This window comes from Citrobacter sp. Cf125 (assembly GCF_030333935.1).
Classification (GTDB): domain Bacteria; phylum Pseudomonadota; class Gammaproteobacteria; order Enterobacterales; family Enterobacteriaceae; genus Citrobacter; species Citrobacter freundii.
Genome location: NZ_JAOWEY010000024.1, coordinates 200,763 through 258,433 on the forward strand (window position 1 = coordinate 200,763; position 57,671 = coordinate 258,433).

A 57,671-nucleotide genomic window follows, 5' to 3' on the forward strand; every position below is an offset into this window, starting at 1 on the left:
CAGACTGATCATTGAATATTTCCCGGATACAAAAAAATTGTCGCCACTATACGGAAAGCGCAATCTTTCGTCGACTGGCGGAAAGAGGATGAACAGGAAAATTTTCCGTTCTGCTGGCGAACCGACCTATTTAAGGTGGTACGCCAGCATTACAGTAGTTCAAAAACAGCCAATTAGCAGTAAAGTTTGCAGAACATCACATTTTTTACCCTATGCTGACGGTTTCACTTCCGGCTCATCGGCGACGTCGCCCGTATGCTTACCTTCATCCGTGCCTTGCCAGCCATGGCGTTGAATTAACGATAAGTGCTGACGATCTTCCGCAATAATTTCACTCAGCATTGCGCTGGTGCGTTTATAAACGGCCGCGCGGGAAGTCGCGTCATTTTCCCCTTTCACCATCTCCTCTACCATCATGGTATTGAATCGGCGGAATACGTCGGCCCGCTCACGTGCCTCATAGCGCCCAAGCCCGAGCCCCTCCAACGCCAGACGTCCGGTCTTCAGTGCACCTTCAAAGGTTTCGCGTTCCGGCATATCCACGCCCGCCTGGCGCAGGCGGATGTAATGATCCACATCGCGCGCACGAGCAATAATTTGCAGATGCGGGAAATGCTCTTTCACCATTTCGGTTAACTGCAGGCTGGTTTGCGGATCGTCAATGGCATTAATAATGACTTCAGCTTTCGCCGCCCCGGCAGACTCCAGCAGATCCATCCGGGTCGCATCGCCATAGAAAACCTTCATCCCGAATTTACGCAGCGTTTCGATATGGTCCGGGTCATGATCAAGAACCACCATTTTGACCCCACTCGACAACAACAGACGACCGGTTATCTGGCCAAATCGCCCAAATCCAGCGATGATCACCCGCGGTTGCTCCTCATCGATTTCATCGGCTTCCCGCTCTTCCGAAGTCGCCGATTTTTCCAGACGCGTCAAAATCACCAGCAAAATCGGCGTAGCCGCCATCGACAACGCCACCGCCAGCGTCAGCGATTTCGCCCAGTCAGGATCGAGCACATTTGCCATTTGCGCCGCACCAAACACCACAAAGGCAAACTCACTGCCCTGCCCTAACAATACGGCAAACCAGCGACGCTGCTTGTTCGGCACCTGCAACGGTTTCGCTATCAACCACAGCATGACGGTTTTGATAACCAGGAAACCGACCAGCAAAATGATAATGCGCAAGGGATTATCAATCAGCGTACCAAAGTCGATAGACATCCCCACGCCAATGAAAAACAGTCCCAGCAGCAATCCTTTAAATGGCTCAATGTCGCTTTCCAGCGCGTGGCGATACTCAGAGCTTGCCAGCAGCACCCCGGCCAGAAAGGCCCCCATCGCCATCGACAGGCCAACCTCTTCCAGGAGCAGACCGAAGCCAAACACGAGGAACAGCGCAACGGCACTGAATACTTCCCGCAGGCCCGAACGCGCAACAAAACGCAAGGCCGGACGTGTGACATAACGCCCCAATACCACCACCAATACCAGTGCGCCCGCTACCTTCAGGGCTGACAATGCAAACGCCCCAAGCGTAGTCGATGCGCCGCTCGCCGCCAGTAACGGGATCATCGCCACCAATGGAATAGCAGCGATATCCTGGAACAGCAGCACGGCAAACGCGCTGCGGCCCATTTGCGAAACCATCAGGTTGCGTTCATTCATTGCCTGCATAGCGATAGCCGTTGAGGAAAGCGCCAGCGTCATGCCGATCAGTTCCGCTACCTGCCAGCGCAGGCCAAGGAACATACAGAACAAACCAATTAAGCCGCCGCAAACCACCATCTGTAGCGCACCGCCGCCGAACACCGATGCCCGCAATTTCCACAAACGTTGCGGATCCAGCTCCAGACCGATGACAAACAGCATCAGTACCACACCGATCTCCGCAAAATGCAGGATGGATTCGGCGTCCGTCACCAGCCTCAGACCCCAGGGTCCGATAATGCATCCGGCGATGAGATACCCCAGTACCGACCCTAATCCCAGCCGTACGGCGATGGGTACAATCAGCGCCGCCGATCCGAGATAAATCAGCGCCTGTATCAGCGTATGGCTATCCATGGTGTGCCTCCTGCCATTCCATCAGACGCTGTTTGTAGTGACGCGCCTGCGCTTGCAGCGTTTCATCATCACAGATAAACGTACAGTGCATCGCAAACGGCGGCAGCCATTTGAGGCCGCAATAGAGCGCTGTTGCCTGTAAAGGCTGAGAAAGCACATCAAATCCGGGATGGGAGCCAATATCGAAGTGGTTTTCACCGCCGCCGGTCGTCACCGCCCACAGCAGTTGTTTACCGTGCAGCGCGGTACCGCCATGGCCATACGCCCAGCCGTGCGAAAGGACTTTATCCATCCACAGCTTGAGTAATGGAGGTGTGCTGTACCACTGCATCGGATGCTGCCAGATGATCAAATCAGCGCGCGCCAGCGCATCCTGTTCAGCGGCAATATCGATATTGAAGTCGGGGTAGAGCTGGTAGAGCGAGCGTATCTCCACGCCCTCCAGCGTCCTTGCCTGTTCAAGCATCCGCTTATTCGCATGCGAATGCTGCGGATAGGGATGCGCATAAATGATGAGAATCATGATTAGCCTGTGTCACTGCATTATTGTAATAACAGTGAGTTTAGTCACTTAATCCACAGGCTAACAGTCAATATTATTGAGTGGCTGAATGGAGAAAACTGAACTAGTTGTCCAGTTCGCTCATATCCTTAACCTGATCGCGGTTAATCTGTTCCGTCTTACCCGTCTGAGCATTTTTGTACGACACCAGACCAGTATCATCATCAACCTGCGGTTTGCCGTCAGTGACGATTGTTTTGCCATCGGTGGTTTTAACCGCCTGGTTTGAGGAACAACCGGCCACGGTAAACAGTGCTGCTGCGGTAAAAATTGAGGTGATCAGGATATGTTTTTGCATGGTGTTCTCCCTGCTTTTCAGTTGTTTTCAGTGATATACCCAGTTAACTGTAGGCTAACTGACTGAGTTGCAGGGAAAATACAGAACACTCCTAATAGCCCGCCCTGGTCACGGGCTTACTGCGAATCGTCATTTGACTGGTTTGCGCCAGCGTCAGACCTCGCGTTTCCGGGGCGAAAGCGATGGACACAAGCAGGCCAATCAGCGAAATTCCTGCGCCCATCAGCATGACATTGCTGATACCGTATTTGGTGATGAATACCGGCAGCGCCCAGGTTGAAACAATAGTACCGATGCGGCTTAAGGACATAATCACTCCGACGGCAGACGCGCGAATGTCGGTAGGGAACAGTTCGTTTGGGTATAGCCACTGCAGGTTTCCCGGTCCCCCCGAGAAAAACGCGTACACGGCAAACGCCAGCACCACCAGCCACGCCCCCATATCAGGAATTAACCCCAGCACAGCCAACGCCAGCGTCATCATAATAAAGCTGCCAATCAATAGCGGTCGGCGACCTGCGCTATTGAGCCAGAACATGGGCGGAATGCACCCCAGCATAAAGCACAGGCTTATCACCACATTGCCCAACGCGGCGCTTTTCCCGGCACCAAGCCCCAACAGTCCAACAATCTGCGGACCAAAGGTATAAATGGCGAACATCGGGATTACCTGACAGGTCCAGATAGCGGCAACAAACAGGACAAACGGGAAATGACGGCGGTTAAACAGCTGGAGAAAACGCGTCTCCTGCGGCGCCTCTTCGTCGAACACCACCGGTTCGCCGAACAGTTTGATCATCATCGCTTTACACTCTTTCACCCGACCTTTACGCAGCAGCCAGCGCGGCGATTCAGGAAGATCGAAGCGCCCAATCAGGATCAAAATACAGGGGATCACCGCGCTGCCCAGCATCCAGCGCCATCCTCCCTCAACATCATACAGCCAGTAACCGACCAGATCGGCACAGGTGGCGCCGACATACCACATCGCGGCGATAAAACCGATGGAGAAAGCGCGCTGGCGGGTATTGGAGAACTCGGTAATCATCGAGGTAGCAATCGGATAATCGGCACCAATCACAATGCCGATCAGCACGCGCATCACCAACAGCTCAACGGGCGAGGAAACAAACATGGTTGCTGCCGATATCACGCCAATGGCGATAATATCGATGATGAACATTTTGCGCCGCCCGACCTTATCGGAAATGTAGCCAAACAGCGACGTCCCCACAAACAGACCGGCGAGCGTGCCGGCGCCCAGCAGACCAATCCACTGTGCGTCCAGTTTCAATGCTGGCGTGAGCTGTTCCAGCGCTACGCCAATCATCACCAGCACATAACCATCCAGAAATGGCCCACCGCTTCCCCACAGCATTATCCGGCGGTGAATAGAGGTAAATTTGATGTCATCAAAGTTCCTGGGCTGCTGCATAGCGACTTCCTGTTTCAACACGGGCAAAGCGTCATCTATAGGCCGGATAAGGCGTTTACGCCCCCATCCGGCACTGGCGTCACATGATTGCCGGATGGCGACGCTAGCGCGTCTTATCCGGCCTACGGGTGCACAACCTCGTACTTATTAACCGTAGCGAAACTCCACGCCAAATGTCCCACGCGGGTATTCCCACTTTTCCAGCGCTGTATCGAGCCCGAGAATGCGGCACGTTCCGCACTCCAGGCATCCGGCGTAATCAAACCGTACGCTGCCGTCGTCCTGCTTTTTATACAGCCCTGCTGGACAGGCCTTAATCAGCACTTCCAGCGCCTGTTTATCAGGATCGGTTTTGAGAATGATATGCGGGCTGTCTTCATCGACATTGAACTTATTGACGCCCAGTTTGACGTCCACATTGACGGGAGATGTCATAATACGGTCACTCCTTTCAGGCCATCTTTCATCAGGTTGATGAAACCCACTTTCTTCGCATGGCGCAGGATTTTTTTACGCATTGGCACTGGGGCGGAACCATCTACGGTGAACAGGTCGCGTGCGATACTGACCGCCATTTCGGGATAGGCGGTAAACATGCGCGGGTTATCAAGAAAAGCAGGAAGCTTCTGGTACATACGCATATCGCGCATCGGGCCATCGTCCAGATGCTGACGGTATTCACCCAGCGACTGCTTGCTAAAGTCGTCACGCTTCATCGCTGAAAGCACCGTTTTCGCCGCCGCTTCGCCTGCGGAAATGGCGAGATCCATACCGCGAATGGTAAAGCCGAGGTTCATACACATTCCGGCAGCGTCACCGGCAATCAGCACACCGTCCCCCACCAGTTCAGGCTGCATATTCATACCGGCTTCAGGTACGACGTGCGCGGCATATTCCACCAGCTTGCCACCGGCGATCAGTGGGGCAACCGCCGGATGCTGTTTGAAATCTTCCAGCATTTGCGGGACCGATTTTTTCGCGTCTTTCAGGTGATGAAGGCCGCAGACCAGCCCCAGAGAAAGGGTTGTTTCATTCGTATAGAGAAAGCCACCGCCCATCAACCCATCGGTTGGCGATCCGGCAAACAGGCAGGCTGCACCTTCGTTCCCCTGTAACTGGAAACGATCTTCAATTACCGATTTTGGCAGTTCGATCAGCTCTTTTACGCCGACGGCAACATGCGATGCCTCGACGCGCTTTGCCATACCCAGCTTTTCAGCCAGCAGAGAATTCACCCCGTCGGCGAGGATCACCACTTTGGCTTCCAGAATATCGCCGTCGGCTTCCACGCCCACGACTTTACCCTCGTGCTGCACAACGTTATCCACACGAATACCGGTGATGAGCTGGGCGCCCGCCTCCTCGGCCTGCTCCATCAGCCAGGCGTCAAATTTGCTACGTAAGACGGAATAAGAAACCTGCGACGATGCGGCCTCTTCACCATTGCAATAGTCGATGGTCATCGCCCCTTTGTCGGTCATAAAGGCGAGCTTTTCGTGGGTGATTATGCGTTCAATGGGGGCCTGCTCAGCAAAACCGGGAATGATGCGCTCCAGGCTATGCGCATACATGCGCCCACCGGTGACATTCTTCGCGCCAGCAGAATTGCCGCGCTCGATAACCAGCACCTGTGCACCTTCCCGAGCCAGCACCAGCGCCGCAACCGAACCAGCCAGACCTGCACCCACGATGATGGCATCAAAGATATCTTCGGACATACGTACTCCTGTCAGCGGCAGGATACCTTCGCATCCTGCCCGAATGGTTTAACGCGCTAAGGCAGCCGTCAGCGCAGGCAGGATCTTCAGCGCATCGCCAACAATGCCATAATCTGCATACTGGAAAATCGGCGCATTTTTGTCTTTGTTGATGGCGAAAATCGTCTGTGCGCCGTTGGCGCCGACCATATGTTGGATCTGCCCGGAGATCCCCACGGCCAGATACAGTTCAGGCTTAAGCATCAGGTTGGAGATGCCGACGTAGCGTTCATGCTCCATCCACTTCTCGTTTTCCGCCACCGGACGGGAACAGGCCAACTCAGCGCCAATCGTTTGGCACAGCGCTTCTGCCAGCGAGATATTTTCTTTGCTACCAATACCGCGTCCCACGCTGACCACCAGACGGGCTTTGTCGAGATCGACGCTGTTGCTCTGACGCGCCTGAGTTGCCGTACGGGTTACGACAATGGCCGGAGCCTGCCACTGGACGGTGTGCACCTCACCGCTGCGAACGGTATCCGGTTGCTGCGCGTCAAACGTTCCGCTACTGAGAGTGATCACGGCAAACGGTGAAGCGATTGTTTCTGCTCCCATCGCCAGGCCGCCGTAGACCATATGTTTGACCGCCGTTTTTCCATCCTGCACCGCGACTGCGCTGGCGTCATTTGAGACTGCAGCCGACAAGCGAAAGCCCAGCTTTGCCGCTAACAGCTTGCCCCGACGTGTATTCGGCAGCAGCACCGCGCCGCCCTCGCTGTGCTGACGAATGATTTCGGCCATCGCATCGGCGTAGTCTTCAACCATACGGTCTTCTGGTTTGCCGCTGAGCAGCCAGACATGATCCGCGCCTAAATGACATGCCGTTGCACTGTCCGCATCGCTGAGCACAAACGTGTTAACTTTTTCGCCTAAAGCCTGCGCACCTTTCATCAGTTCCGGCAGACGAGAAGGGGTATCGCTGAATACCCAGATACTGGAAAATTTGTTCATAACATCCCCTGATAATTAAATGATTTTGCGAAGATTCTCGACAAACGCGGCAATCTGTTCTTCACCGTCACCTTCAATGACAACGCGCTGACGCTCGCGCTGTTTCGGCGCAGCAACCTGCTGTGCGGAATACGCCTGTACGCTGTTCAGCCCGATATCCGCAGGCGACCAAACCTGAACCGGTTTTTTCGCCGCGCCAAGAATGGCTTTCATGGAAGGGATTTGAGGGGTGTTGATGTCAGTAGAGACCGCGATAACCGCCGGAAGCGGGATACTCAGGGTTTCAACTTCATCTTCCAGTTCACGCTCTACCGTCAGAGTGCTGTCGGTAAGAGAGAGGATTTTGCTCACGCCGTTTATCGCCGGCACGTCCAGCATTTCGCCCACCAGCAGACCAACCTGCTGAGCATAAAGATCGGAAGAACCGTCGCCGCAAATAAGCAGATCAAAACCGGATTTTTGCACGGCGGCAGCCAGCGCAGTGGCAGTTTGTTGCGGCAGCGCCTGTTCAAATTGATCGTCAATGACAACAATCAGTTCATCAGGGCCACGGGAAAGCACATCTTTGCGCCCTTTTGCATTGGTCAGCGCTTTGCCTCCGACGCTCATGGCCACAACCTGAGCCTCTCCCAACTGCTGTTTTAACTGGCAAGCCGCTTCGATCGCATTCAGATCATATTGGCTGATTTTGCCATCTGCTTTGCTGAAATCGAGTGTTCCATCAGCATTATTAATCGCAATATCCTGCTCATCAGGTACGCATTTGTAGCAAGTAATTATCTTCATTGCATCTCCAGAAATCATGAAGGAAACGTATTTATATCGGCGGTGTTAAATACAGATATCACGCTCTTTAATTCGGAAATAAAACCTTAATCACCAATATTGAAAATGTCACACATTGAAATTCGTAACTTTCAATAGTGTTACATGCCTCACCAATATTGAAAGAATCACGTCAAATATGAAAATTTTCAATATTGTCTGCTGGTTCAACAATATTGAACGCCAGTCACTTAAAAAAGTTAAAAAATCAATATCAAGGTTATGATTAATAAGGAAATTATCTAGATTTCCAGACAAAATAACCAGCATAAAAAAGTGTGACGTACATAACAGAATAGCCGGAAATGAATACCCATTATGAGTTACTCACTGAGGCGCCCAGAGGTTAAAAAGTCATCAACAAATCATTAATAATAAATAAACAAACGATCACATACGGGCACGCTAAATAAATTTCGTTTTCACACTGGAATTCACTTATGAAAAATGAAAAGAGAAAGTCGGGAATTGAACCGAAGGTTTTTTTTCCGCCATTAATAATTGTTGGGATACTTTGTTGGCTAACAGTAAGAGATCTTGATGCCGCTAACGTCGTTATTAATGCGGTATTCAGTTATGTCACCAACGTCTGGGGTTGGGCATTCGAATGGTATATGGTCGTCATGCTCTTCGGCTGGTTCTGGTTAGTCTTTGGCCCGTATGCCAAAAAGAAATTAGGCGACGAAAAACCCGAGTTTAGTACCGCCAGCTGGATTTTTATGATGTTCGCCTCCTGTACATCCGCCGCGGTGCTGTTCTGGGGTTCCATCGAGATCTACTACTATATCTCTACCCCGCCGTTCGCTTTGGAGCCCAATTCCACGGGTGCGAAAGAGATCGGTCTGGCGTACAGCCTGTTCCACTGGGGGCCGTTGCCGTGGGCAACCTACAGCTTCCTTTCCGTGGCCTTCGCCTATTTCTTCTTTGTGCGCAAGATGGACGTCATCCGTCCCAGCTCCACGCTGGTACCGTTAGTGGGCGAAAAGCATGCGAAAGGGCTGTTCGGCACCATCGTTGATAACTTCTACCTGGTGGCACTGATCTTCGCGATGGGTACCAGCCTCGGTCTGGCGACGCCGCTGGTAACTGAGTGTATGCAATGGCTGTTCGGTATTCCGCATACGCTGCAATTAGATGCCATCATCATTACCTGCTGGATCATTCTGAACGCCATTTGCGTAGCCTGTGGCCTGCAAAAAGGAGTCAGAATCGCCAGCGACGTGCGTAGCTACCTGAGCTTCCTGATGCTGGGCTGGGTGTTTATCGTCAGCGGCGCCAGCTTCATCATGAACTACTTCACCGACTCGGTCGGCATGCTGCTGATGTATCTGCCGCGCATGTTGTTCTATACCGATGCCATCGGCAAAGGCGGATTCCCGCAGGGCTGGACTGTTTTCTACTGGGCATGGTGGGTCATTTACGCCATCCAGATGAGTATCTTCCTGGCGCGTATTTCTCGTGGTCGTACCGTACGTGAACTGTGCTTTGGGATGGTGCTGGGCCTGACCGCTTCCACCTGGATCCTGTGGACAGTCCTTGGCAGCAATACCCTGCTGCTGATGGATAAAAACATTCTCAACATCCCGCAGCTGATTGAACAACACGGCGTGGCGCGCGCCATTATCGAAACCTGGGCCGCCTTGCCATTCAGCACCGCCACCATGTGGGGCTTCTTTATCCTCTGCTTTATTGCCACCGTCACGCTAATTAACGCCTGCTCCTACACCCTGGCGATGTCCACCTGTCGCGAAGTTCGTGATGGTGAAGAACCGCCGCTGTTGGTGCGTATCGGTTGGTCCGTTCTGGTCGGCGTCATCGGCATCGTTCTACTGGCGCTGGGCGGGCTGAAGCCGATACAGACCGCGATTATCGCCGGAGGATGCCCGTTGTTCTTCGTCAACATCATGGTGACGCTGTCCTTTATTAAAGACGCCAAAGTGCACTGGAAAGACAAGTAATTCTTATTAACCCAATTGATCAAGAGGCTGAAAGATGGATTTCAACTTAAATGACGAGCAGGAACTGTTTGTCGCCGGTATTCGTGAACTGATGGCCAGTGAGAACTGGGAAGCTTATTTTGCCGAGTGCGATCGCGACAGCGTCTACCCTGAGCGTTTTGTAAAAGCACTGGCAGATATGGGCATCGATAGCCTGTTGATCCCGGAAGAACACGGCGGGCTGGAAGCCGGTTTTGTCACCGTTGCCGCCGTCTGGATGGAACTCGGACGTCTTGGCGCACCGACTTACGTGTTGTACCAATTACCTGGCGGTTTTAACACTTTTCTGCGTGAAGGTACCCAAGAGCAAATTGATAAAATCATGGCGTTCCAGGGGACCGGTAAGCAGATGTGGAACTCGGCGATCACAGAACCGGGAGCGGGATCGGATGTTGGCAGTCTGAAAACCACTTATACACGCAAAAATGGTAAGGTTTATCTTAATGGCAGTAAGTGCTTTATCACCAGTAGCGCCTATACCCCGTACATCGTAGTGATGGCGAGAGATGGTGCATCGCCGGATAAACCTGTTTATACCGAGTGGTTTGTTGACATGAGCAAGGCGGGTATCAAGGTCAACAAACTGGAGAAACTCGGTCTGCGCATGGATAGCTGCTGTGAAATCACCTTTGATGACGTTGAACTGGACGAGAAAGACATGTTCGGTCGGGAAGGTAATGGCTTCAATCGTGTGAAAGAAGAGTTTGACCATGAACGCTTCCTCGTCGCACTGACCAACTACGGTACGGCAATGTGCGCTTTTGAAGACGCAGCGCGTTATGCCAACCAACGCGTACAGTTTGGCGAAACGATCGGCCGTTTCCAGCTGATTCAGGAGAAGTTCGCGCACATGGCGATCAAACTGAACTCCATGAAAAACATGCTGCTGGAAGCCGCATGGAAAGCGGATAACGGCACTATTACCTCGGGCGACGCGGCCATGTGCAAATACTTCTGCGCCAACGCGGCATTTGAAGTGGTAGACACCGCCATGCAGGTGCTGGGTGGCGTGGGTATCGCGGGTAACCATCGCATCACGCGCTTCTGGCGTGACCTGCGCGTTGACCGTGTTTCTGGTGGTTCTGACGAAATGCAGATCCTGACGTTGGGTCGTGCGGTATTGAAGCAATACCGTTGATTCGTTCGTTTCGTAGGCCGGATAAGGCGTTTACGCCACCATCCGGCAATATGCCCGGTGGCGCTGCGCTTACCGGGCCTACAAAAAAATGCCAGGAGAAAATGATGAATCATTTACCAATGCCATCCTTCGGCCCGCTTTCCGGGGTACGCGTTGTCTTTTCAGGGATCGAAATTGCCGGTCCGTTCGCCGGACAGATGTTCGCCGAATGGGGTGCTGAGGTTATCTGGATTGAAAACGTCGCATGGGCCGATACCATCCGCGTGCAACCTAACTATCCGCAGCTCTCACGCCGTAATCTGCATGCCCTGTCGCTGAATATTTTCAAAGATGAAGGCCGGGAAGCGTTTCTGAAGCTGATGGAAACCACCGATATTTTCATTGAAGCCAGTAAAGGCCCGGCCTTTGCCCGCCGCGGTATTACCGATGAAGTGCTGTGGGAACATAACCCAAAACTGGTTATCGCCCACCTTTCCGGCTTCGGCCAGTTTGGTACCGAGGAGTACACCAATCTTCCGGCGTATAACACCATCGCACAGGCGTTCAGTGGCTATCTGATCCAAAACGGTGACGTGGATCAGCCAATGCCAGCCTTTCCGTACACCGCCGATTACTTCTCCGGGATGACCGCGACGACAGCGGCGCTGGCGGCTCTGCACAAAGTCCGCGAAACGGGTAAAGGTGAAAGCATCGATATCGCCATGTACGAGGTGATGCTGCGCATGGGTCAGTATTTCATGATGGATTACTTCAACGGCGGCGAAATTTGCCCACGCATGACCAAAGGCAAAGACCCGTATTACGCTGGCTGCGGCCTGTATAAATGCGCCGATGGCTATATCGTCATGGAGCTGGTCGGCATCACGCAAATCAACGAGTGCTTCAAAGATATTGGCCTCGCCCACATTCTTGGCACACCGGAAGTTCCGGAAGGCACCCAGCTTATCCATCGCGTGGAATGCCCTTATGGCCCGCTCGTGGAAGAGAAACTGGACGCGTGGCTGGCAACACACACCATCGCCGAAGTCCAGGCGCGTTTTGCTGAGCTGAATATCGCCTGCGCGAAGGTGCTGACCATTCCGGAACTGGAAGGCAACCCTCAGTACGTTGCTCGTGAATCCATTACTCAGTGGCAAACAATGGATGGCCGCACCTGCAAAGGGCCAAACATCATGCCGAAATTTAAAAACAACCCGGGGAAAATCTGGCGTGGCATGCCGTCACATGGCATGGATACTGCCGCCATTCTGAAAAACATTGGTTATAGCGAAGCAGACATAAATGAGCTGGTCGGCAAAGGCCTGGCCAGAGTTGAGGAATAAACGCGACGCGCTGACCGCTCATTGGTTAGCGCTCACGCCTGATTTCAGTGGATAAAGCAATATGGATATCGTTGGCGGACAAAACTTACGTCAGATGTGGGACGACCTGGCCGGGGTGTACGGAGATAAAACGGCGTTAATTTTCGAATCCTGCGAAGGAGTCGTTCGGCAGTTTAGCTATGCCTCGCTCAATGAAGAGATTAACCGCACGGCAAACCTGTTCCATTCCTTAGGGATCCGCAAGGGCGATAAGGTCGCATTGCATCTGGATAACTGTCCGGAATTCATTTTTTGCTGGTTTGGGCTGGCAAAAATTGGCGCCATTATGGTACCGATTAATGCCCGCTTACTGGGCGAAGAAAGTGCCTGGATCCTACAAAACAGCCAGGTAAGCCTGCTGGTCACCAGCGCCCAGTTTTATCCTATGTACCGCCAGATACGGCTGGAAAATACCACACCGCTTAATCATATCTGTCTGATTGGCGAACAGCTTCCGGTTGACGACGGCGTGAGCCACTTTACCCAACTGCAATCCCGCCAGTCGACTACGCTGTGTTATACGCCCGCGTTATCCACTGACGATACGGCGGAAATTCTGTTTACCTCAGGCACCACTTCACGGCCTAAAGGGGTGGTGATTACCCACTACAACCTGCGTTTTGCAGGCTACTACACTTCCTGGCAAATCGCTCTGCGCGATGATGACGTCTACATGACGGTGATGCCCGCTTTTCATATCGACTGTCAGTGTACCGCCGCAATGCCCGCATTCTCCGCTGGCAGCACCTTTGTGCTGCTAGAGAAGTACAGTGCCAGGGCGTTCTGGAATCAGGTGCATAGATATAAGGCGACGGTTACCGAATGCATTCCGATGATGATCAGAACGCTGATGGTACAACCTGCCGCGCCAACCGACAGACAGCATCACCTGCGCGAGGTAATGTTCTATCTCAATTTATCCGCACAGGAAAAAGACGCCTTTACCGAACGCTTTGGCGTCAGGCTGCTGACCTCCTACGGTATGACTGAAACCATCGTCGGTATTATCGGCGACCGTCCCGGTGACAAACGACGCTGGCCCTCCATTGGCCGCGTGGGATTTAGCTATGAAGCCGAAATCCGTGACGATCACAACCGTCCCCTGCCCGCCGGAGAAATTGGCGAAATCTGTATTAAAGGCGTGCCGGGCAAAACAATCTTCAAAGAGTACTATGCCCAGCCGGAGGCTACCGCCAAAGCGCTGGAACCTGAAGGCTGGTTACATACCGGAGATTCGGGCTATCAGGATGCGGATGGCTATTTTTATTTCGTCGACAGACGCTGCAACATGATTAAACGCGGCGGAGAAAATGTCTCCTGCGTCGAGCTGGAAAATATTATTTCTGCGCATCCGAAAATTCAGGACATTGTGGTTGTCGGTATTAAAGATTCAATCCGTGATGAAGCCATTAAAGCGTTTATCGTCCTTAATGAAGGTGAAACATTAAGCGAAGCCGAGTTCTTCAGCTTCTGCGAAAACAATATGGCGAAATTCAAGGTTCCCTCGTTTATGGAGATAAGAACCGACCTGCCGCGCAATTGTTCAGGAAAAATAATCAAAAAAAATCTGAAATAACCCTCCCGGTAGGAATTCCTCCTGCCGGGAAATCTATTTATCTGGAGATGAACTATGAGTGAATCATTACATCTGACCCGTAACGGCCCGATTCTGGAAATTACCCTCGACCGGCCTAAAGCCAATGCCATTGATGCCAAAACCAGCTTTGCCATGGGTGAAGCGTTTCTTAATTTTCGTGATGACCCGGAATTACGCGTAGCGATAATCACCGGCGGCGGTGAGAAATTCTTTTCTGCGGGCTGGGACTTAAAAGCAGCGGCTGAAGGTGAAGCGCCGGATGCCGATTTTGGCCCAGGCGGCTTTGCCGGTTTAACCGAAATTTTCGACCTTAATAAACCGGTCATCGCTGCTGTAAACGGCTATGCGTTTGGCGGTGGTTTTGAATTAGCGCTGGCGGCGGATTTTATCGTCTGCGCGGAAAATGCCAGCTTCGCGCTACCGGAAGCCAAGCTCGGGATCGTACCTGACAGCGGAGGCGTTCTGCGTCTGCCGAAGCTACTGCCACCGGCTATCGTCAACGAAATGATGATGACCGGCAGACGAATGAGTGCCGAAGAAGCGCTGCGTTGGGGTATCGTCAACCGCGTTGTCAGCCAGAGCGAACTGATGGATAGTGCGCGCGAACTGGCGCAGCAGCTAGTGAATAGCGCCCCGCTGGCGATCGCCGCGCTGAAAGAGATTTACCGTTCGACCAGCGAAATGCCGGTAGAAGAAGGCTACCGCTACATCCGCAGCGGCGTGCTGAAGCACTATCCGTCAGTGCTGCACTCCGAAGATGCGCTCGAAGGACCGCAGGCGTTTGCGGAAAAACGCGATCCGGTGTGGAAAGGACGCTGATAACAGATGAGCTATTACGCCTTTGAAGGCCTGATTCCGGTAGTGCATCCAGAGGCGTATGTTCATCCCAGCGCTGTGTTGATTGGTGATGTGATCGTGGGGGCTGGCGTCTACGTCGGCCCGCATGCCTCACTGCGCGGTGACTATGGTCGCCTGATTCTGGAGGCAGGTTCTAACTTGCAGGATGGCTGCATCATGCACGGTTATTGCGACACTGACACCATCGTGCATGAGAATGGGCATATCGGCCATGGCGCAATCCTGCACGGTTGCGTGGTGGGCAGGGACGCGCTGATCGGCATGAACAGCGTCATTATGGACGGCGCAGTGATTGGTGAAGAGAGCATTGTCGCCGCCATGAGCTTTGTCAAAGCCGGATTTCAGGGGGAGGCAAGGCAGATGCTGGTGGGCTCACCTGCTCGCGTATTGCGTGAAGTCACGGACCAGGAGCTGCACTGGAAACGGTTAAACACCAAAGAGTATCAGGATCTTGCGGTCCGCTGCCGGACAGGTTTACGCGAAACGCAGCCATTAACGCAAGTCGAAGAACACCGGCCGCGCCTGAAAGGCACGACGGACGTAAAACCCAAATCAGCACAGTAATTGATGCCGGATTCGCTCACGCTTATCCGGCCTACGCGTCAACCACCGTTTATACCGCCATCAGGCAACTGACAATTAGCGACGCATACTCTTGGAGAGCATCATCTGCCATTTCTGCTCACGGTTGAGCTCTGTTGGGGGAACGGCAGACAGCCGCGGCGTTTTCGCCACACTCACCTTTTTTTCCTGCAAATTGTGGCTCAATCGGTTGTAGAGGTGAGAATCAATACTGATGACTTTTACCAGACGCTGGCACTGGCAGCCCCGGCCTGCAATCTGATTAGGGATCATCTTAACTTCACAAACAATTTCTCCCACTTCCGACAGAATATAAGAGAGCGTATTAATTGCTTTGCAGTGTTCAATATCAAAATGGCGGGAAATTTCCTTTGCGGTGATCCAACGATCTTCAGCCATCATCCAGTCAGCAATTAACAAATAAAGCGGTCTTTCAACATATTTTTCACACATAAGCACACCATTTCACAAATTAAAAATCTGGCTACGGCCTGTCCAAATTAATAAAAACTAAGCCATATTAAAATTGTGGATATAAAAGATAGTATGCGACTTGAATGTTGATTAGTGTGAGCAATATCGTGCTTATTACATTGAAAATGTGGTTATGAAACTGCATTTGGCCAGGAATGACCTTACGAGAGATAAAAAAAGGGTTTCTTTACAGAAACCCTTTCAAGATTATATTGCAGGTCCGGTTAACGCAATTATCACCGGACTCTTTGTTTATGACTTTTTGATCTGCGCGTGCATTTCCTGCACCGAGGTCACCTTCTCAGTGGCATCGGCATTCAGCGCCATCGCCGTCGCGAAACCGCCGTTCAGGGTAGTGTCATAATGCACTTTGTACTGCAGGGCGCTACGGCGAATCAGCTTAGAGTCTTCAATCGCCTGACGACCTTCGGTGGTGTTTATGATGTAAGTGTACTCGCCATTCTTGATACGGTCCTGAATGTGCGGACGCCCTTCATGCACCTTATTCACCAGACGTGGATTGATACCCGCTTCGCCCAGCACAATCGCCGTGCCGTGCGTTGCATCCAGCTCAAAACCAAACTTCAGCAGTTTCGCCGCCAGGTCAACCACGCGCTCTTTATCGCCTTCGCGAACAGAGAGCAGCGCACGCCCCTGTTTTTTCATGGTGGAGCTGCTGCCCAGCTGTGCCTTGGCGAACGCTTCCGCGAAGGTACGACCCACGCCCATCACTTCCCCGGTAGAGCGCATTTCTGGCCCTAACAGCGGGTCAACGCCCGGGAATTTGTTGAACGGCAGCACCACTTCTTTTACTGAGTAGTACGGCGGGATAACTTCTTTGGTTACGCCCTGCTGTGCCAGTGTTTTCCCGGCCATCACGCGCGCCGCAACTTTCGCCAGCGGTACGCCAGTTGCCTTGGAGACGAACGGAACGGTACGCGCCGCACGCGGGTTCACTTCAATCAGGTAAACTTCGTTATTCTTCACCGCAAACTGAACGTTCATCAGACCGCGAACCTGCAGTTCGAAGGCCAGTTTCTGCACCTGCTGACGCATCACATCCTGAATATCCTGGCTCAGGGTGTACGCTGGCAGAGAACATGCGGAGTCACCGGAGTGTACGCCCGCTTGTTCGATGTGCTCCATGATGCCGCCAATCAGCACCATTTCGCCGTCGCAGATAGCGTCCACGTCCACTTCAACCGCATCGTCAAGGAAACGGTCCAGCAGTACCGGCGCATCGTTAGAAACGCTGACCGCAGTCTGGAAGTAGCGACGCAGGTCGGCTTCGTCGTAGACAATTTCCATCGCGCGGCCGCCGAGAACATACGACGGACGCACCACCAGCGGGTAGCCAATCTCTTTCGCCTTCTCAACAGCCTGTTCGATAGCCGTTACGGTAGCGTTCGCCGGTTGCTTCAGCTTCAGACGGTCAACCGCCTGCTGGAAACGCTCACGGTCTTCCGCGCGGTCGATGGCATCCGGGCTGGTGCCGATTACCGGTACACCTGCCGCTTCCAGCGCACGCGCCAGCTTCAGCGGGGTCTGGCCGCCGTACTGTACGATGACGCCTTTCGGCTTCTCAATGCGCACGATTTCCAGTACGTCTTCCAGCGTGACCGGCTCGAAGTACAGGCGGTCGGAAGTGTCGTAATCAGTAGAGACGGTTTCCGGGTTACAGTTGACCATGATGGTCTCGTAACCGTCTTCGCGCAGCGCCAGAGAGGCGTGTACGCAGCAGTAGTCGAACTCAATGCCCTGACCGATACGGTTTGGACCACCACCCAGCACCATGATTTTATCGCGGTCGACGGACGGATTCGCTTCACACTCATCTTCATAAGTGGAGTACATATAAGCGGTGTCGGTCGCGAATTCTGCCGCACAGGTATCCACGCGCTTGTAGACCGGGTGAAGGTTATATTGGTCACGCAGTTTGCGGATTTCCGCTTCGCGAACGCCGGCCAGTTTTGCCAGACGCGCATCAGCGAAGCCTTTGCGCTTCAGTACGCGCAGGAAGTCAGCGTCGAGGCCGTTGATGCCAAGGTCAATGACTTTTTCTTCCAGGCGCACCAGCTCTTCAATCTGCACCAGGAACCAGCGGTCGATGTTGGTCAGGTTGAACACACCATCGACGGACAGGCCAGCACGGAAGGCATCGGCGATGTACCAGATACGCTCAGCGCCAGCGTCTTTCAGTTCGCGACGGATTTTGGTCAGCGCTTCCGGGTCGTCCAGGCTGACTTTCGGGTCGAAGCCGGTCGCGCCCACTTCCAGACCGCGCAGCGCTTTCTGCAGCGATTCCTGCTGGGTGCGGCCAATCGCCATCACTTCACCAACAGATTTCATCTGCGTGGTCAGACGGTCATTAGCACCAACGAATTTCTCGAAGTTGAAGCGTGGAATTTTCGTCACAACGTAGTCGATGGACGGCTCAAACGAGGCCGGAGTACGGCCGCCGGTGATGTCGTTCATCAGTTCGTCGAGGGTGTAACCTACGGCCAGCTTGGCGGCGACTTTCGCAATCGGGAAGCCGGTAGCTTTGGACGCCAGCGCCGAGGAGCGGGATACGCGCGGGTTCATCTCGATGACAATCAGGCGACCGTTTTTCGGGTTTACCGCAAACTGGACGTTAGAACCGCCGGTTTCCACGCCGATTTCACGCAGTACCGCCATCGAGGCGTTACGCATGATTTGATATTCTTTGTCGGTCAGCGTCTGGGCAGGTGCTACGGTGATGGAGTCACCGGTATGGATGCCCATCGCGTCGAAGTTTTCGATGGAGCAGACGATGATGCAGTTGTCGTTTTTATCACGCACCACTTCCATCTCGTACTCTTTCCAGCCAATCAGCGATTCATCAATCAGCAGCTCGTTGGTTGGGGAAAGGTCCAGACCGCGTTCGCAAATCTCTTCGAACTCTTCACGGTTATAAGCGATACCGCCGCCGGTGCCGCCCATGGTGAAGCTCGGTCGGATGATGCACGGGAAGCCCACGTCAGCAGCAACCGCCAGCGCTTCTTCCATGGTATGGGCGATACCAGAGCGCGCGGTGTCGAGACCAATTTTCTTCATCGCGATATCAAAGCGACGACGGTCTTCTGCTTTATCAATCGCATCAGCCGTGGCACCAATCATGGTCACGCCGAACTCAGCCAGCACGCCCTGACGCTCCAGTTCCAGCGCACAGTTCAGCGCCGTCTGACCGCCCATGGTTGGCAGCACCGCATCCGGGCGCTCTTTCTCAATGATTTTGCGTACCACTTCCCAGTGAATCGGCTCGATGTAGGTGGCATCGGCCATTTCCGGGTCGGTCATGATGGTTGCCGGGTTGGAGTTCACCAGAATAACGCGGTAACCCTCTTCACGCAGGGCTTTACACGCCTGTGCGCCGGAATAGTCAAACTCACACGCCTGACCGATAACAATCGGACCCGCGCCCAGAATCAGGATACTTTTTATGTCTGTACGTTTTGGCATGGCTCTTTTACTCCTGATTATTTCGCGGACTGACGGTATTGCTCAATTAACTCGATAAAGTGGTCGAACAGCGGTGCAGCGTCGTGCGGCCCCGGACTCGCTTCAGGGTGCCCCTGGAAGCTGAATGCCGGTTTGTCGGTACGATGAATCCCCTGCAAAGTGCCGTCGAACAGTGACTTGTGGGTCACGCGCAGGTTGGCAGGCATGGAGGCTTCATCTACAGCAAAACCGTGGTTCTGCGCGGTGATCATCACGGTGTTGTTATCAATATCTTTTACCGGATGGTTGCCGCCGTGGTGGCCAAACTTCATCTTAATGGTCTTCGCACCGCTCGCCAGCGCCAACAGCTGATGGCCGAGGCAGATGCCAAATACCGGAATATCGGTTTCGAGGAATTTCTGAATCGCGGTAATCGCGTAGTCGCACGGCGCCGGGTCGCCAGGGCCGTTGGACAGGAAGATACCGTCCGGATTCATCTTCAGAACGTCTTCTGCTGAGGTTTTCGCCGGTACAACCGTCAGGCGGCAGCCGCGGTCCGCTAACATACGCAGAATGTTACGTTTAGCGCCGAAATCGTAAGCCACAACGTGGAACGGCAGTTCATCGGCAGATTTTGCTTCCGGCAGGTCACCCGCCAGCGTCCAGCTACCCTGCGTCCAGCTATAAGGCTCCGCGGTGGTCACTTCTTTCGCCAGATCCATACCGTTCAGGCCAGGGAAAGCTTTTGCCTTTTCCAGTGCCAGCGCCGCATCCGGGTTATCGCCCGCGATGATGCAGCCGTTCTGTGCGCCCTTTTCACGCAGCAAACGCGTCAGCTTACGAGTATCGATATCAGCAATCGCCACAATGTTATGGCGCTTCAGGTAAGAAGAGAGGTCTTCGGTATCGCGGAAGTTGCTGGCAATCAGCGGCAGGTCGCGGATGACCAGGCCTTGCGCATGTACCTGTGAAGATTCTGCATCGGCTTCATTGGTGCCGACATTACCGATATGAGGATAAGTAAGAGTGACGATTTGGCGGGAATAGGAAGGATCAGTGAGGATTTCTTGATAACCGGTCATTGAAGTATTGAAAACGACTTCCCCAACCGCCGAACCTGTTGCCCCTATGGCCCGACCGTGAAACTGGGTTCCGTCTTCCAGAACCAATAGCGCTGACTTAATCAAAACACCCTCCAGAGAATATTCACTCACTTTATTTGCATATTAATTCATTAACACTTCATGAATCAATGCAAATTTGCTTACCTATGGATTTCTGGCAAACGGCGGCATTCTAGAGATAGCCCACGTAAAAGTCTACCCAAAAGGGTAATTTTTATTATTATTTTGCGCCACTGGGATAAATCACACGATTTAACAGGCAAAAAGATCAGCTAACTTGTGGTGGAAAACGCTTGCGGTAGGCAAAGAGTGTAAAAACAGAATGCGGGAGAGAAAAAAGTGGACCATTTGGTCAAAATTTACATTGAGGTAACATAAAAACCCAACAAAACATATACAAACACTCATTTAAAAGAAAAAATATATTCAAAAGATAAAAATTAAAGGGCAATAAAATATTGCCCCATGCAATCAAATAATTATGATTACAATAACCACATCACGAAGGGTAGTAAAAGCTATAAATTACGTAAATCAAGCACATCTTTCATATCAAAAAGACCATTTGACTTTGATTTTAGCCAAATTGCCGATCTCACCGCGCCGTTCGCAAAAGTCATGCGGCTGGACGCTTTATGCGTGATCTCAATACGCTCGCCAATATCAGCAAACATCGCGGTATGCTCACCAACGATATCCCCCGCCCGCACCGTGGCAAAGCCGATCGTGCCCGGTACGCGCTCGCCGGTGTAACCTTCACGCGAATAGACTGCGCAGTCTTTCAGATCTTTATCCAGCGCCCCGGCAATCGCCTCGCCCATCGCCAGCGCAGTGCCTGACGGCGCATCAACTTTATGGCGGTGGTGGGCTTCAATAATCTCAATATCGGTGTAATCGCCCATCACTTTCGCCGCTTTCTCCAGCAGCTTAAGCATAACGTTCACGCCGACGCTAAAGTTCGCGGCGAAAACGATAGCAATCTCCTGCGCGGCATCACGAATAGCCTGTTTACCCGCGTCATCAAAGCCGGTGGTGCCAATCACCATTCCTTTACCGTACTGGCGGCAAAACGCCAGATGCGTCAGCGTGCCTTCCGGGCGGGTAAAATCGATGAAAACATCAAAATCATCTTTCACCGCTTCAAGGCTACTTTGTACGGTAACGCCCGTTTTCCCGGCTCCCGCTAACTCTCCGGCATCGCTTCCTAATAAGGAGGAACCTTCGCGCTCTAGCGCCGCGCCCAGCTGTACGCCTTCCATGCCGAGAGTGGCCTGAATCAACTGACGCCCCATGCGTCCTCCGGCTCCCGCGATGGCAACGCGGATTTGTGCATCATGCATAGCTATTCTCTTTTGTTAATTTTACGTAAATCGTTTTCAGATTAACCAGCACAACGCTGCGCCGCCAGCCGAAAACGTCGATAATTAGAATTTAATGATAAACAGGCAGAGATATCAGTAAAAGGCATGACGATCAGCTAAAACCACATGATTCTCTGACCACCAGCGCAGGCGGCAGAATAATACGTTTCGGTGGTTCGTCATTTCCCTGAATGCGACTGTAAAGCAGCTCCCCAGCCTTGCGACCAATCTCTTTTGCCGCCACCGACACAGTGGTGAGCGCAGGTTGTACCAGCGCCGCTTCGGTGATGTCGTCGAACCCCACCAGCGCAAAATCGCGCCCTGGTTCACGCCCCATTTTACGTAATGCCTGCATGACCCCAAGCGCCACGATATCCTGATAACAAACGGCAGCGGTAATTTGCGGGAAGCGCAGAAGAAGAGACTCCGCCGCTTTTGCGCCATCAATTTGGCTGGCCTGCGTCGCCACTATCCATTCCGGATTAGGCGATATTCTATGCTCCAGCAACGTGCTGGTGAATCCACCTATACGCTGCGCCCGGCTCCCGGAACTTGGGCTCCCCCCAATAAACGCAATATTCTTGTGCCCCATTTTGACTAAATGGGTGGTGGCCATTTGCGTACCGAGAAAGTTATCGGTGCCCACAAAATCAAAATCAGGATCGCTAAGGGGACGGACCACCATGATGGCGGGAATATTGCGCCGTTTCAGCGCTTCGAAGAAGGATGTCGGCGTTTCACGCGCCGCGCAGAGCACCATGCCGCAGGCATTATTGCGCATCAACGAGTCGACAAATTTTTGCTGCCGTTCTCCTGACTCTTCGCTGTTTGCCAGAAACAGCAGCAGGTCATGCCGCTCCATCTCATGGCTCAGCCCTGCCGTCATCTCACCGTAAAAAGGGTTAGTGATATCGTGTAACAACAATCCGACCTGATTACTGCTCCGGTTACGCAGGTTGGCGGCGGTTTGATTATAAACGTAGCCAGTATCGTCCAGCGCTTTGAGCACGCGGTCACGCGTGGCCTGAGAAATGCGCCCCCGGTTACGCAATACCATTGAAACGGTTGCCGTGGAGACTCCCGCGCGTTCCGCTACCTGCGCCAACGTGACTGTTGTCATGACTTCTCCTGAATTTATTGCAAAGGTTAATCGAATAACCGAAATCTTGTCTTTTTACGTGTGATTCACATCACGCTAACGTGCTTTTCACCGCGCTGGATCCTGAATATGGCGGGTTAATCGCGTTAACCACACTATGAAAATAAGGTTAATCGATTAATCTTAAATAAGCCAACACGGAGACAGAAAATGCGTACAACCTATAATAAATTCCCTGAGGTTAGCATTCAGGGCTATGACAACCACGCCTGGCAGGGTTGGTCGTCGATCCATTCAGTGATTAACACCAAAGTATCTGGCGCAGCCAAAACCGTATTGATCGTGGATTGCTATCCGGGCGTGCGGCTTGACGAGCTGGAGCAACAGCTCGTTACGGCATTAGATGCCGCACTGGTGCTGAATATTGAATCCGCCCGCCGCGATGAGCAGGCCCTGCATGATTTACTGGCGCGTAACCTGACCGACGATCGCGTATTCGGCGTGCTTTCCTGTCATCACCTGGATGAATTTTTTGATAGCGACAAACTCAGCCAGCTCCGCCAACAGATTGATGCCATTAGTGAAGGGTTGGTCGTGGTATACGGCTCTGGCGCTGCATTGGCACACCCGGGTGACGTGCTGGTTTATGCTGACCTTCCGCGCTGGGAAATTCAGCAGCGCATGCGCCATGACGGGCTGGGTAACTGGGGGGCAAAAAACCAGGATGAAGATATTCTTCGTCGTTACAAACGTGCTTTTTTCATTGAATGGCGGGTCTTCGACAAACACAAAACGCCGTTACTCAAACGTGCCGATTATTTGCTCGATACCACGGTAGAAAATAGTCCCGCGATGGTCAGCGGCGACGCGCTACGCGCCGGTCTGCAACAAACCACCCAACAACCGTTTCGCGTTGTCCCTTTCTTTGACCCTGGCGTCTGGGGCGGGCAATGGATGAAACAACGCTTCGATCTCGATCCCTCAGCCCCCAATTACGCGTGGTGTTTTGATTGCGTGCCCGAGGAAAACAGCCTGTTACTGCGTTTTGGCAACGTGCGGATCGAGATCCCCTCTCAGGATCTGGTGCTGACCTGTCCCCGCCCACTGCTGGGCGAAAAAGTCCATGCGCGCTTTGGCGCGGAATTCCCGATCCGTTTTGACTTTCTTGACACTATTGGTGGCCAGAATTTGAGCTTTCAGGTTCATCCGCTTACCGAATACATTCAGCAGCAGTTTGGCATGCACTATACCCAGGATGAGAGCTATTACATCCTCGAAGCCGAGCCGGACGCCGTGGTGTATCTCGGCACCAAAACCGGGATCGCGCCGCAAGATATGCTCGACGATCTCCGGGCAGCGGGGCGTGGTGAAAAAACGTTTGATGATGAACGATTCGTGAACCAGATCCCTGCGCATAAACACGATCACTTCCTGATCCCCGCAGGAACCGTCCACTGTTCAGGAGCAGGCACCATGGTGCTGGAGATCAGCGCAACGCCGTATATTTTCACCTTCAAACTGTGGGACTGGGGTCGCTTAGGATTAGACGGCTTACCGCGTCCGGTGCATCTGGATCACGGTCAACAGGTTATTGACTGGCAGCGTGACACGCAATGGGTACACGACAATCTGGTCAACCGTATTGACCCCATCGCAGAAGGAGAAGGTTGGCGAGAAGAAAGAACCGGGATGCACGAACGCGAATTTATCGAAACGCGTCGCCACTGGTTTACGGCACCGGTCACTCACCATACCCATGGCGGCGTAAACGTCCTTAACCTTGTCGAAGGAGTTCAGGCCGTTGTCGAAAGCCCGAGCGGCGCGTTTGCCCCGTTTGTCGTCAACTATGCAGAGACCTTTATCATCCCAGCCGCCGTTGGAGAGTATCGCATTTCGCCGTTTGGCAAAGGCATCGGTCAACAGCTTGCCACGATTAAAGCCTGGGTCAGAGGATAAGCGCATGATTAACGTTATTGTTGCCACCCATGGTCCCCTGGCGGAAGCGCTTCTCGCCAGCGGTCGTATGGTTTACGGAGAATTACCGCATGTTTATCCCGTCACGCTGAGTGAACAGGCAGGTATCGAAGGGTTTAAACAGTCGTTCTCTCAGGTCCTCGCCAGTGCCGGGAAAGACGCTGACGGCGTTCTGGTGCTGTGTGACATGCAAAGCGGTACACCCTGGAATGTCGCCTGCCATCATGCGTTTTCTGCACAAACGGTTCCTCCTGTTGCCGTGGTAGCGGGAGTCAATTTCCCAATGTTGTTACAAAGCGAAGAGATCTGCCATTTAACGGACGTTCACGCCGCAGCCGCCGAGCTGTTGGCGTTGACGGTACCCACGCTGATTAAAGCCGTCCCAGTTTTATCCGTTCAGTCCGACGATTTTTAAAGGAAACCACAATGAGTATTTCTTTTGTACGTATCGATGACCGCGTAATCCATGGGCAGCTCGTGACACGTTGGGCCAAAGAGCTGCCCTGTGACGGAATTGTCGCTATAGACGACGCCGTCGCGGCCGACCCTCTGCTCTCTTCGGTGATGAAAGGCGCTGTACAGGACACCAAAGTCTGGTTGTTTGATACGGCCACCGCAATTGAAAAACTGCCGAAAGTCATTGCCAGCGAGAAACGTTATTTCGTCATTGGCAAATCCCCCGTGACGCTCAAACGCATTGAAGAAGCCGGTATCAGCCTGAAAAATGCCAACGGCAAGATTAATGTGGGTCCAATGAGTGCTCGTGCTGATACCACCACCATCGGCCCGAATCAGTCGGTCAACGGGGATGAAATTGCCGCCTTTGACTGGCTGACACAGCATGGCCACCTGGTTGAGTTTCGCCTGGTGCCTGATGCCAGTTGCTACAGCTGGCAGGACGCACGTCAGAAGCTGAAATAAGGAGCGCACGATGATTATCGAAGCTACGTTGATTGGCATACTTTGCTATCTCGGCGCCCTTAGCAGCCCCTGGTTGCTGGGACTGACCGGCGGCTGGTACCTGATCACCCGCCCGCTGATTTCCGGAATGCTGGTCGGGATTATCCTCGGCGACATTAAAACCGGGATCATGATTGGCGTCGCGGTTCAGGCGGTGTATATCGCGATGGTTACACCCGGCGGTTCGATGCCCGCCGACCTCAACTTTGTGGCTTACCCGGCAATTGCTTTAGGGATCCTTTCCGGAAAAGGCCCCGAGGTCGCGGTCGCGCTGGCGGCAACTATCGGTATAGCCGGAACCATTTTGTTTAACGCGATGATGGTACTGAACTCCTTCTGGAATCACCGGGCAGATGTGGCGCTGGAACGGGGCGACGAACGCGGCATTTACCTGAACAGCGCCATCTGGCCACAGGTGACAAATTTTGTCCTGCGTTTTGTACCGACCTTTATTGCGGTTTACTTCGGGGCACAATACATCAGCGGCTTTATGGACAGTTTGCCGAAAATTGTTTTGTCGACGATGAACGTACTGGGCGGCATTTTACCTGCAGTCGGGATCGCGATTTTGCTCAAGCAGATCATCAAAAACTACACCATGCTGATCTACTTCCTCGTCGGTTTTGTCTGCATCGTCTTTTTAAAACTCAACATGGTCGCGCTGGTGATCGTCGGTTCGCTGCTGGCGTTGATCCATTACAACTACAAACCGGAACCGACGCAGGCCGCGACTGCAAAGTCGGTAGCCGATGATGATGAGGATGAATTCTGATGGAAGAACGTACACTTACGCGTAAAGATCTTCGCCGCTGCTGGCGCGCATGGATGATGCACAACTTGTCATCGATGAGCTTTGAGCGTCTGGAGTCTTTTGGCTTTTGCCTGAGTATGCTCCCGGTGGCGAAAAAGCTCTATCCCGACGCAACTCAACGTACTGAGATGCTGCGCCGCCACGCCTCGTTTTATAATACGGAACCCCAGATAGGCGCGATCGTAAATGGCATGGTGCTGGGGCTGGAAGAGAAAAAAGCGAACGGTGAGCCGATCGATGGCGAGACCATCAATACCTTGAAGGTTGGTCTGATGGGCCCTATTGCCGGGATCGGCGATTCAATGATCCCCGGCATGTTGATCCCTATCCTGCTCAGCATCGGCATGGCCCTGGCGGCCGGCGGTAATATTCTGGGGCCGCTGTTTTATACCGTTGCCTGGCTGGCTATCATCATTCCCGGCTCGTGGTTCCTGTTCCTGAAAGGCTACAAGATGGGTTCCGGCTCGGTGGAAATGCTGGTGAGTAGCAAGTCTGCCCGTCTGCGTGAAGCATTATCGCTGCTGGGCGTGTTTGTCATGGGGGGCGTGGCGGCAAGTTACGTTAAGCTTGGTACCGGGCTGGAATTTATTACCAAAGATGGGGTGAATATCCATGTTCAACAAATGCTGGACGGTATCTTCCCGCAGTTACTGCCGCTGATAGTGGTACTTGGCACCTGGTATCTGATGGCCAAGCGTGGTGTGTCGCCAGTGAAAGCGATGGTATTGCTGCTGGTCCTGGCGGCGCTTGGCGTCGCCACGGGCCTGTTTGCGGGGTAATACACAGAAAACGATACAACCGGGGCTATGCCCCGGCTCTTTATGGGTGAAAGTTTTGCCACAGCTCGGGATATTTGTCCGGGCGTGAGATAAATTGAAAGCGCGCCGGGTCCTCGATGAACTGCTGGTAAACAGGTGCAGAACTAATTGAGAACTCCGTATATTGTCGGGGCGTTACGGCCTGCAATCGTCCGGGAATGTAACGCGGATTATGCTGCCAGATAACGTTGTTTCCCTGCAGTAACGGGTACCACGCTAACCCTTTATGCGCACGCACGGCGTCGTACTCAAAACCATATTCACGATCGCACCACGCACCAAAGGTTAACGGGACATCCGGATCTGCGGATATGGTCGCATGCCCCCAGCCGGGTGGTACCAACACTTTCTCACCGGGTCCGGCAATTACAGCAAAACAGCGACCAGGGTCATCCTCAACATACTCCTGCATATAGATTATCGCTTTTCCCTGCCAGATTTCGTAAAGCTCCGGCGGGGACCAGCCGCTGTGCTGACTGATACGATGAATATGTCCCTGACTACGCACCGGCTCTTCCCCCAGTCGTCCCGCCGCATAAGTCACCACGCCAAATAACAGCATCCGCTTTTTCAACTCTTCGCGATCCTGCATTCGCGCCACATCCATCGCAATGGCATACACCTCTTGCGGCCCTTCACAGTGCGGATCGCGCAGCGAGACGCGGATGTCATCGAGTTGACGAATTTCCGGCATCGGCCCGGTAACCTCATCCCCATAGCTAAAGCCAAGCGGGCGATGATGAACCGTCATATCGAGGCCGTAAGAATGCGCTAAGTCAGCCATTCTGTACCTCCTTCGCCTGAACCCGATTATTTTCCTCAAAGACTCTTATTCTGAAGCCCCTGGCGAGCGCCGCATAATCATGACCCGCAATCCCCGGCCATACGGCGAGCGCCGACAGTACCTCTTCCCCGGTGTTGATTAACCGGTGCGCGGTAAAGCCGGGGATAATGTGGATGGATCCGGCGAATACCTTTTCCAGCCTCGTGTCGCCCTGTTCGGTTTGCAACAGCAGCAAACCAGCGCCACGCAGACCGAAATAGACTTCCCCCTGTTCGCGGCGCTCATGGAAATGCCCGCGGGTCATAAAATACTCGCAGCCGACCCGGCCAGGATAAAGATGGGTAACGCCGGTGTAGAGTTCACCTTCAGCGGAAGACGTATCCAGCATCTCAACGTCATACACGACCTGCTCACCAGCCAATTGCTGACGGGCGTTTTCATCGGCAAAAACGTCAGTAAGATCCTGAATACGGGTAGATTTGCGCAATAACGGGCCATCGGCCAAAGCGCCGCTTGCCCACGCCACCTGCGGTGGCTGGATAAAAGAAAGGTTCATATGTGTCTCCGGCCCGAGGAGAACAACAGGATCAGATTAGCAGATTAATCGATTAACCTGCTAATTCTGTCTGCATATTGCGGGCCGGATCACAGCCTCAAGGGGCCAGTGCAAGCACCTCTGCCACCCACTGCTGGAAACCTTCAACGTTCAGACCCAGCGCAACCTGCGCATTTGCTGGATGCCCCAGACGTCCTTCGATATCCACCACCGTCGTACCTGAGGTATATTCGCCCTGGGTTTCAACCGCCACGAAACACGACTGCAGGGTAAACAGTTCCGGGCGCACCAGCCAGGCAATGGCACACAGATCGTGCATTCGCAGCCCCGTATTCATACTGCCGCTACGGTAATGGCTAAACAGCGCGTGCAGCATTTTTCCCGTCTGGTTAAGCTGGGGGAGCGTCGCCAGATAGTCCGGGGCGAGCATGGCCTGGTTAGTAACATCCAGCCCACACATCACAATATCCAGCCCGCTCTGGAAGACTTTTGCGGCAGCCTCGGGATCGATAGCAATATTAAACTCGGCGTTGGGTGTGAAGTTCCCGCGCCCGGCAGAGCCGCCCATAATCACCAGACGGTGAATGTTGAATACGCATTCAGGATAATGGGTCAGCAGCAGCGCAATGTTGGTCAGCGGGCCAATTGCCACCAGCGTCACGGGCTGCGGGGCATGCATCAGCGCATCGCGAATCGCCTGGAAGGCGGGTTTTGCCATCGCCTGGCGGTCGTGTTCGACAAATTCATACCCTTCCATACCGGACTCGCCGTGCACGGAAGCGGCATCACGCAGCGGCCGCACCAGCGGCATCGATGCTCCCTGCGCCAGTGGAACATCCGCATTCCAGAAGTGCAGCAGTTGCAACGCATTACGGGTGGTTTTTTCCACCGACACATTGCCTGCTACCGTGGTCATCAGTTGCAGATCCAGCTCAGGGGCAAACAGCGCGGCGGCAATGGCGGCGGCATCATCAATGCCGGGATCGGTATCAAGAATGATCGGTAAGCGCATGGTTTCTCCATAAAAAAATGCCAGACGTTAAGTCTGGCATCTTCTCATAATCGTAACCGGAAAGACTTACTCTACTTCACGAACATCCACACGCAGCTCTTTCGGCACTTCGAAAACGATGTTCTCTTCGCGGCCTTCCAGCGGAATAGCTTCCTCACCGCCAAGCTCCTGCAGGCGAGCAATCACGTTTTGCACCAGGATATCCGGCGCCGAGGCTCCGGCCGTCACGCCTACGCACTTCGCCTCTTTCACCCACGCTTCCTGGATGTCGGTCGCATCGTCAATCAAATACGCCGCTTTCCCCATTCGCTGTGCCAGTTCAGCCAGACGGTTGGAGTTAGAGGAGTTCTTCGAGCCAACCACCAGCACAACATCAGCCTGTTCCGCCAGCGCGCGAACCGCTTCCTGACGGTTGGTGGTGGCATAACAGATATCGTCTTTGCGCGGTCCGACAATTTTCGGGAAGCGTTGACGCAAAGCATCAATAACGTCAGAAGTATCGTCAACGGAGAGCGTGGTCTGCGTCATGAAGGATAATTTGCCTTCATTTTTCACATTCAGTTTCAGCACATCATCTGGTGATTCAACCAGATACATTCCGCCTTGCGGGTTGCTGTACTGGCCCATCGTGCCTTCGACTTCCGGGTGTCCGGCGTGACCAATCAGAATGGATTCTTCGCCACGACGACTGGCGCGGGCAACTTCCATATGCACTTTCGTGACTAGCGGACAGGTTGCATCAAAAACCGTGAGGTCGCGGCCTTTGGCTTCGTTACGCACCGCCTGAGACACGCCATGAGCGGAGAAAATCAGGATCGCGCCATCCGGCACTTCGCTGATTTGCTCGATAAAAATAGCGCCGCGCTCGCGCAGGCTATCCACCACATAACGGTTATGTACCACTTCATGACGGACATAAATCGGTGCGCCGTAAATAGCCAACGCGTTTTCGACAATGCTGATAGCGCGGTCTACGCCAGCGCAAAAACCGCGCGGGTTGGCCAACAGGATCTGCATTTTACGCCTCCAGTGCCGGTTCGACTTCCAGCACTTCAATATCAAAATGAACGGTATGCCCAGCCAGCGGATGGTTGAAATCAACCGTGATCGAGTCACCGTTGATTTCACGGATCACGCCAGGCATCTCACTGCCGTCCATTGCGGTAAAGAGCATGATAGCGCCAATTTCTGGCTCGCCCGCGTCCATAAATTCCCGACGCGAGAAATACTGAATTAAGTCCGGACTTGATACGCCAAAGGCGGCATCCGGCTCCAGAGCAAAGGTGGTTTTATCGCCTTCTTTTAGCCCCAGCAGGTTTTGCTCCAGTCCTTCAGACAGAGAACCGTCGCCCAGGCGAAACAGCGCAGGCTTGCCGTTATTGCGGGTTGACTCTGCGGTGGAGCCATCGTCGAGCTTAAGGGTGAAGTGCACCAGCACCGCACTGTTACTCTGTACTGATTTAGACATGCAGGTTGCTCTTTAAAATTGCTGCCGCCTGTCTGCCCGGTGGCGCTACGCTTACCGGGCCTACAAGGATCGCAGTAAATTGTAGGCCGGATTAGCATAGCGCCATCCGGCATTTTTTTATGCGGCTTTTTTCTCTTTCGACGGCAGGAAGCCTTCGAGAACAATCAATGCCGCCCCGATACAGATAGCTGTATCGGCCAGATTGAAGGTCGCGAAATGCCAGTCGCCGACGTAAAAGTCAATCATATCAACCACGAAGCCGTGCCACAGGCGGTCAAACAAGTTGCCCAGCGCACCGCCAATGATTAACGCATACGCGATGTTGTTCAGCTTCTGCGTCGCCTTCGAGCGATACATCATCACCATCAGGATGACGCAAATACCGATGGCGATACCGGCAAAGAACCAACGTTGCCAGCCGCCGCTGTCAGCTAAGAAGCTAAACGCCGCACCATAGTTACGCGCGTAGTGCAGATTAAGCGACGGAAACAGCGACACCGTATCCCCCAGAGCAAAGTTCTGGAGGATCAGGTATTTGCTGCCTAAATCGATAATCAGCACGACTACCACCAGCCACAGCCAGCGTAGTCCTGTTGAACAAAGAGGCTTACTCATCAGGCAAACTTACGTTGTTCGCCATCACCGGCGATGTTGCTGACACAGCGTCCGCAGATATCTGCATGTTCCGCCACCTGGCCGACGTCGGTAGTGTAATGCCAGCAGCGCGGGCATTTCTCACCTTCGGCTTTGCTCAGTACGATTTTCAGACCTTTGAGCAGTTCGCTCTGCTGAGCATCAGCAGGAGCAGCCGCATAATCCGCAACCGTCGCACCAGAGGTCAGCAGTACAAAACGCAACTCTTCACCGAGCGCGGTCAGTTTCGCCGCCAGCTCAGGTTCAGCGTACAGGGTCACTGCCGCTTCCAGAGAACCGCCGACTTTCTTATCCGCACGCGCCTGCTCGATAACCTTGTTCACTTCGCCGCGCACTTTCAGCAGCTCGTCCCAGTAGGCATCGTTCATCGCTTCGGTTTCACCTAAGCCAAACAGACCTTCGTACCATTCACCGGTAAAGACGTACTTCTCACGATCGCCCGGCAGGTAGCCCCAGATTTCATCGGCGGTGAAGGACATGATCGGCGCCATCCAACGAACCAGCGCTTCTGCAATATGGAACAGCGCAGTCTGGCAGCTACGACGCGCCACGCTGTCCGCTTTCGCGGTGTACTGACGGTCTTTGATGATGTCGAGGTAGAACGAACCCATTTCTACGGAGCAGAAGCGCATCAGGCGCTGTACCACTTCGTGGAAGTCATAGGCTTCATAGGCTTTCAGGATTTCGTCCTGCGCCGCTTGCGCACAACCTACCGCCCAACGATCCAGCACCACCATCTCTTCCGGTTTCACCATGTCTTTAACCGGATCGAACCCGTTCAGGTTCGCCAGCAGGAAGCGCGCGGTGTTACGGATACGACGATAGCTGTCGGCAGCACGTTTCAGGATTTCGTCAGAAACGGCCATTTCGCCAGTATAGTCGGTAGAAGCAACCCACAGACGCAGAATATCCGCGCCCAGTTTGTTCATCACGTCCTGCGGAGAAACGGTGTTACCGATAGATTTGGACATCTTACGGCCCTGACCATCAACGGTGAAACCGTGGGTCAGTACCTGGCGATAAGGTGCTTTGCCTTTCATGGCGGTGGAGATCATCAAAGAAGACATGAACCAGCCACGGTGCTGGTCAGAACCTTCCAGATACATATCTGCCGCATGGCCCGCAAACTCAGGACGCACATCCACGACGGATGAGTGGGTTGAACCGGAGTCGAACCACACGTCCAGCGTATCCGGGACTTTGACATACTGGTCAGCTTCGTCGCCGAGGATATCTTTCGGATCGAGATCCCACCACGCCTGGATGCCGTCAACTTCAACGCGTTTAGCCACTTCTTCCATCAGTTCGATAGCGCGCGGATGCAGCTCTTCGGTGTCTTTGTGAACAAACAGAGACATCGGCACACCCCACGTACGCTGACGGGAGATACACCAGTCAGGACGGTTGGCAACCATCGATTCAATACGCGCCTGGCCCCAGTCCGGGATCCACTGTACGCCTTTGATCTCTTTCAGCGACTGCGCGCGCAGGCCTTTCTGATCCATGCTGACGAACCACTGCGGGGTCGCACGGAAGATGATCGGTGACTTGTGACGCCAGCAGCATGGGTAGCTGTGCTGCATCTTCTCAACGTGCAGCAGCGCGCCTTTTTCGCTCAGCAGAGCGACAACAATATCGTTGGCTTTAAAAACGTTCACACCGTCCAGGGTCGGGTAGGTTCCCGCCAGGTAAGCGCCATCCGGACCCACCGGATTCGCCACTTCCAGACCGTATTTTTGACCGATGACATAGTCGTCCGGGCCGTGGCCAGGCGCGGTATGTACCGCGCCGGTACCCGCATCCAGCGTAACGTGATCGCCCAGGATCGCCGGCACGTCAAAACCCATAAACGGGTGGGTAAAGCGCAGCAGTTCCAGCTCAGCGCCTTTCACGGTGCCGAGAATGGTGTATTCAGCCGCGCCAATACGCTGCATGACGCTTTCAACCAGATCTTTCGCCAGAATCACAGCCTGGCCGTCAATCTGCACCAGCGCATAGTCAAAATCAGGTGCCAGAGAGATTGCGCGGTTCGCCGGTAACGTCCACGGGGTAGTGGTCCAGATAACCAGAGAGATCGGGCCGTTGACGTCAGAAACGCCAAACTTCGCTTTCACCGCATCCTGATCGGCAGCGTGGAACGCCACGTCGATGGACGGGGAGGTTTTGTCATAATACTCAACTTCCGCTTCCGCCAGCGCGGAACGGCAGTCAACGCACCAGTGCACCGGCTTCGCACCTTTGTGCAGGTGACCGTTGCCGATGATTTTACCCAGCGCACGAATGATGTTGGCTTCAGTTTTGAAGTCCATTGTCAGGTACGGATGCGACCAGTCGCCCAGTACGCCAAGACGGATAAAGTCTTTACGCTGACCATCAACCTGGGTCGCTGCGTATTCACGGCACTTGGCGCGGAACTCAGCAGCGGTGAACTTCTCGCCCGGCTTGCCATATTCCTGCTCTACTTTCAGCTCGATCGGCAGACCGTGGCAGTCCCAGCCCGGAACGTACGGCGAGTCATAGCCCGTGAGTCCTTTGGACTTCACGATAATGTCTTTCAGAATCTTGTTAACCGAGTGACCAATATGAATGCTGCCATTCGCATAAGGAGGGCCATCATGCAGAATGAAGGTTTTTTTGCCTTTTTTGGCCGCACGAATGATGCCGTACAGGTCATCATCAGTCCAACGCGCCAGCATTCCCGGTTCGCGCTTGGCGAGATCGCCGCGCATCGGGAACCCTGTTTCCGGCAAATTCAGGGTTGATTTATAGTCACTCATCAGATTCTCGGTTCCGTATTTAAAACTCGTATAGGCATTAAGCCGGTTTTGTTAGCCCAAAAAATTCACGGGCAGTCAACTCATCACGCGCAATCTGCGCTTTTAGTTCATCCAGCGAGGCAAATCGCTGTTCGCTGCGTATTTTTTTACGCAGTACTACATCTATATGGCGACCATACAGGTCCATTACAACGTCCAATAGATGCACTTCCAACTGCTGGCGTACGCCTGCTACCGTCGGGCGGGTGCCGATGTTGGCGACGCCGGGCAACGGTTTGTCACCCAGTCCCATCACTTCAACCGCATAAACACCTTTCACCGGAGAAACCTGACGACGAAGCGGTAAGTTTGCCGTCGGAAAACCGATGGTACGCCCTAACTCATCACCGTGAACGACGCGTCCTGAGATAGTAAAAGGATGCCCAAGCAGGCTTTCGGCCTGTTGCAGGTTATCTTCGGCCAGCGCCTGACGTACTGCGGTGCTGCTGATACGCACACCGCCTTCACAGAAGGTTTGGGTGCTGGTGATATCAAAACCATACTCAGCGCCCGCTTCCTGTAATAACAAGAAATCGCCCGCACGGCTAGCGCCAAAGCGGAAATCATCGCCAACGGCAAGAAATTGTACACCAAGGCGCTTCACCAGAAGGTCGCTGATGAAGGTCTGCGCCGTCAATGCGGCGAAACGCCTGTCAAAACGCACACACAGCACGTAGTCCACACCGCATTCGGCCAGATAACGCAGTTTTTCCCGCAGACGGGTAAGGCGCGCAGGTGACTTGTCCGTCGCAAACAGTTCCAGCGGCTGTGGCTCGAAAATCATTACCACCACCGGTAAATTGCGTTTGCGCCCTTCTTCCCGTAAGCCTTGCAGCAACGCACGGTGGCCACGGTGCACACCGTCGAAATTACCAATAGTCAGCACACACCCATGCGGGGCCTGGCTGAGATTATGTATGCCTCGTATCAGCTTCATGTCTGGCTCAAAACAGTGAAAATCGTGAAAGTATACCCTGTACCGCGGTCAAGGTTAACCGGCGATTGTTTCTACGAAACAGAAAGAGGATGGTTTTCATTGTTATGAAACAAATTGACGCCCTTCACGGGCACACCAATGCAATTTTTCTCGTCGAAAAGCTGTATTCACGCCACGCAAGCTGGTAGAATCCTGCGCCATCACTACGCAACGAGTGCTGGAATTTAAACGGCGCTTATTTGCACAAATCCATTGACAAAAGAAGGCTAAAAGGGCATATTCCTCGGCCTTTGAATTGTCCATATAGAACACATTTGGGAGTTGGACCTTGGCTAATATCAAATCAGCTAAGAAGCGCGCCGTTCAGTCTGAAAAGGCCCGCAAGCACAACGCTAGCCGTCGCTCTATGATGCGTACTTTCATCAAGAAAGTATACGCAGCTATCGAAGCTGGCGACAAAGCTACTGCACTGAAAGCATTTAACGAAATGCAACCAATCGTGGACCGTCAGGCTGCTAAAGGTCTGATCCACAAAAACAAAGCTGCACGTCATAAAGCAAACCTGACTGCACAGATCAACAAACTGGCTTAATCGCCTGCTTGTCGACGCTTTGTGAAAAAACCCGCGCAAGCGGGTTTTTTTATGCCTGCTATCTGGCGTTTTTCTCTTCAGCCACTGATGTTGTTCTCGCTCGCCCACGCTCTTCCTGACCAGCCTGTTTTTTCAGCTATCCCTCCTTTAGTTAGTCGCGTCGCGTAATACTTGAAAGTTATTTTCTTTCACTGTTTTCCTTTTTTTATTTCATTATTAAAAAAACTGTGACCACCTTAGCAAATAGAAACATCTCTCATTCAAAAACGAATAAACGCAATCCTGATGTAAGATTTGATAATTGATTGCTGCGGTAGGGTCAACTACTTTCCATGTACACCTTACTCACTCATTTTAATCTGAGGTTAAATTCAGTAACGACATAAAAAATAATATTTAAAACTTGCTTGGAAAGTAAAAGTTGTTTTTCTGGGCGTATCGCACCAATATCGGAGTTATTATTATGAGTTCTGTTATTGAGGATACCCAGTCTTGCGGGTCAGCATCATTATCTTTACTTCAGCGTATTAGCTACGGCTCTTTGGATGTGGCAGGTAATCTACTGTACTGTTTCGGCTCAACCTACATCTTATATTTCTACACTGACGTTGCGGGTATTAGTCTCGCCGTAGCAGGTGTCATCCTGCTGTTGGCGCGTATCGTAGATGGTATAGATGCCCCAATCTGGGGGATCATTATCGATAAAACACGTTCACGTTACGGTAAATGTCGTCCCTGGTTCTTATGGCTACCGCTGCCTTTTGGTGTATTCAGCGCGCTGTCATTTTGGTCTCCAGATATCAGCATGACAGGAAAAGCCATATATGCAGCAATATCCTACATGATTGCCAGCATTTTATTTACCGGACTCAATACACCGCTCAGCGCAATATTACCTCTAATGACTCTGTCCCCTAAGGAACGGCTGGTATTAAATTCCTGGAGAATGACCGGGGGACAAATTGGGGTTTTATTAATGAATGCCACAGCATTACCCCTGGTTGCATTTTTAGGTAACGGAAATGATCATGCCGGATTTATTTACACGGCGATTCTGTTTGCTGCGATATCCTGTTCGCTAACGCTTTTCGCCTTTAAAAATATCCGCGAAATGGATGCGGATAAAATACAGCAAGAACCCAAACTGCCGATGAAAAAAAGTTTCACGGCAATGAAAGGTAACTGGCCATGGATCCTGATGGTGCTGGCCAATCTGATCTTCTGGATTGCCCTGCAACAGCGGTCCACAACCATTGTTTATTATCTGACCTACAACCTCGATCGCAAAGACCTGGTTCCGCTGATTAACAGTCTGGCGACGATTCAGATCCTGTTCATCATCGCCATCCCTTTCTTTAGCAAATTCCTGGCTAAAACCTGGATATGGGTAGGAGGCTTGCTGGTCGCCACGTTCGGCGGCGTCTTGATGTGGCTGGCGGCGGACAATATACCTTTCCTCATCGCGGCCTGGGTGCTCGGCAATATCGGTAGCGGAATCGCCTGCTCAATGCCGTTTGCCATGTTGGGCTTTGCCGTCGACTTCGGTGCCTGGAAAACGGGCATCAAGGCCACGGGCATTCTTATCGCCTTCGGCAGTACTTTCTGCATCAAGATGGGCAGTGGTCTGGGTACCGCTTTCGCCGCCTGGATCATGAATAGTTTTGGCTATGTCCCGAACCATGCCCAAAGCGCTGCGGGCCTGGAAGGCATTACCTGGGCCTTTATCTGGGCGCCCGCCCTACTCTTCGCACTCGCGGCGATCCCGCTACTTTTCTTCCGTAAGTACGAAGCAATGGAAGAGACGATTCGCCACGATCTGGAAACCATCACCCAATAACTTTCTTAATCTTTACCCTCAAAATATGGGAGGCACCACCATGCCATTTGTGCAACATGACCCGCGTCGTCTGGTCTGGCAGCAAAACGATCGCTATTTGTGGATTGAACCCTGGGGCGAGAACAGCCTGCGCGTACGCAGTGGTCGTCATCTGCCGGTAATGAGAAATGAAGACTGGGCATTGACTGAGCCAGTCGCAGAAAGCCACTGCCACATCGATTATGAGCACCACCAGGCGACAATGACCAACGGCAAAATTATCGCTATCGTCAATCAAAAAGGACAAGTTACCTTTTACCGTCATCCACACAAACCCTTGTTGCAGGAGTTCTGGCGCCTGCGGGGCGAAATTGGCGAGGATGAATCTTCTCACGGCCAGTACGTCAGCGCACTCAACCTTGAGGGACGCGAATTCCGCCCTATTCAGGGTGGGAAATATTCACTTAAAGCCCGCTTCGAAGCCACCGAAGGGGAAAAAATTTACGGCATGGGCCAATATCAGCAGGCCAATCTGGATCTCAAAGGATGCGTGCTCGAACTGGCCCAGCGCAACTCTCAGGCCTCGGTGCCCTTTATGCTCTCAAGCCTGGGCTACGGATTTTTATGGAACAATCCGGCGGTCGGCCGCGTGACATTCGCCCACAACGTGACCGAGTGGGAAGCTCAAATCAGCGAGCAGCTGGACTACTGGATCACCGCTGGCGATACCCCGGCAGAAATTAGCCGGGCGTATGCGCTCGCCACGGGCACGCCGCCGATGATGCCGGATTACGCCATGGGCTTCTGGCAGTGCAAGTTACGTTATCGCACTCAGGAGGAGTTGCTCGCCGTCGCCCGCGAGTACAAACGGCGCAATCTCCCCATCTCGGTAATCGTGATCGATTTCTTCCACTGGCCAAATCAGGGGGACTGGATGTTCGACTCGCGGGACTGGCCCGATCCCGATGCCATGATCGCCGAGCTAAAATCGCTGGGTATTGAGCTAATGGTCTCCGTCTGGCCAACTGTGGATAGCCGAACCGAGAGCTATCGGGAGATGCGCGAAAACGGCTGGCTGGTGCAAACAGAGCGCGGATTGCCGATTAATATGGATTTCCTCGGCAATACCACTTTCTTTGATGCCACCCATCCCGACGCTCGCGACTACGTCTGGGGTAAAGCAAAACGCAACTATTACGATAAAGGCGTGAAGCTCTTCTGGCTAGACGAAGCCGAGCCGGAGTTCAGCGTTTACGACTACGATAATTATCGCTACCACGCCGGACCGGTGCTGGAAGTGGGCAATATCTACCCGCGAATGTACGCCAAAACCTTTTTTGACGGCATGAAAGCCGATGGCGAAGACCAGGTTATCAACCTGCTACGCTGCGCCTGGGCCGGAAGTCAGAAATACGGCGCGCTGGTCTGGTCAGGTGATATCCACTCATCGTTTCGTTCTCTGCGCAATCAGTTTGCCGCCGGGATGAACATGGGTATTGCAGGTATCCCGTGGTGGACAACAGATATTGGCGGCTTTCATGGCGGCAATATTCACGACCCACACTTTCATGAGTTGCTGATTCGCTGGTTCCAGTGGGGCGTGTTTAGCCCAGTGATGCGCCTGCACGGCAACCGCGATCCGCAGATTTTACCAGAACATCCTTACCGTGACGGTATTGCCCAGTGTCCGACCGGGGCGGCAAACGAAGTGTGGAGCTATGGTGAAGAGGTGTGCGAAGTGTTGACCGGCTGTCTGACGTTGCGAGAAAAGTTAAAGCCGTACATCAAAGCGGTGATGGCGGAAACACACCAACGCAATGCCCCGGTTATGCGCACCCTGTTTTTTGAATTCCCAGAACAGACAAGGAGTTGGGAGATTACCGATCAGTACTGTTTTGGTCCCGATCTGCTGATTGCTCCGGTGATGCATGAAGGCATGCGCGAGCGTGACGTTTGGCTACCGGAAGGGGAAACATGGACGGATCTTGCAACCGGCGAGAGCTATCAGGGAGGACAAACGCTGCGCTATGACGCTCCCCTGAACAGAATTCCGGTATTTATCCGCGAAGGCGGGCAGTATCGTAATATGTTGAAACTGTAGTCAAAGTCCGGCTGCGGTTAGTACACCGCAGCCGGCAACATGAAGGCGTTTAGACCTGTGGCGACTTGAACAGTGCTGAGTAGTCCGCATTGCAAATACGCTGCACCGCCGGATGCTGGATCATCCTTTCCGCAAATATGGCGTGATACTCCTCCATCACATTCTCTACGCGTCCAATTTCAACAATAGAATCATCGGCATAGAAATTGTGTGAATACAGAGTAGGCGCAACGAAAATGGCATTATGCGTTGCGCCAAACGCTTTCATCAGCGCAGCATCATCAAACTCGCCGAGGATTTCGACATTCAATCCTTGTGAGTTAATCCAGTTCAGCAGCTTACGTCCAAGCATCGAACGACGACCTGGGATCAGTAATCGACGCTCCTCAAGGCAGGCCGGGAAGGGTTTTTCAGGCAGCGGTTTGGTGCACCAAAAACTCACGCTGCATTCGCCTATCCGCACTGAGAACAGCCCTTCCTGCTGCGTAGAGTCGATCGGGCAGTCGGAGATAATCATATCCAGCTTATGCTGACTGAGTTGATCCAACAGCATCTCATGTGTTGACTCAAAACAACGCAGATGGATTTGTTCATCTTCAACCACAGCGGCATCAAGCACGCTACTGACCAGCTGCTTCGATAGCGCATCCGCCACGCCGACATCAAACAGTAAATTAGACTCTTTGCGGTAGTTCACGATATCCAGCATTTCCTGGCTTAAGGTGAACATCTTATCCGCATAACGAAAAACCAATTCGCCTAACTCACTAGGCTCCAGTCCACGCCCCTTGCGCTTGAACAGCTTTCCCTGCAAACGTTCCTCAAGCGCTTTAATCTGTCCGGTAATGGTTTGCGGCGTCAGATAAAGCGCTTCTGCAGCGCCAACCACCGAACCTTCTTTATAGACATGCCAAAAGTAGTACAGGTGGTTGTAGTTTATATGAGACATACTCTCTCCCTGAAAATTGTCACGAAAGGGCTATCCCGTCAGGCTGACGCGTTCAACCGGGTGCGTAACCAGCAGTAACCAATTACCGCCGACAGTAAGGAGCCAATCAGGATCCCCAGTTTCGCCCAGTTAATCAGCTCAGGATCGACGTTCCCAAACGCCAGGCTGGCGATAAAAATCGACATCGTAAAGCCAATGCCGCACAGAATGCCGACCGCCATAATCTGCTGGAAATTCGTTCCCTCTGGCAATTGCGCCACCTTGAGGCGTAACGCCAGCCAGCAAAACAGACTGATACCCAACGGTTTACCGATCAACAAACCAGCAATGATCCCCAGCGGTAACACCGAGGTCAGTCCATCAATAGTAACGCCCTGCAGTGAAACGCCCGCGTTGGCGAAGGCAAACAGTGGCAGGATCAGGTATGCCACCCATGGATGCAGAACATGCTCCAGTCGCTTCGCCGGTGAACGCCCGTGTTTTTCCTTTAACGGAATGAAGAAACCGACGATCACGCCAGCCAGCGTCGCATGCACGCCGGACTTCAGTACCGCAGTCCATAGCACCACGCCCACCAGAATATAAATCCCGGTACGTCTCACGCCACACAGATTCAATGCCGCCAGAACGAGGATCGCGCACGCGGCAACCCCCAGCGACAACAGCGAGAGATCGCTGGTATAGAACAGCGCGATAATTACGATAGCACCGAGGTCATCGATAATCGCCAGCGCCATCAGGAATATTTTCAACGCCAGCGGTACACGGCTGCCCAACAGCGCCAGCACGCCTAATGCAAAAGCGATATCCGTTGCCGCCGGGATCGCCCACCCTTCACGGGTGATGGGATCGGCATAGTTGAATGCCAGGTACAGCAGCGCCGGGACAATCATGCCCCCGATAGCGGCAATGATCGGAAACGCTGCCTGACGCAGGCTGGCCAGCGAGCCTTGCATCAACTCGCGCTTCACCTCCAGACCAATCAACAGGAAGAACACCGCCATCAAAGCGTCGTTGATCCACAGCAGCATATTTTTGTTGATCTCAAGCGCGCCAACCCGCAGTTGAACGGGCGTTTCCAAAAAGGCGTGGTACCATCCACTGGTTACCCCGATGTTTGCCATCAGCATAGCGACCACGGCAGCGATGATCAGAATGATGCCCCCCGAGGCGTCACTACTAAAAAAACGATGCAGATGTTTCACTTTTATTCTCTCTATTGGGTGAATACTTCGTAAATACTATCTTACACCCTCAAAAAGCTCGTTAAAATTAGATTATTTGTGATTGATAGATCGGTTTTTACGACCTATTCAGATAAAGTCGATAAAGATTTTCCGAGCGGAAAACAGAAATAAAAAAGCCTGAGGCTTTTCAGTCCCAGGCTTTTTATTCGAGATAAAACGGCGAATTAGCGAGTCAGATCGTCAAAGAACTTCTTCACACCGTCGAAGAAACTTTTGGAGCGCGGACTGTTTTGTTCACCCGTCGGGCCGCCAAAGCTGTCCTGCAAATCTTTCAGCAGTTGCTTCTGCTTGTCGTTCAGGCCAACCGGGGTTTCCACTACCACGCGGCACAGCAGGTCTCCCTGAGCGCCACCGCGTACAGACTTGACGCCCTTTCCACGCATGCGGAAAAGTTTGCCAGTTTGCGTTTCGCCCGGAATTTTTAGCTTCACGCGACCGTCCAGCGTCGGGACTTCAATCTCGCCGCCCAGAGCAGCCATCGCAAAGTTAATCGGCACTTCGCAGTAGAGGTTATTGCCTTCACGTTCGAAAATTGGGTGTTGTTTTACCTGCACCTGAACGTACAAATCACCTGCTGGCGCGCCATGCTCACCGGCTTCGCCTTCACCAGACAAACGGATACGGTCGCCGGTATCAACCCCAGCCGGGATTTTAACAGACAGCGTTTTGCTCTTCTCAACGCGACCATGCCCGTGGCATTTGTTGCACGGATCTTTGATCAGCGTACCGCGGCCCTGACAGTGTGGACAGGTCTGCTGTACGGCAAAAAAGCCCTGACGCATCTGTACCTGACCAGAACCGTGACAGGTTGGACAGGTCTGCGGCTGAGTGCCCGCCTTCGCGCCGCTACCGTGGCAGACGTCACACTCTTCCAGAGTCGGAATACGGATCTCTTTGGTGACGCCACGCACGGCTTCTTCCAGAGTGAGATCCATGTTGTAACGTAAATCAGCACCACGTGAGGCGCGCTGACGACCACGACCGCCGCCAAAGATATCGCCAAACACGTCACCAAAGATATCGCTGAAGTCAGCCCCGCCGCCAAAACCGCCGCCGCCGCCCATGCCGCCTTGCTCAAACGCAGCATGACCGTACTGATCGTAGGCCGCACGTTTTTGCGCATCGGTCAGGATCTCGTACGCTTCTTTGATCTCTTTAAACTTGGCTTCGGCCTCTTTATCACCCTGGTTGCGGTCCGGGTGATATTTCATGGCCAGGCGCTTGTAGGCCTTTTTGATTTCACGCTCTTCCGCTGATTTGGAAACGCCTAAAATCTCGTAATAGTCTTGCTTAGCCATCTCTTTTTATCTGCCCCTAACATGCGTGCACGGGCGGAGAGGAAACCTCTTCGCCCGTGCCAGTAATTACCCGTTCAAAGGGCGATTATTTTTTGTCTTTCACTTCTTCAAACTCGGCGTCGACAACGTCGTCATCTTTCGCGTTATTTGCAGAAGCATCAGCGCCTGCTGCACCAGCCTGTTGCTGTGCGTGCTGCTGCTGAGCGATTTCCATCAGTTTCTGGGAAACCTGTGCCAGCGCCTGCATTTTCGCTTCGATATCCGCTTTGTCTTCACCTTTCAGAGAAGTTTCCAGCGCGGTCAGTGCAGACTCGATGGCAGTTTTGTCGTCAGCCGGCAGTTTGTCGCCTGCTTCTTCAACCTGCTTGCGAGTGCTGTGCAGCAGATGGTCACCCTGGTTACGGGTCTGAACCAGCTCTTCAAACTTACGGTCAGATTCTGCGTTCGCTTCTGCTTCGCGAACCATTTTCTGAATTTCTTCTTCGTTCAGACCAGAAGAAGCCTTGATGGTGATCTTCTGCTCTTTACCGCTGTTTTTGTCTTTCGCGGAAACGTGCAGGATACCGTCGGCATCGATGTCAAAAGTAACTTCGATCTGCGGCATACCGCGCGGAGCCGGGCTGATACCATCCAGGTTAAACTGACCCAGATCTTTGTTATCAGCAGCGCGTTTACGTTCACCCTGCAGCACGTGGATGGTTACCGCAGACTGGTTGTCTTCAGCGGTAGAGAACACCTGGCTGTGCTTGGTCGGGATAGTGGTGTTTTTCGCGATCAGCGGAGTCATTACGCCACCCATGGTTTCGATACCCAGAGACAGCGGGGTAACGTCCAGCAGCAGCACGTCTTTAACATCACCGGTCAATACACCACCCTGAACAGCAGCACCGATTGCTACGGCTTCGTCCGGGTTAACGTCTTTACGCGGTTCTTTACCGAAGAACTCAGCGACTTTCTTCTGCACCATCGGCATACGCGTCTGACCACCAACGAGGATAACGTCGTTGATATCAGATACGGACAGGCCAGCATCCTGCAGAGCAACTTTCAGCGGCTCGATAGAACGGTTAACCAGGTCTTCAACCAGGCTTTCCAGTTTCGCACGGGTCACTTTGATGTTCATGTGTTTCGGACCGGTCGCGTCTGCAGTGATGTACGGCAGGTTCACGTCGGTCTGCTGAGCCGAAGACAGCTCGATCTTCGCTTTCTCAGCGGCTTCTTTCAGACGCTGCATCGCCAGCGGGTCATTACGCAGGTCGATACCCTGATCTTTCTTAAACTCGTCAACCAGGTAGTTGATCATACGGCTGTCGAAGTCTTCACCACCCAGGTGGGTATCACCGTTGGTTGCCAGAACTTCGAAGGTTTTTTCGCCGTCAACTTCGTCGATTTCGATAATAGAGATATCGAAAGTACCACCACCGAGGTCATATACCGCGATAGTACGGTTGCCGACTTCTTTATCCAGACCGTAAGCCAGCGCAGCTGCGGTTGGTTCGTTGATGATACGTTTTACTTCCAGACCTGCGATACGACCGGCGTCTTTAGTTGCCTGACGCTGAGCATCGTTAAAGTATGCAGGTACGGTGATAACTGCTTCAGTTACCGGCTCACCCAGGTAATCTTCAGCCGTTTTCTTCATTTTTTTCAGCACTTCAGCAGAAATCTGCGGCGGTGCCAGTTTCTGACCTTTTACGTCAATCCATGCATCACCGTTGTCAGCACCGATGATTTTGTACGGCATGATGGCTTCATCACGCTGTACTTCTTCGTCCTGGAAGCGGCGGCCAATCAGGCGTTTAATCGCAAACAGGGTGTTTTGCGGGTTTGTCACTGCCTGACGTTTAGCCGGCTGACCAACCAGAGTTTCACCATCCTGGGTATAAGCAATGATAGAAGGCGTGGTGCGATCGCCCTCGGCGTTCTCCAGCACACGTGCAGTAGTGCCATCCATAATCGCTACACAAGAGTTGGTAGTACCCAGGTCGATACCAATAATTTTACCCATCTAAACGTCTCCACTAAAAATTCGGTCATCATGTGGTTGTGAATCTGTAATAAGGGCGAAACGTGCGGTTTCAACTACCCTGAATCGTTTTTTTTCAGACTCACCACTGCGGTTGCTTACAAGATGGGGTCGTAACCCACGTCATCAAGGGGGGCATGAAAATTTTTTTTAGCCTTGTGGCAATAAAATCGCAGAAAAAAGGCTAAAAGATTAAAAAATGAATAGTCTCAAATCAAAATTAATTCATAAAACAGATAAATTCAGCACAACCATTCACATAAAAATTGTAATAAAAAGAAAAGATTACAAGCATGAATCATGATTCTGACAGCGGTAAGATGGTCTGAAACGACACACTTTTACAGCCGTCAAAGAGAAATTCCATGAAATCCGTATTAACCCTTTCCGCCAGCCTGCTTATGGGCCTGCTGCTAAGCAGCGCCGCACACGCTAACGATCATAAAGTCCTCGGCGTGATCGCCATGCCTCGTAATGAAACCAACGATCTAACGCTGAAACTTCCCGTTTGCCGCGTGGTGAAACGCATTCAACTTACGGCCGATCATGGTGATTTACAGCTCAGTGGTGCATCGGTTTATTTCAAAGCTGCCCGCATGTCCAGCCAGAGTCTGAACGTGCCTTCCTCCATCAAAGAAGGGCAAACGACCAATTGGATCAACATCAATAGCGACAACGACAATAAGCGCTGCGTGAAAAAAATTACCTTCTCCGGCCATACGGTGAACTCTTCTGATATGGCGACGCTGAAAATCATCGGCGACGACTAATTCCCCATACTTTTATTCAAAAGCCATAGAAACATGAATGTCACCTATTTGAATGACGACGATCTCGATTTTCTTCAGCATTGCAGTGAGGAGCAGCTCGCCAATATTACCCGCCTGCTTACACATAATGAAAAGGGGAAAGCCCGTCTGTCGAGCGTTCTCAACCACAACGATTTATTTAAATCGATGGAAGGACATCCGGAACAGCACCGCCGCAACTGGCAACTGATTGCTGGCGAACTGCAGCATTATGGGGGCGACAGCATTGCCAATAAACTCCGTGGACATGGAAAACTGTATCGGGCGATTTTGCTGGACGTTTCGAAGCGTCTGAAGATTAAAGCTGATAAAGAGATGTCCACGTTCGAAATTGAACAGTCTCTGCTGGAGCACTTTTTACGCAATGCCTGGCAAAAAATGGATGCCGGACAAAAGCAGGAATTTCTGCAGGCTGTCGATGCAAAAGTTTCTGAACTGGAAGAACTGCTACCGTTATTATTGAAGGATCGTCACCTGGCAAAAGGCGTCTCTCACCTGCTCTCCGGCCAGTTAACCAAAATTCTGCGAACCCACGCCGCCGTCAGCGTAATCGGGCACGGATTACTGCGCGGAGCCGGACTTGGCGGCCCGGTAGGTGCGGCTTTAAACGGGGTTAAAGCGGTGAGCGGCAGCGCTTATCGGGTGACGATCCCGGCTGTACTCCACATTGCCTGCCTGCGCAGAATGTTCAACCACGCACAAGCGTGATGCCCATCACAGGGAAAATAATTCGTTTTCCCTTCGTTAGATCATAGACAGTGCCCTCTCCCCTGATTATTATGCCGCGCCCCGAAGACAGTGATCGTTATTTGGGGAAACTATTTCACCATTCAATCAATGATGATTTTGAGGAATTATGGGCAACACTAAGTTGGCTAATCCGGCACCGCTGGGCCTGATGGGCTTTGGCATGACCACCATTCTGCTTAACCTGCATAACGCGGGTTTCTTCGCTTTAGACGTTATTATTCTGGCGATGGGCATTTTCTACGGCGGTATCGCGCAAATTTTTGCCGGTCTTCTGGAATATAAAAAAGGCAACACCTTCGGTTTAACCGCCTTTACCTCCTACGGTTCGTTCTGGCTGACGCTGGTTGCGATTCTGCTGATGCCGAAAATGGGCCTCGCGGATGCAACCAATGGTCAGTTCCTGGGCGCTTACCTGGGTCTGTGGGGCGTGTTCACTCTGTTCATGTTCTTCGGTACGCTGAAAGCCGCGCGCATGCTGCAGTTCGTGTTCCTGAGCCTGACAGTGCTGTTCGCCCTGCTGGCCGTTGGCAACATTGCAGGTAACGAAGCAATCATTCACGTAGCGGGTTGGGTTGGCTTAGTGTGTGGTGCAAGCGCCATTTACCTGGCGATGGGTGAAGTGCTGAACGAACAGTTTGGCCGTACCATCCTGCCGATTGGTGAAGCGCACTAATCTGACAATATCCCCCCTGAAGGGGGGATATTCCTTACAAACGCTGTAACTCTCCCTGTACGCTCGTATCGCGATGATAAATATCCTGTCGCAGCCAAATCCCCAGACCTAACCCCACCAGCGATAACGCCAGCACATACCAGGCCGGAGCCATTGGCGACACGCTCATTAACATCGTCACGGCGATTGGCGTCAGACCACCAAAAATGGCATATGAGACGTTATAGGAAAAGGAAATGCCGGTAAAACGGACTTCCGCCGGAAACGCCCGCACCATGACATAAGGCACTGCGCCGACCACGCCAACGCATAATCCCACCAGCCCGTATAACAGGAACAAGTGCTGAGGATGGCTGCCGGTCAGGTGATAGAAAAACCAGCTCGAACAGGCCAGCAGCAGGCTGCCGACAATAAAGGTTTTGCTGGCGCCGACCCGGTCGACAATAAATCCGGCCAGCAGACAGCCGACGCACAGCATAATGGTAGCGACACTGTTGGCCTGTAACGTTAGCGCGGGTGCAAAGCCATACTGCTTCTGCAGCCAGACTGGTGACATCAGGATCACCACCACAATCCCGGCCGATAACAGCCAGGTCAGCAGCATTGAAATAACCACCGCTTTTTTATGCTTACTCACCACCGACTTCACCGGTAGCTCTTGCGCAAGTGCTTTACGCTGCTGCATTTCGAGGAAGATGGGCGTTTCCTGCAACCAGCGACGCAGGTACATCGCCACCAGCCCAAAAACGCCCCCCAGCAGGAACGGGATACGCCAGCCGTAGTCATGCACCGCCTGTTGCGTCAGGTTGGTATTCACCAGCGTCGCAACCACCGACCCCAACAGAATCCCCACCGTCAGCCCGGCGGTCAGCGTGCCACAGGCAATGCCGATGCGGCGCTCCGGTACATGCTCCGCCACGAACACCCACGCGCCCGGCACTTCTCCGCCGATGGCAGCGCCTTGCAAAATGCGCATCAGCAGTAACAACAACGGTGCGAGGATCCCCATTGAGGCGTAGGTAGGCAAAAGACCAATCGCCAGCGTCGGTATCGCCATCAGCAAAATGCTCAGGGTGAACATTTTCTTACGCCCGACCAGATCGCCAAAGTGCGCCATGATGATGCCACCCAGCGGACGCGCCAGATATCCGGCGGCAAAAATGCCGAAGGTTTGCACCTGACGTAGCCACTCAGGAATGTCTGCCGGAAAGAAGAGTTCACCAACAACAGCGGCAAAGAAGACGAAGATAATGAAATCATAAAACTCAAGCGCGCCGCCGAGGGCAGCAAGCGTAAGAGTTTTATAATCCTGGCGATTCAGCGGTCGAGTGTGTTGTGACATAGCAAACCATCAGTCAGTGGAGTTATTGAATCTGTCTGTCGATATATGTAAAGCAAAAATTACTATATCGTAAACAATTCAATACTCCACTGTGATTGGCACTTATGTCACGATCGGGCTACTTTCAGCTGTTTGTATCGCGAATTGCGCTTTTAGGACGAAAAGATGCTACAACAGCCGGTGCGGTTTCCACATACGGCCCATCCAGCAACTGTATACAATACGGTACACTTGCAAAAATACCCGGTACGATAACCTTACCGTCGGCATCTTTCACGCCTTCCAGCGTTTCTTTGATCGATTTCGGCTGCCCAGGCAGATTCAGGATCAACGCCTGTTTGCGAATAACACCAACCTGGCGGGAGAGAATAGCCGTTGGCACAAAGTGCAGACTTATCTGGCGCATCTGTTCGCCAAAGCCTGGCATCTGGCGGTCAGCGACGGCAAGCGTAGCATCGGGGGTCACGTCGCGACGTGCCGGACCCGTTCCGCCGGTAGTCAGCACCAGATGACAGCTCATTTCATCAACCAGCTCGCATAAGGTCTGTTCGATGATCGCCTGTTCATCCGGGATCAGTCGCGTTTGCAGCTCAAAAGGGGTGGTAAGGGCAGATGCCAGCCACTCTTCAAGGGCCGGGATACCTTTATCCTGGTAAACGCCGCTGGAAGCACGGTCAGAAATGGAAACCAGGCCAATGCGTAAAGTATTCATGATTATTCCGTTTAAACAGTCTCGTTAAACAGAATGATACACTGCGAAAGGAAGGACAGACAGGTTTCAGAAGAGGTAGCGTGACCCATATCAGGGCCACGCTTAAATGATTACAGCAGATCGCCGATCATTTTTTCCAGTTTACCCTGGTCTACAGCAAACTTACGGATACCGTCCGCCAGTTTATCTACAGCCATCGGATCCTGGTTGTGCTGCCACAGGAACTCAGCTTCGGTGATGCGTGCAGGACGCGCTTTCACTTCGCCGGAGAAGGACAGTTTACGTTCGATAGCGCCTTCGCTTTCCGCCAGCTCTTTCAGCAGTGCCGGAGCAATCGTCAGACGATCGCAGCCTGCCAGCTCAATGATTTCGCCGATGTTACGGAAGCTCGCACCCATCACCACGGTTTCGTAACCGTGCTGTTTGTAGTACTCGTAGATTTCCGTTACGGAAACCACACCCGGATCTTCTGCCGGTGCATACTCTTTCTTGTCGGTGTTGGCTTTGTACCAGTCAAGAATACGACCAACGAACGGAGAAATCAGGTATACGCCAGCTTCTGCACATGCACGTGCCTGCGCGAAGGAGAACAGCAGAGTCAGGTTACAGTTGATGCCTTCTTTTTCCAGCTGCTCAGCGGCACGGATGCCCTGCCAGGTTGAAGCCAGTTTAATCAGAATGCGATCGTTGCTGATGCCAGCATCGTTGTACATCTTGATCAGACGTTTTGCTTTCGCGATGGACGCGTCGGTGTCGTAAGACAGACGAGCGTCAACTTCAGTAGAGATACGACCCGGGACCAGTTTCAGGATCTCCAGACCGATATTTACTGCCAGTTTGTCGGTCGCGTCGACGATCTGCTGTGCGCGGTCGTTGCTCTGCTGCTTAGCCCAGGCTACAGCGTCATCAATCAGCTTGCGGTATTCTGGGATCTGCGCTGCGTTAAGAATGAGAGAAGGGTTAGTTGTGGCATCCTGAGGCTGATACAGCTTCATTGCCGCGATGTCTCCGGTGTCGGCCACTACTGTGGTGAACTGACGAAGGGAGGTCAATTTGTCCGTCATGATAGCGATTCTCTTTAAACAGCTTGTTAGGGGGATGTAACCGATCTTCCCTGATGATAGCACGACGCACTCTCAGCGCAACCGCCTGGATTGTCCGACCCGCTGCTCAGCCCTGATTACGCATCTCAAAGCCTGTGATGCGCAATTGCGGGATATAACGATTGTTATGATAAACTCCCGCAATCACTCTCATGACAAGGTATACACTGGTCGATTATTGGTAGCGCTTACACGGAAATCTTCGCGCTTACCGGCATCAACAAGAGGGATGTTAATGCCTGATTTTTTCTCATTTATTAATGAAATACTCTGGGGATCGGTGATGATCTACCTCCTGCTTGGCGCAGGATGTTGGTTCACCTGGCGTACAGGGTTCGTGCAGTTCCGCTACATTCGCCAGTTTGGCACAAGTCTTAAAAACAGCATTAGCCCGCAGCCGGGCGGTTTAACTTCCTTTCAGGCTCTGTGCACCAGCCTTGCCGCGCGTATCGGTAGCGGGAACCTGGCCGGCGTAGCGTTGGCGATCGCCGCTGGCGGCCCTGGAGCCATTTTCTGGATGTGGGTCTCAGCGGTCATTGGTATGGCAACGTCATTCGCCGAGTGCTCACTTGCCCAACTGTATAAAGAACGCGATAGCAAAGGACAGTTCCGCGGTGGTCCTGCGTGGTATATGGCACGTGGTCTGGGCATGCGCTGGATGGGCGTCCTTTTTGCCATCTTTTTACTGATTGCCTATGGACTGATTTTTAACAGCGTTCAGGCGAACTCGGTCTCTCGTGCGTTGACCTTTGCTTTTGACATCCCTCCCCTCTTCTCCGGTATCGCACTGGCAATAGTGTCATTACTGGTCATCGTCGGCGGTATTAAAGGCGTCGCACGCCTGATGCAATGGTTCGTTCCGATGATGGCACTGCTGTGGGTTGGAAGTAGCATCATCATCTGTCTGTGGCATATCGGGCAGCTTCCCGACATTATCGTCACCATTATAAAAAGCGCCTTTGGCTGGCAGGAAGCAGCGGCGGGTGCGGCCGGATATACGCTAAGCCAGGCTATTGCCAACGGTTTTCAGCGCGGCATGTTTTCTAACGAAGCCGGAATGGGATCTACGCCGAATGCAGCCGCATCGGCCGCCTCCTGGCCACCGCATCCTGCGGCACAAGGCATTGTGCAAATGATTGGGGTATTAGGCGACACTCTCGTGGTCTGTACGGCTAGCGCGATGATTATTCTGTTGGCAGGCAATGGCACCAGCTATGTGCCAATGGAAGGCATCCAGTTACTTCAAAAAGCAATGGTAACGCTGACGGGAGAATGGGGAGCCGGATTCGTGGCTTTTATTGTGATTCTGTTTGCCTTTAGCTCGATCGTCGCCAACTACATCTATGCGGAGAACAATCTCGTCTTTCTGAAACTGGACAATATGCGCGTCATCTGGCTATTGCGAATCGCTACCATTAGCACCATTATCGGCGGAACGTTTGTCAGCTTCCCGCTGGTCTGGCAGTTGGCCGATATCATTATGGCTTGTATGGCCATTACTAACCTGACAGCGATTCTGCTGCTTTCTCCGGTTGTCCATACCATCGCCAGCGACTATCTGCGCCAGCGTAAACTCGGGGTGCGCCCGGAATTCGATCCGCACCGTTATCCTGATATCAGACAACAGCTTGCCCCCGAAAGCTGGGATGAAACGCCGCGCAGATAGCGCGGCAATCACAACCATCGATCAAATCTGTCGTTTTTTTTGCTAAAGTCGCAGTAAATTTCCTGCAAGGACTGGATATGCTGATTCTGATTTCACCTGCAAAAACGCTCGACTACCAAAGTCCGCTGGCAACAACACGCCATACGCTACCCGAACTGCTGGATCACTCTCAGCAGCTTATCCATGTGGCGCGCCAGCTCTCTGCGCCGCAGATTGGCAAGCTGATGGGAATTAGCGACAAACTGGCGGATTTGAATGCCACGCGTTTCCATGACTGGCAGCCTGACTTCACGCCGGACAATGCGCGCCAGGCCATTCTGGCATTTAAGGGCGACGTGTATACCGGGCTGCAGGCTGAAACCTTCAGCGAGGCGGATTTCGACTTCGCTCAGCAGCATTTAAGGATGTTGTCCGGACTGTACGGCGTTCTACGTCCGCTGGATTTGATGCAGCCTTATCGTCTGGAGATGGGCATTCGTTTGGCCAATGCGAAGGGTAAAGATCTCTACCAGTTCTGGGGAGATATCATCACCGATAAACTTAATGAAGCACTTGAAGCACAAGGCGACAGCGTGGTGATTAATCTCGCTTCGGATGAGTATTTTAAATCCGTGAAGCCGAAAAAGCTCAATGCCGAGCTGATTAAACCAGTCTTCCTAGACGAGAAAAACGGCAAGTTCAAAGTCATCAGCTTTTATGCCAAGAAAGCGCGCGGCCTGATGAGCCGCTACATCATTGAGAACCGCTTAACGCAGCCGGAACAGCTGATCGCATTTAACAGCGAAGGCTATTTCTTTGATGAAGAAGCGTCAGGAAACGGCGAACTGGTGTTTAAACGCCACGAGCAATAATTTACATGCCGGATGACGGCTAACGCCTTATCCGGCCTACAGGTTTTGTAGGCCCGCTAAGCAAAGCGCCAGCGGGCACCACCGTTAACTGCGGGTCATCATCAGCTTACGCAGTTGCGCAAAATCAGCAGGCAGGTGATGAGAAAGCAGCGGCAAGTCCGCGCGTTCCGCCAGCTCTTTTGGCAACGCCAGCGTCAGATCAAGAATCTCTTCAACGCTTTCTTTAAACTTCGCCGGATGCGCAGTACCAAGGAACAGGCCGTACTCGCCAGGGTTCAGTTGGTCACGCAGCGCACGGTAAGCCACCGCCGCATGCGGTTCTGAGGTGTAGCCTATCTCATGTAACTCACGCATGGTGTCCTGAGTCGTGGCATCATCAACGGCGGCATAACCCAGCTCATTCAGACGCCAGATTTTACGGCGGAACAGTTCTTCCACGCGCGGCCAGTTGTTCGGCTGGCTGACATCCATCGCATTCGATAACGTCGCCTGAGTCGCTTTCGGCGCCCACTCACCTTCAGCAAGGAAACGCGGAACCGTATCGTTAACGTTAGTCGCCGCGATAAAACGCTTCACCGGCAAGCCCAGTGATTTCGCCAGCAGCCCGGCGGTCAGATCGCCAAAGTTACCGCTGGGAACAGAAATCACCAGCTGATTCCGCGCCTCTTGCGGTAGCTGAGCCACAGCCTCAAAGTAGTAACAGATTTGCGCCAGCAGACGGCTGATGTTAATTGAATTAGCCGAGTTCAGTCCCAGAGCCACCTTCAGCTCTTCGTCATCAAACGCCTGTTTCACCAGCGCCTGGCAGGCATCAAAATCGCCATCAATCGCTACAGTTTCAATGTTACCGCCCAGCGTACAGAACAGTTTTTCCTGTAATGGGCTGATCTTGCCGTTCGGGTAGAGGATCACCACGCGCACATTTTTCAGGCCATAAAAGGCATGTGCAACCGCCGCGCCGGTATCACCTGAGGTCGCCGTCAGAATGGTTACCGGCTTGTCGCCGCTGATGTGCGTCAGCATTTGCGCCATAAAGCGCCCGCCAAAGTCTTTAAATGCAAGCGTAGGGCCGTGGAACAGTTCCAGACAGCCGACATCTGCGGCAACCTGAGCAACCGGTGCCGGAAAAGCAAATGCAGCACGCACGCGTTTTTCCAGAATTTCCTGAGGGATCTCATCACCAATAAATGCGGACAGGATCTTCGCGCTGCGGCTAACGAAGTCCTGGTTCAGCATCTCATCCACTTCTGTCAGATTGAATTCCGGTAGATCGTGCGGAAAAAACAATCCCTGATTCTTGCCAAGCCCTTGCGTGACGGCCTGCGCAAAGCTGACCTGCTCGTTATGATCTTTCAGATTATACAGTTTCATTGATTATCCCAGTACCCGTGCGCCCGCCGTGTCCAGCCGGCAAATATGAACAAAGCCTTCCTGATTTTGCAGGTAATTTTTACTCAGCCAATCTGCTACGCGCTGCGCCGTATCCGGCTTATCGCACAAGGCGAACAGCGTCGGCCCTGACCCGGAGATCCCGCTGGCCAGCGCGCCAATTTCTGTTACCGCCTGACGCGCCTGACTAAAGCCTGGTAGCAAGCGGGTACGATACGGCTCAGCAATGACGTCCTTCATCAGCTTCGCGGCAAGCCCAGGCTGACGGGAATAGCAGGCATGGATAAATCCAGCCAGATGTCGCCCGTGGGCGATACAGTCCTGACGGCGATACTGCGCAGGTAGAATCGCCCGCGCTTCTGCCGTCGACACTTTAATCCCCGGATACGCCAGTACCCATAGCCACTCATCAAAGCCTGGCACCTGCTGGCTGATAATGCCGTTTTCTTCGATCATTAACTGCATGCCGCCCAAAAAGCACGGGGCAACATTATCGTAATGAATACTGCCGGAGATACGCCCTTCCAGCTCGCCCATTATCGCCAACAGGCGCGTATCGTTGAGCGGCTTACCGCAGTGTTCGTTCATAGCGACTAACGCCGCCACGACGGAACAGGCGCTGGAGCCTAACCCGGAGCCAATCGGCATATTTTTTTCCAGCGTCATCGCCACCGGAACCGTTTTACCCAGCTCCTGGCAGAATCGCTCCCAACACTGATAGACAATATTTTCGCGCGGCTCTGACGGCAGCTTGTTGGCAAAGCGCCCAAGGTTGTTCAGGCTGAACTGATCAGCCGCCTCAACGGACACCACATCGCCCAACAGCGAACCGTCCACCGGAGTTACCGCCGCACCGAGCACATCAAACCCGACGCTCATATTGGCACTGGAAGCCGGGGCATAAACTCTCACCATGTCAGACTCCTAACTTCCATGAAAGGGTGCGTAGCAGGTCGGCAAAGACGCCCGCTGCCGTCACGTCGTTACCCGCGCCATATCCGCGCAGAACCAATGGTAACGGCTGATAGTAGTGGCTATAGAATGCCAGCGCGTTCTCACCGTTTTTCACTTTAAACAGCGGATCGTTGCCGTCTACTGCATCAATTTTCACGCGACAAACGCCGTCCTCTTCGATATTGCCAACATAACGCAATACTTTTCCCTCATCACGGGCTTTCGCCACGCGCGCGGCAAAGACGTCATCCAGCTGTGGCAATTTCGCCATAAACGCGGATACATCACCGGAATCATCAAACTCTTTTGGCAGAACTGGCTCAATGACCACGTCTGAAAGCTCCAGCTCACGACCTGTCTCACGGGCGAGGATCAGCAGCTTACGTGCCACATCCATGCCGGAAAGATCGTCACGCGGATCGGGCTCGGTATAGCCCATCTCACGCGCCATGGTGGTGGCTTGCGAGAAGCTCATGCCTTCATCCAGCTTGCCGAAAATAAACGACAGCGAGCCGGAAAGAATACCGGAGAAACGCTGCAATTCATCACCTGCGCTGAGCAGGTTTTGCAGGTTTTCAATTACCGGCAAGCCTGCGCCCACGTTGGTGTCGTAGAGGAATTTACGCCTGGACTTCGCGGCGGCAAAACGCAGCTGATGGTAGTAATCCATCGACGAGGTGTTGGCCTTTTTGTTCGGCGTAACCACATGGAAGCCTTCGCGCAGGAAATCAGCATACTGATCCGCCACCGCCTGGCTTGACGTACAGTCGACAATCACCGGATTAAGCAGATGATATTCTTTCACCAGGCGAATTAAGCGCCCAAGGTTGAATGGCTCTTTCGCGCTTTCCAGCTCCGCCTGCCAGTTCTCCAGATTCAGTCCATGGACGTTGGTCAACAGGGCCTTCGAGTTCGCCACGCCGCACACGCGCAGATCGATATGCTTCTTTTTGAGCCAGGTTTGCTGACGTTTAAGCTGCTCCAGTAGCGCACCGCCCACGCCGCCTACGCCAATCACAAACACTTCAATCACCTGGTCGGTGTTGAACAGCATTTGATGGGTCACGCGAACGCCGGTGGTCGCGTCGTCGTTGTTCACCACCACTGAAATAGAACGCTCAGACGAACCCTGGGCGATCGCCACGATATTGATGTTCGCGCGAGCCAATGCGGCAAAGAATTTCGCCGAAATGCCACGCAGAGTACGCATACCATCGCCAACAACAGAGATGATAGCCAGACGCTCAGTCACCGCCAGCGGCTCCAGCAGGCCTTCTTTCAGTTCGAGGTAGAATTCATCCTGCATGGCGCGTTGCGCACGCGCGCAGTCGCCCTGCGGGACGCAGAAGCTGATGCTGTATTCGGAAGAGGATTGGGTGATCAGCACTACCGAAATGCCCGCACGCGACATTGCGGCAAAAACGCGTGCCGCCATACCCACCATGCCTTTCATTCCTGGGCCAGAAACGCTAAACATCGCCATGTTATTGAGATTAGAAATACCTTTTACCGGCAAATCGTCGTCATCACTGCTGGCGCCAATCAACGTGCCAGGCGCTTGTGGATTGCCGGTATTTTTAATCAGGCAAGGGATCTGGAACTGGGCAATAGGGGTAATGGTGCGCGGGTGCAGCACTTTGGCGCCGAAGTAA

The 57,671-nt window shown here is 52.9% G+C and carries 51 protein-coding genes and 1 pseudogene (2 of these 52 cut by a window edge); 19 read left to right on the forward strand and 33 right to left on the reverse strand.

Features of this window, described 5'->3' with window-relative positions; genetic code table 11:
• The 9 genes from folA to OGV89_RS15270 all read right to left on the reverse strand — a co-directional run.
• Positions 1–12 carry the 5' portion of a type 3 dihydrofolate reductase gene (gene folA, locus OGV89_RS15230; protein WP_003018873.1) on the reverse strand. It extends 468 nt beyond the left edge of the window, so only the first 12 of its 480 coding nucleotides appear in the window; the start codon lies at positions 10–12; the stop codon falls past the left edge of the window.
• A gap of 198 nt (positions 13–210) precedes the next feature.
• Entirely contained in the window at positions 211–2,073 is a 1,863-nt protein-coding gene (gene kefC / locus OGV89_RS15235; RefSeq protein WP_003018875.1) for a glutathione-regulated potassium-efflux system protein KefC, read from the reverse strand.
• On the reverse strand, positions 2,066–2,596 hold the full coding sequence (kefF, locus tag OGV89_RS15240; RefSeq protein ID WP_003018878.1) for a glutathione-regulated potassium-efflux system oxidoreductase KefF: 531 nt from the start codon (positions 2,594–2,596) through the stop codon (positions 2,066–2,068). The genes kefC and kefF overlap by 8 nt, the downstream gene beginning before the upstream one ends.
• A 103-nt stretch (positions 2,597–2,699) precedes the next feature.
• The gene (locus tag OGV89_RS15245) at positions 2,700–2,933 is read right to left on the reverse strand and encodes a YgdI/YgdR family lipoprotein (RefSeq protein WP_003018880.1); all 234 of its coding nucleotides are present in this window, start codon (positions 2,931–2,933) and stop codon (positions 2,700–2,702) included.
• Between the two features lie 91 nt (positions 2,934–3,024).
• Entirely contained in the window at positions 3,025–4,368 is a 1,344-nt protein-coding gene (locus OGV89_RS15250) for an MFS transporter (RefSeq protein WP_286558878.1), read from the reverse strand.
• A 147-nt stretch (positions 4,369–4,515) separates the two neighbouring features.
• A complete protein-coding gene (gene fixX, locus OGV89_RS15255; RefSeq protein ID WP_000203736.1) occupies positions 4,516–4,803 on the reverse strand; it encodes a ferredoxin-like protein FixX in 288 nt (95 codons plus the stop codon).
• Positions 4,800–6,086 carry an FAD-dependent oxidoreductase gene (locus OGV89_RS15260; RefSeq protein WP_286558880.1) on the reverse strand — a complete coding sequence of 429 codons (1,287 nt, stop codon included), beginning with the start codon at positions 6,084–6,086 and terminating at the stop codon, positions 4,800–4,802. Before OGV89_RS15260 ends, fixX begins: the two co-directional genes overlap by 4 nt.
• A 48-nt stretch (positions 6,087–6,134) precedes the next feature.
• A complete protein-coding gene (locus tag OGV89_RS15265) occupies positions 6,135–7,076 on the reverse strand; it encodes an electron transfer flavoprotein subunit alpha/FixB family protein (protein ID WP_286558883.1) in 942 nt (313 codons plus the stop codon).
• Between the two features lie 15 nt (positions 7,077–7,091).
• A complete protein-coding gene (locus OGV89_RS15270; protein ID WP_058842291.1) occupies positions 7,092–7,862 on the reverse strand; it encodes an electron transfer flavoprotein FixA in 771 nt (256 codons plus the stop codon).
• A gap of 479 nt (positions 7,863–8,341) precedes the next feature.
• Here OGV89_RS15270 and caiT point away from each other — a divergent pair, with 479 nt between their 5' ends.
• From caiT to caiE, 6 genes are all read left to right on the forward strand, one after another.
• Positions 8,342–9,859 (forward strand): L-carnitine/gamma-butyrobetaine antiporter, encoded by a 1,518-nt coding sequence (gene caiT / locus OGV89_RS15275; protein ID WP_003018896.1) that lies wholly within the window; start codon positions 8,342–8,344, stop codon positions 9,857–9,859.
• A 34-nt stretch (positions 9,860–9,893) separates the two neighbouring features.
• Positions 9,894–11,036: a crotonobetainyl-CoA dehydrogenase gene (gene caiA / locus OGV89_RS15280; protein ID WP_003018898.1), complete on the forward strand. Its 1,143-nt coding sequence runs from the start codon at positions 9,894–9,896 to the stop codon at positions 11,034–11,036.
• 104 nt (positions 11,037–11,140) lie between these two features.
• Positions 11,141–12,358: an L-carnitine CoA-transferase gene (gene caiB, locus OGV89_RS15285; protein ID WP_003837364.1), complete on the forward strand. Its 1,218-nt coding sequence runs from the start codon at positions 11,141–11,143 to the stop codon at positions 12,356–12,358.
• A 61-nt stretch (positions 12,359–12,419) separates the two neighbouring features.
• Positions 12,420–13,973: a crotonobetaine/carnitine-CoA ligase gene (caiC, locus tag OGV89_RS15290; protein ID WP_003845685.1), complete on the forward strand. Its 1,554-nt coding sequence runs from the start codon at positions 12,420–12,422 to the stop codon at positions 13,971–13,973.
• Positions 13,974–14,027: 54 nt separating this feature from the next.
• Positions 14,028–14,813, forward strand: coding sequence for a crotonobetainyl-CoA hydratase (caiD, locus tag OGV89_RS15295; protein ID WP_003845683.1), 786 nt, complete (start codon positions 14,028–14,030; stop codon positions 14,811–14,813).
• A gap of 6 nt (positions 14,814–14,819) precedes the next feature.
• Positions 14,820–15,416, forward strand: a complete 597-nt coding sequence (caiE, locus tag OGV89_RS15300) for a carnitine operon protein CaiE (protein ID WP_003845681.1) — start codon at positions 14,820–14,822, stop codon at positions 15,414–15,416.
• Between the two features lie 75 nt (positions 15,417–15,491).
• Here the strand turns inward: caiE and caiF are convergent, their stop codons facing one another.
• From caiF to OGV89_RS15325, 5 genes are all read right to left on the reverse strand, one after another.
• Positions 15,492–15,887, reverse strand: coding sequence for a carnitine metabolism transcriptional regulator CaiF (gene caiF / locus OGV89_RS15305; RefSeq protein ID WP_003018912.1), 396 nt, complete (start codon positions 15,885–15,887; stop codon positions 15,492–15,494).
• 273 nt (positions 15,888–16,160) lie between these two features.
• The gene (gene carB, locus OGV89_RS15310; RefSeq protein ID WP_003845679.1) at positions 16,161–19,388 is read right to left on the reverse strand and encodes a carbamoyl-phosphate synthase large subunit; all 3,228 of its coding nucleotides are present in this window, start codon (positions 19,386–19,388) and stop codon (positions 16,161–16,163) included.
• A gap of 17 nt (positions 19,389–19,405) precedes the next feature.
• On the reverse strand, positions 19,406–20,554 hold the full coding sequence (gene carA, locus OGV89_RS15315) for a glutamine-hydrolyzing carbamoyl-phosphate synthase small subunit (protein WP_003018918.1): 1,149 nt from the start codon (positions 20,552–20,554) through the stop codon (positions 19,406–19,408).
• A 455-nt stretch (positions 20,555–21,009) separates the two neighbouring features.
• On the reverse strand, positions 21,010–21,831 hold the full coding sequence (gene dapB, locus OGV89_RS15320; RefSeq protein WP_003845676.1) for a 4-hydroxy-tetrahydrodipicolinate reductase: 822 nt from the start codon (positions 21,829–21,831) through the stop codon (positions 21,010–21,012).
• Positions 21,832–21,964: 133 nt separating this feature from the next.
• Positions 21,965–22,972, reverse strand: coding sequence for a LacI family DNA-binding transcriptional regulator (locus tag OGV89_RS15325; RefSeq protein ID WP_003837354.1), 1,008 nt, complete (start codon positions 22,970–22,972; stop codon positions 21,965–21,967).
• A 189-nt stretch (positions 22,973–23,161) separates the two neighbouring features.
• Here OGV89_RS15325 and OGV89_RS15330 point away from each other — a divergent pair, with 189 nt between their 5' ends.
• Genes OGV89_RS15330 through OGV89_RS15350 form a run of 5 tightly spaced genes read left to right on the forward strand, consistent with a single transcriptional unit; the run spans position 23,162 to position 27,475 of the window.
• On the forward strand, positions 23,162–24,907 hold the full coding sequence (locus OGV89_RS15330) for a class I mannose-6-phosphate isomerase (RefSeq protein WP_286558886.1): 1,746 nt from the start codon (positions 23,162–23,164) through the stop codon (positions 24,905–24,907).
• Between the two features lie 4 nt (positions 24,908–24,911).
• Complete coding sequence (locus OGV89_RS15335) at positions 24,912–25,340, forward strand: PTS sugar transporter subunit IIA (protein WP_003845671.1); 429 nt, start codon at positions 24,912–24,914, stop codon at positions 25,338–25,340.
• Positions 25,341–25,351: 11 nt separating this feature from the next.
• Positions 25,352–25,846, forward strand: a complete 495-nt coding sequence (locus OGV89_RS15340) for a PTS sugar transporter subunit IIB (RefSeq protein WP_003837349.1) — start codon at positions 25,352–25,354, stop codon at positions 25,844–25,846.
• 10 nt (positions 25,847–25,856) lie between these two features.
• On the forward strand, positions 25,857–26,657 hold the full coding sequence (locus tag OGV89_RS15345) for a PTS mannose/fructose/sorbose/N-acetylgalactosamine transporter subunit IIC (RefSeq protein ID WP_003845669.1): 801 nt from the start codon (positions 25,857–25,859) through the stop codon (positions 26,655–26,657).
• On the forward strand, positions 26,657–27,475 hold the full coding sequence (locus OGV89_RS15350; protein ID WP_003837346.1) for a PTS system mannose/fructose/sorbose family transporter subunit IID: 819 nt from the start codon (positions 26,657–26,659) through the stop codon (positions 27,473–27,475). The genes OGV89_RS15345 and OGV89_RS15350 overlap by 1 nt, the downstream gene beginning before the upstream one ends.
• 40 nt (positions 27,476–27,515) lie before the next feature.
• Here the strand turns inward: OGV89_RS15350 and OGV89_RS15355 are convergent, their stop codons facing one another.
• The 9 genes and pseudogenes from OGV89_RS15355 to OGV89_RS15395 all read right to left on the reverse strand — a co-directional run bounded on the left by OGV89_RS15355 (position 27,516) and on the right by OGV89_RS15395 (position 35,952).
• Positions 27,516–28,298: a glucose-6-phosphate isomerase family protein gene (locus tag OGV89_RS15355; RefSeq protein WP_003845667.1), complete on the reverse strand. Its 783-nt coding sequence runs from the start codon at positions 28,296–28,298 to the stop codon at positions 27,516–27,518.
• A complete protein-coding gene (locus OGV89_RS15360) occupies positions 28,291–28,854 on the reverse strand; it encodes a glucose-6-phosphate isomerase family protein (protein WP_003837342.1) in 564 nt (187 codons plus the stop codon). The genes OGV89_RS15355 and OGV89_RS15360 overlap by 8 nt, the downstream gene beginning before the upstream one ends.
• Before the next feature lie 97 nt (positions 28,855–28,951).
• Positions 28,952–29,866, reverse strand: coding sequence for a ribonucleoside hydrolase RihC (gene rihC, locus OGV89_RS15365; RefSeq protein ID WP_003018923.1), 915 nt, complete (start codon positions 29,864–29,866; stop codon positions 28,952–28,954).
• Between the two features lie 66 nt (positions 29,867–29,932).
• Complete coding sequence (gene ispH / locus OGV89_RS15370) at positions 29,933–30,883, reverse strand: 4-hydroxy-3-methylbut-2-enyl diphosphate reductase (RefSeq protein WP_106107529.1); 951 nt, start codon at positions 30,881–30,883, stop codon at positions 29,933–29,935.
• Between the two features lies 1 nt (position 30,884).
• The gene (fkpB, locus tag OGV89_RS15375; RefSeq protein ID WP_106107530.1) at positions 30,885–31,334 is read right to left on the reverse strand and encodes an FKBP-type peptidyl-prolyl cis-trans isomerase; all 450 of its coding nucleotides are present in this window, start codon (positions 31,332–31,334) and stop codon (positions 30,885–30,887) included.
• A gap of 117 nt (positions 31,335–31,451) precedes the next feature.
• Complete coding sequence (gene lspA, locus OGV89_RS15380; RefSeq protein WP_003018932.1) at positions 31,452–31,949, reverse strand: signal peptidase II; 498 nt, start codon at positions 31,947–31,949, stop codon at positions 31,452–31,454.
• A complete protein-coding gene (gene ileS / locus OGV89_RS15385) occupies positions 31,949–34,765 on the reverse strand; it encodes an isoleucine--tRNA ligase (RefSeq protein ID WP_044712974.1) in 2,817 nt (938 codons plus the stop codon). The genes lspA and ileS overlap by 1 nt, the downstream gene beginning before the upstream one ends.
• Positions 34,766–34,802: 37 nt before the next feature.
• Positions 34,803–35,741 carry a bifunctional riboflavin kinase/FAD synthetase gene (gene ribF, locus OGV89_RS15390; protein ID WP_003845657.1) on the reverse strand — a complete coding sequence of 313 codons (939 nt, stop codon included), beginning with the start codon at positions 35,739–35,741 and terminating at the stop codon, positions 34,803–34,805.
• Between the two features lie 7 nt (positions 35,742–35,748).
• A pseudogene (locus tag OGV89_RS15395) lies at positions 35,749–35,952 on the reverse strand (DUF2575 domain-containing protein).
• A 117-nt stretch (positions 35,953–36,069) separates the two neighbouring features.
• On the opposite strand from OGV89_RS15395, the gene rpsT reads away from it, so the two are divergent.
• From rpsT to OGV89_RS15410, 3 genes are all read left to right on the forward strand, one after another.
• A complete protein-coding gene (gene rpsT, locus OGV89_RS15400; protein WP_003018940.1) occupies positions 36,070–36,333 on the forward strand; it encodes a 30S ribosomal protein S20 in 264 nt (87 codons plus the stop codon).
• A gap of 463 nt (positions 36,334–36,796) precedes the next feature.
• Positions 36,797–38,170 carry an MFS transporter gene (locus OGV89_RS15405; RefSeq protein WP_003837335.1) on the forward strand — a complete coding sequence of 458 codons (1,374 nt, stop codon included), beginning with the start codon at positions 36,797–36,799 and terminating at the stop codon, positions 38,168–38,170.
• Between the two features lie 40 nt (positions 38,171–38,210).
• Entirely contained in the window at positions 38,211–40,250 is a 2,040-nt protein-coding gene (locus OGV89_RS15410) for a glycoside hydrolase family 31 protein (RefSeq protein ID WP_003845653.1), read from the forward strand.
• Between the two features lie 49 nt (positions 40,251–40,299).
• Here the strand turns inward: OGV89_RS15410 and nhaR are convergent, their stop codons facing one another.
• The 4 genes from nhaR to dnaK form a co-directional block, all read right to left on the reverse strand.
• Positions 40,300–41,199 (reverse strand): transcriptional activator NhaR, encoded by a 900-nt coding sequence (nhaR, locus tag OGV89_RS15415; protein ID WP_003018949.1) that lies wholly within the window; start codon positions 41,197–41,199, stop codon positions 40,300–40,302.
• A 38-nt stretch (positions 41,200–41,237) separates the two neighbouring features.
• Entirely contained in the window at positions 41,238–42,404 is a 1,167-nt protein-coding gene (nhaA, locus tag OGV89_RS15420) for a Na+/H+ antiporter NhaA (protein WP_003018952.1), read from the reverse strand.
• A gap of 206 nt (positions 42,405–42,610) precedes the next feature.
• Positions 42,611–43,744: a molecular chaperone DnaJ gene (gene dnaJ, locus OGV89_RS15425; protein ID WP_003837322.1), complete on the reverse strand. Its 1,134-nt coding sequence runs from the start codon at positions 43,742–43,744 to the stop codon at positions 42,611–42,613.
• 85 nt (positions 43,745–43,829) lie between these two features.
• Positions 43,830–45,752 (reverse strand): molecular chaperone DnaK, encoded by a 1,923-nt coding sequence (gene dnaK, locus OGV89_RS15430; RefSeq protein WP_003018959.1) that lies wholly within the window; start codon positions 45,750–45,752, stop codon positions 43,830–43,832.
• Positions 45,753–46,135: 383 nt separating this feature from the next.
• Between dnaK and OGV89_RS15435 the strand changes: the two genes are divergently transcribed.
• The 3 genes from OGV89_RS15435 (at position 46,136) to satP (ending at position 48,002) form a co-directional block, all read left to right on the forward strand.
• A complete protein-coding gene (locus OGV89_RS15435; RefSeq protein ID WP_003018965.1) occupies positions 46,136–46,540 on the forward strand; it encodes a DUF2541 family protein in 405 nt (134 codons plus the stop codon).
• A 33-nt stretch (positions 46,541–46,573) separates the two neighbouring features.
• Positions 46,574–47,287, forward strand: a complete 714-nt coding sequence (msyB, locus tag OGV89_RS15440) for an acidic protein MsyB (protein WP_003837316.1) — start codon at positions 46,574–46,576, stop codon at positions 47,285–47,287.
• 148 nt (positions 47,288–47,435) lie between these two features.
• The gene (satP, locus tag OGV89_RS15445; RefSeq protein ID WP_003018969.1) at positions 47,436–48,002 is read left to right on the forward strand and encodes an acetate uptake transporter; all 567 of its coding nucleotides are present in this window, start codon (positions 47,436–47,438) and stop codon (positions 48,000–48,002) included.
• Positions 48,003–48,036: 34 nt separating this feature from the next.
• On the opposite strand, the gene OGV89_RS15450 is transcribed toward satP, so the two are convergent.
• The 3 genes from OGV89_RS15450 to tal all read right to left on the reverse strand — a co-directional run bounded on the left by OGV89_RS15450 (position 48,037) and on the right by tal (position 51,120).
• Complete coding sequence (locus OGV89_RS15450; protein WP_003837314.1) at positions 48,037–49,344, reverse strand: MFS transporter; 1,308 nt, start codon at positions 49,342–49,344, stop codon at positions 48,037–48,039.
• Between the two features lie 124 nt (positions 49,345–49,468).
• Positions 49,469–50,056 carry a molybdopterin adenylyltransferase gene (gene mog / locus OGV89_RS15455; RefSeq protein WP_003837312.1) on the reverse strand — a complete coding sequence of 196 codons (588 nt, stop codon included), beginning with the start codon at positions 50,054–50,056 and terminating at the stop codon, positions 49,469–49,471.
• A gap of 110 nt (positions 50,057–50,166) precedes the next feature.
• Complete coding sequence (gene tal / locus OGV89_RS15460; RefSeq protein ID WP_003018974.1) at positions 50,167–51,120, reverse strand: transaldolase; 954 nt, start codon at positions 51,118–51,120, stop codon at positions 50,167–50,169.
• Positions 51,121–51,394: 274 nt separating this feature from the next.
• On the opposite strand from tal, the gene OGV89_RS15465 reads away from it, so the two are divergent.
• Positions 51,395–52,825, forward strand: a complete 1,431-nt coding sequence (locus OGV89_RS15465) for an alanine/glycine:cation symporter family protein (protein WP_286558890.1) — start codon at positions 51,395–51,397, stop codon at positions 52,823–52,825.
• 77 nt (positions 52,826–52,902) lie between these two features.
• On the forward strand, positions 52,903–53,676 hold the full coding sequence (yaaA, locus tag OGV89_RS15470) for a peroxide stress protein YaaA (RefSeq protein WP_061549254.1): 774 nt from the start codon (positions 52,903–52,905) through the stop codon (positions 53,674–53,676).
• Between the two features lie 84 nt (positions 53,677–53,760).
• On the opposite strand, the gene thrC is transcribed toward yaaA, so the two are convergent.
• The 3 genes in view from thrC to thrA are tightly spaced (at most 3 nt apart) and all read right to left on the reverse strand, a layout consistent with a single transcriptional unit that may run on beyond the window.
• The gene (thrC, locus tag OGV89_RS15475) at positions 53,761–55,047 is read right to left on the reverse strand and encodes a threonine synthase (protein WP_003018980.1); all 1,287 of its coding nucleotides are present in this window, start codon (positions 55,045–55,047) and stop codon (positions 53,761–53,763) included.
• Between the two features lie 3 nt (positions 55,048–55,050).
• Positions 55,051–55,980 (reverse strand): homoserine kinase, encoded by a 930-nt coding sequence (thrB, locus tag OGV89_RS15480; protein WP_003018982.1) that lies wholly within the window; start codon positions 55,978–55,980, stop codon positions 55,051–55,053.
• Between the two features lies 1 nt (position 55,981).
• Positions 55,982–57,671: the 3' portion of a bifunctional aspartate kinase/homoserine dehydrogenase I gene (gene thrA, locus OGV89_RS15485; protein WP_048233942.1), read on the reverse strand. The gene runs 773 nt beyond the window's last position; 1,690 of the gene's 2,463 nt are visible here — the last part of the coding sequence; the start codon falls outside the window, past its right edge — the gene reads right to left on this strand; it ends in the stop codon at positions 55,982–55,984.

Excerpts from the sequence above, each read along its gene's own strand:
- kefC (WP_003018875.1), bottom strand. The coding sequence starts at position 2,073 with ATGGATAGCCATACGCTGATACAGGCGCTGATTTATCTCGGATCGGCG.
- kefF (WP_003018878.1), bottom strand. The coding sequence starts at position 2,596 with ATGATTCTCATCATTTATGCGCATCCCTATCCGCAGCATTCGCATGCG.
- OGV89_RS15245 (WP_003018880.1), bottom strand. The coding sequence starts at position 2,933 with ATGCAAAAACATATCCTGATCACCTCAATTTTTACCGCAGCAGCACTG.
- OGV89_RS15250 (WP_286558878.1), bottom strand. The coding sequence starts at position 4,368 with ATGCAGCAGCCCAGGAACTTTGATGACATCAAATTTACCTCTATTCAC.
- fixX (WP_000203736.1), bottom strand. The coding sequence starts at position 4,803 with ATGACATCTCCCGTCAATGTGGACGTCAAACTGGGCGTCAATAAGTTC.
- OGV89_RS15260 (WP_286558880.1), bottom strand. The coding sequence starts at position 6,086 with ATGTCCGAAGATATCTTTGATGCCATCATCGTGGGTGCAGGTCTGGCT.
- OGV89_RS15265 (WP_286558883.1), bottom strand. The coding sequence starts at position 7,076 with ATGAACAAATTTTCCAGTATCTGGGTATTCAGCGATACCCCTTCTCGT.
- OGV89_RS15270 (WP_058842291.1), bottom strand. The coding sequence starts at position 7,862 with ATGAAGATAATTACTTGCTACAAATGCGTACCTGATGAGCAGGATATT.
- caiT (WP_003018896.1), top strand. The coding sequence starts at position 8,342 with ATGAAAAATGAAAAGAGAAAGTCGGGAATTGAACCGAAGGTTTTTTTT.
- caiA (WP_003018898.1), top strand. The coding sequence starts at position 9,894 with ATGGATTTCAACTTAAATGACGAGCAGGAACTGTTTGTCGCCGGTATT.
- caiB (WP_003837364.1), top strand. The coding sequence starts at position 11,141 with ATGAATCATTTACCAATGCCATCCTTCGGCCCGCTTTCCGGGGTACGC.
- caiC (WP_003845685.1), top strand. The coding sequence starts at position 12,420 with ATGGATATCGTTGGCGGACAAAACTTACGTCAGATGTGGGACGACCTG.
- caiD (WP_003845683.1), top strand. The coding sequence starts at position 14,028 with ATGAGTGAATCATTACATCTGACCCGTAACGGCCCGATTCTGGAAATT.
- caiE (WP_003845681.1), top strand. The coding sequence starts at position 14,820 with ATGAGCTATTACGCCTTTGAAGGCCTGATTCCGGTAGTGCATCCAGAG.
- caiF (WP_003018912.1), bottom strand. The coding sequence starts at position 15,887 with ATGTGTGAAAAATATGTTGAAAGACCGCTTTATTTGTTAATTGCTGAC.
- carB (WP_003845679.1), bottom strand. The coding sequence starts at position 19,388 with ATGCCAAAACGTACAGACATAAAAAGTATCCTGATTCTGGGCGCGGGT.
- dapB (WP_003845676.1), bottom strand. The coding sequence starts at position 21,831 with ATGCATGATGCACAAATCCGCGTTGCCATCGCGGGAGCCGGAGGACGC.
- OGV89_RS15325 (WP_003837354.1), bottom strand. The coding sequence starts at position 22,972 with ATGACAACAGTCACGTTGGCGCAGGTAGCGGAACGCGCGGGAGTCTCC.
- OGV89_RS15330 (WP_286558886.1), top strand. The coding sequence starts at position 23,162 with ATGCGTACAACCTATAATAAATTCCCTGAGGTTAGCATTCAGGGCTAT.
- OGV89_RS15335 (WP_003845671.1), top strand. The coding sequence starts at position 24,912 with ATGATTAACGTTATTGTTGCCACCCATGGTCCCCTGGCGGAAGCGCTT.
- OGV89_RS15340 (WP_003837349.1), top strand. The coding sequence starts at position 25,352 with ATGAGTATTTCTTTTGTACGTATCGATGACCGCGTAATCCATGGGCAG.
- OGV89_RS15345 (WP_003845669.1), top strand. The coding sequence starts at position 25,857 with ATGATTATCGAAGCTACGTTGATTGGCATACTTTGCTATCTCGGCGCC.
- OGV89_RS15350 (WP_003837346.1), top strand. The coding sequence starts at position 26,657 with ATGGAAGAACGTACACTTACGCGTAAAGATCTTCGCCGCTGCTGGCGC.
- OGV89_RS15355 (WP_003845667.1), bottom strand. The coding sequence starts at position 28,298 with ATGGCTGACTTAGCGCATTCTTACGGCCTCGATATGACGGTTCATCAT.
- OGV89_RS15360 (WP_003837342.1), bottom strand. The coding sequence starts at position 28,854 with ATGAACCTTTCTTTTATCCAGCCACCGCAGGTGGCGTGGGCAAGCGGC.
- rihC (WP_003018923.1), bottom strand. The coding sequence starts at position 29,866 with ATGCGCTTACCGATCATTCTTGATACCGATCCCGGCATTGATGATGCC.
- ispH (WP_106107529.1), bottom strand. The coding sequence starts at position 30,883 with ATGCAGATCCTGTTGGCCAACCCGCGCGGTTTTTGCGCTGGCGTAGAC.
- fkpB (WP_106107530.1), bottom strand. The coding sequence starts at position 31,334 with ATGTCTAAATCAGTACAGAGTAACAGTGCGGTGCTGGTGCACTTCACC.
- lspA (WP_003018932.1), bottom strand. The coding sequence starts at position 31,949 with ATGAGTAAGCCTCTTTGTTCAACAGGACTACGCTGGCTGTGGCTGGTG.
- ileS (WP_044712974.1), bottom strand. The coding sequence starts at position 34,765 with ATGAGTGACTATAAATCAACCCTGAATTTGCCGGAAACAGGGTTCCCG.
- ribF (WP_003845657.1), bottom strand. The coding sequence starts at position 35,741 with ATGAAGCTGATACGAGGCATACATAATCTCAGCCAGGCCCCGCATGGG.
- OGV89_RS15405 (WP_003837335.1), top strand. The coding sequence starts at position 36,797 with ATGAGTTCTGTTATTGAGGATACCCAGTCTTGCGGGTCAGCATCATTA.
- OGV89_RS15410 (WP_003845653.1), top strand. The coding sequence starts at position 38,211 with ATGCCATTTGTGCAACATGACCCGCGTCGTCTGGTCTGGCAGCAAAAC.
- nhaR (WP_003018949.1), bottom strand. The coding sequence starts at position 41,199 with ATGTCTCATATAAACTACAACCACCTGTACTACTTTTGGCATGTCTAT.
- dnaJ (WP_003837322.1), bottom strand. The coding sequence starts at position 43,744 with ATGGCTAAGCAAGACTATTACGAGATTTTAGGCGTTTCCAAATCAGCG.
- dnaK (WP_003018959.1), bottom strand. The coding sequence starts at position 45,752 with ATGGGTAAAATTATTGGTATCGACCTGGGTACTACCAACTCTTGTGTA.
- OGV89_RS15435 (WP_003018965.1), top strand. The coding sequence starts at position 46,136 with ATGAAATCCGTATTAACCCTTTCCGCCAGCCTGCTTATGGGCCTGCTG.
- msyB (WP_003837316.1), top strand. The coding sequence starts at position 46,574 with ATGAATGTCACCTATTTGAATGACGACGATCTCGATTTTCTTCAGCAT.
- satP (WP_003018969.1), top strand. The coding sequence starts at position 47,436 with ATGGGCAACACTAAGTTGGCTAATCCGGCACCGCTGGGCCTGATGGGC.
- OGV89_RS15450 (WP_003837314.1), bottom strand. The coding sequence starts at position 49,344 with ATGTCACAACACACTCGACCGCTGAATCGCCAGGATTATAAAACTCTT.
- mog (WP_003837312.1), bottom strand. The coding sequence starts at position 50,056 with ATGAATACTTTACGCATTGGCCTGGTTTCCATTTCTGACCGTGCTTCC.
- tal (WP_003018974.1), bottom strand. The coding sequence starts at position 51,120 with ATGACGGACAAATTGACCTCCCTTCGTCAGTTCACCACAGTAGTGGCC.
- OGV89_RS15465 (WP_286558890.1), top strand. The coding sequence starts at position 51,395 with ATGCCTGATTTTTTCTCATTTATTAATGAAATACTCTGGGGATCGGTG.
- yaaA (WP_061549254.1), top strand. The coding sequence starts at position 52,903 with ATGCTGATTCTGATTTCACCTGCAAAAACGCTCGACTACCAAAGTCCG.
- thrC (WP_003018980.1), bottom strand. The coding sequence starts at position 55,047 with ATGAAACTGTATAATCTGAAAGATCATAACGAGCAGGTCAGCTTTGCG.
- thrB (WP_003018982.1), bottom strand. The coding sequence starts at position 55,980 with ATGGTGAGAGTTTATGCCCCGGCTTCCAGTGCCAATATGAGCGTCGGG.